The sequence below is a fragment of the Bacillus sp. S2(2024) genome (assembly GCF_050474045.1).
GTDB lineage: Bacteria > Bacillota > Bacilli > Bacillales > Bacillaceae_G > Bacillus_A > Bacillus_A yunxiaonensis.
The window spans coordinates 4,547,501-4,603,807 of record NZ_JBFLUS010000003.1 but is presented as its reverse complement, the minus strand read 5'-3'; the positions used below and the strand labels follow the sequence as shown (position 1 = coordinate 4,603,807).

The window sequence follows — 56,307 nt, the reverse complement described above, 5'->3', positions numbered from 1 at the left end:
AATCTGTAGTAAAAAAAACGATCGAAGATACTATGGTATCAGACAAAGGGCAACAATTTTGGGAAAAAGCATTTAAAGATCCTGAGTTCGCCGCTAAATTTGCAAAAAGCATTGAGAAAGAGCAAACAAATTTAATGAAAACATTATTAAAAGATCCTGAGTATCAAGCAGGTGTTATAGAAATCATGAAAAATCCAGAAGTTGGGAAAATCATGATGCAAACAATGAAAAGTAAAGAGTATCGTCAATATTTACAGCAAGTCATAACCGAAACTGCCGAAAGCCCACTATTTCAAACAAAAATGATTGATATTATTAGTAAAGGTGTTGAAAAGGCTCAGAAAAGTGGCGGTGAGCAGAAAAAAGAAGGCGGAGCAAGCGAAGGAAAAAAAGCACAAAAATAACCCTCGTACTGAGGGTTATTTTTGTTCAATCGCTGCTCTCTCAATTACTTGCTTAGCAATTTGTTTATAAATTACTCCAACTCGATGCTCCTCATCGTATACAGATGGAGCAAATTCTTCTGTATTCCAATCTGGCTGCTGGAGAGGGATTTGTCCAAGTACTACTGTGCGAAGTTCTTCTGCTAGCTTTTCTCCTCCACCTTTTCCAAAAACATATTCTTTTTCACCAGTTGCTTTACTTTCGAAATAAGACATATTTTCCACAACACCAATAATCTCATGCTCTGTTCGAAGTGCCATTGCACCAGCTCTAGCTGCTACAAAGGCTGCTGTTGGATGAGGCGTTGTCACAATGATTTCCTTACAAGATGGAAGCATAGAATGTACATCCAATGCTACATCACCTGTACCAGGAGGTAAGTCCAATACTAAGTAATCTAAATCACCCCACTCTACTTCTGTGAAGAAATGATTTAACATTTTCCCAAGCATTGGTCCTCTCCAAATAACAGGCGCATTGTCTTCTACGAAAAAGCCCATAGAAATAACTTTCACACCTAAACGCTCCACCGGGATAATTTTATCACCTCGTACAATAGGACGTTTTTCAATTCCCATCATATCCGGTACACTAAATCCATATATATCAGCATCAACGATTCCAACTTTCTTCCCTAATCTAGCAAGAGAAATCGCTAAATTTACAGAAACCGTCGATTTTCCAACGCCTCCTTTTCCACTTGCTACTGCTAGGAAAGTTGTTTTTGAATGCGGTGATAACAAAGATTCACCCTGCTCTTCTTGTGGAGCAAATTGTAATTGTTCTTCTTCCGTAAATTCTGTAAAACGTAGACCAACTGTTGCTGCTCCTAATTCTTTCACTAATTTCACAATTGCCCCTTGCAACTGCATTTGTTCCGCTGTTCCTGTTTTCACAATCGCAATTTTAATACTCACATGTTCTTTCTCCGATTTCACAGTGACTTCTTTAATAGCATTTGTTTCTTTTAATGTTTTATTTAGAAAAGGATCTACAATCCCTTCAAGTGCTTCCACTACTTGTTCTTTCGTTATCATAATCTGTCCCGCCCCCTGTACAAAAATAAGATGAAATAATTCAAACTAAGTTCTTACGAGCATGTAATAGCTCAGCTGAACGAAATAAATGCGTTTTCATTGTAAGTATAGCATATTTTCGGAAAACTCCGTTACAAAGAAGAACCCTCCTTAATCGGGAGGGTTTCCTTTCTCAGTAAAATATCGCAGGACCCCGCGATAAATAGCAGCAGCAACTTTTTGCTGATATTTCTCTGAGTTTAATAAATATCTTTCATTTACATTAGATAAAAAGCCAGCTTCAACTAACGCACCAGGTGTTTTTGCATGCTTTAATAAATACACATGAGAAATTGTCTTTGCAGAACGTTTCGTATTTTCGAGACTTGTTCGTAGTTCAGCTTGAATAAATTTTGCTGCCCGCTCATTTTCTACTAAAGAACGATAATAAAATGTTTGTGCCCCTTTCGAATCGCCACTTGGGAGGGCATTCAAATGCACACTGACAAAAAAGTCAATATCAGACTTATTAATGATATCAACACGTTTTTTTAAATCCTCCGCTTTGCGGCGACTATATCCCTTTGTACTTTTGTCTGCTAAATCATAATCTCCATTGCGCGTTAAAATAACGAGCGCTCCTTGTTCTTGTAAATAATCTCGTACTTTTTTTGTAATTTCCAATGTAATATCTTTTTCAACAATATCTTCTCCGCCAACCGCCCCTCCATCCGGGCCACCATGACCAGCATCTAGCACAATAATTTTTCCAGACAAAGGCAAATTCCAAGCTCTCCATGATTTTGTAATTTGAAAATCCTGCTTCGCCAAGAAAAAGAGTACAACCGCCGCTAACATAAAAGAAATAATTCGAATTCTTTTCATACCTTTCCCCCTCTAGCTAGTCCCTCTACTTACTTATATGGGACAAGAGGAAAGTTTATGATTTTCTTAATGCAGCTTCATGCGATATCTTTTCTCACCCTTTTCATATCCTTGTTGCCACCAAGCACTAATAAAGTGCTGACATAATGTATATAAGTGATCATCTTCGTTTTCTTCTAAAGTATGCAAAGGAACGCTTGTTAAAAAATGAAATAGCATTTCTGTTAATTGAACTTCCTCATGAGACGATCTATTTTTCACATCTAAAAGTGATTCTCCATAATAGCCAAACTTACTATACCTGGCTCCTAATAAATAAGATTCAATACCTAACTCTATACAATAATCTTCATAATGACGATGAAATGTATCCATACAAAAGCAATCCCGAATATTTTCTCTGAGTTTTTGTAATGATAATTCACGCAGTATGTTACGTTCATACTTCAGCTGCTTTTCTCTTTGTTTTTCTTTCAGGCTCACAATAACATTCATAGTACTTAAAACCTCCCTATGTACGTATTAGTCTAAACTTCTCAGTAGGAAGCATACACAAGAAGATAGCACTAAAATATTCCAAAGAAGGAGATGCTAACAGAAGATGTTTAAGAACATAAAAAAACCCCAGCCAAAAGGCTGAGGTTTGAAGTTCGCAAAAATTAACGTTTTGAGAACTGAGGTGCACGACGAGCACCTTTAAGACCGTATTTTTTACGCTCTTTCATACGTGCGTCACGAGTTAATAGACCTGCACGTTTTAATGTTAAACGGTATTCTGGATCAGCTTTTAATAAAGCGCGAGAAATACCGTGACGGATAGCACCAGCTTGACCAGTGTATCCACCGCCATGTACGTTTACAAGTACATCGTAGTTACCTAAAGTTTCTGTTGCAACTAGAGGTTGTTTCACTACTTCACGTAATGCAGCAAATGGGATATAGTTTTCAAAATCACGACCGTTAATGATAACGCGTCCTTCGCCTGGAACTAGGCGTACGCGTGCTACTGAACTCTTACGACGTCCAGTACCATTGTATTGTACCTGTGCCAAAGTAAGCCCTCCTTTAATTAATTATCCGCGAAGTTCGTAAACTTCTGGTTTTTGTGCTTGGTGTGGATGCTCAGATCCAGCATACACATTTAATTTTTTAGACATTTGACGTCCTAAACGTCCTTTTGGAAGCATGCCTTTAATAGCAAGCTCTAACATTTGTACAGGGTAGTTTGTACGCATTTCTAGAGCTGTTCTTTGCTTAAGTCCACCTGGGTGGTTAGTGTGACGGTAGTAAATTTTATCGTTTAATTTATTACCTGTTAAGTGAATTTTCTCTGCGTTAATAATAATTACATGATCACCAGTGTCAACGTGTGGTGTAAATGTTGGTTTGTTTTTACCACGTAAAATGGATGCTACTTCACTAGAAAGACGACCTAAAGTTTGACCTTCAGCGTCAATCACATACCATTTACGCTCAACTTCGTTAGCTTTTGCCATAAAAGTCGTACGCATTTGTTTCCCTCCTACTCGTTATCTTTTCCATAGAAAAAATCTATTGTTTATCTTAAACACGATTTCCTTCCGGGGCTAATCGTGGTTTTAGAAACAATACCATATGTTATGATATCCTTTTGAGTTTCTAATGTCAAGCAAATGTTACACCAGGATTAGTTGTTATAGTTTACCTCCCATAAATAAAGGCCTTGCCCGGGTACCATCTTCCCTGCAAAACGACGATCTTGTTTTTTTAAAATATCAGGAATACTTTCAGGAGAAATTTTTCCTTGACCAACGCTAAGCAGCGTACCGACAATAATTCGAACCATGTTATACAAAAAACCATTTCCAACAAAGCGAAAGACTAGCTCATCACCTTGTTCTATTAAATCTATTTCATAAATTGTTCGCACTTTATCCTTTTTATCAGTTTTTGCCGAACAAAATGAAGTAAAATCATGCGTTCCAATAAAATAAGGAATCGCTTTTCGAATGGATTCTATTTGTAATGCATATGGATATTGATATACATAATGTCTACGAAATACATCTGCTTTTTTAGATAACAATACACGATAGCGATATTCTTTTTTTACAACACCGTATCGTGCATGAAAGTCTAAAGTTTTTTTCTCGGCCTGCTGCACAACAATATCATCTGGAAGCATTGTATTTAGAGCAGCCATCCATTGCTCTCCTGTTAATGATAACGGTGTATCAAAATGAATGACTTGCCCTTTGGCATGGACAGTGGAATCTGTTCTTCCTGACGCTTGTACACGAACAGGCTCTCCTTTATGCACCTTTTGCAAGGCTTTCTCTATTTCTTGTTGAACAGTACGGTGATTCGGTTGAATTTGGTATCCACAAAAATTCATTCCATCATACGCGACCGTGCATTTTATTCTTTGCATATTCATACTCTCCATTACGATCGAACTAAAATTAAAATACAAGCTAAACCACATAGACTCAAGAGTGTTAATGTATCAAGCCATTTCCATTCTAATTGCCGGAATTTCGTACGGTATCCATTACTTTGATAACCTCGTGCTTCCATAGCAATCGCTAAGTCCTCTGCACGTTTAAACGCACTAATAAATAGTGGTACAAGTAACGAGATAATCGCTTTCAACCTATCTTTTATTGGACCACCTGCAAAGTCTATACCACGAGAAGCTTGTGCTTTCATAATTTTACTCGTTTCATCCATCAAAGTCGGAATAAAGCGCAACGAAATAGACATCATAAGTGCAATTTCATGAACAGGGACTTTTAAACGTTTTAAAGGATGCAATAGTGTCTCCATGCCATCTGTAATTTCAATTGGTGTTGTTGTTAACGTTAAGAGAGTGGTCATTAAAATAATGACCAAAAAACGAATGGAAATATAAATTCCCTGCTCCAACCCTTTTTCATATATAGAAAACCATCCAAATTGAACGAGTACAGCACCTTCTTTTGTTGTAAAAATATGCAGAAAGAATGTGAATAAAAAAATCCATAAAATAGGCTTTAATCCAGACAGAATATAACGAATCGGCACTTTTGCAAAAAACAAAGCAATGAGTGCATACAAAAATAGCAAGCCATATGAAATTGCATTATTTGCTAAAAATACAACAAATACATATAAAAAAACAATTAACAGTTTTGCACGAGGATCCAGTCTATGAATAGCAGATTCTCCCGGAATATATCTTCCGATAATCAGCTGCTGCATAATGAATCCCCACCTTTTCTAAACAGTTGTATGACTTCATCTGCTAAATCTTCTAAAGACAAGGTGGCTTTCGGTATAGAAATGCCAAATTTCTCTTCAATTTCCCGCTTATACTTCAGCGACATCGGAAGAGACACACCAATTTGTTCAAGTTCGTCTGCATGCGTAAAGACTTCCTCTGATGTTCCTTGCAAAAAGACCGTTCCTTTATGCATGACAACAATGCTTTCTGCATATTTTGCAGCATCCTCCATATTATGTGTCACAAGAATCACCGTAAGGTCTTTTTGCTGGTGAAGATGATAAAACATCTCCATAAGCTCATTCTGGCCCTTTGGATCAAGTCCTGCCGTTGGTTCATCTAATACTAATACCTCAGGCTCCATCGCTAATACACCGGCTATAGCAACACGTCTCATTTGTCCTCCGCTTAATTCAAACGGAGATCGTTCTAATAGTTCTTCTGATAGCCCCACCAATCGAATAGCATCTTTTGCCTTTTGTTTCGCTTCATACTCAGACACACCAAAATTTAAAGGACCAAAACAGATATCTTTTTCCACTGTTTCTTCAAATAACTGATGCTCTGGAAATTGAAAAACAACCCCAACTTTTTTTCGAAGAGGTTTTAATTTTTTTACTTTCTTTTGAGAAGATATTGTATACTCTCCAATGCGAACAGTTCCACTCGTTGGTTGTAATAAACCATTTAAATGTTGGATCATCGTTGACTTACCCGAACCCGTATGACCGATAATCGCATAATATCCACCACTAGGAAACGCAATATCTATGTCGTAAAGTGCTCGTTTTTCAAATGGGGTTTTATATTGATAACGATGCTCTACTTTTTGGAATGTAATCTCCAAAGTTCGTTCACCAAACTTTCCATTGTAAGATGCATTGATTGTAAAGGAATTTCATTGCTTTTCAACAATTCTGCCATTTTCACAGAAAATGGTACGTCTAAACCGATTTCTTTCAGCATTTTCGGTGATCGAAAAATATGCTCAGGCGCTCCTTCTTCTAATATTTCTCCACGATTTAAAATAATAATACGATCCGACTGCGCTGCTTCCTCTAAATCGTGAGTAATTGAAAGAACTGTAACCCCTTTCGTACGAACAAGATCTCTTACTGTTTCTACCACTTCTCTACGACCTTGTGGGTCAAGCATAGATGTTGCTTCATCTAATACTAAAATAGACGGCTGAAGTGCCAATACGCCCGCAATTGCAACGCGTTGCTTTTGCCCACCTGATAAATAATGAGGTTCTTCATTTTGAAACTCTTCCATTCGAACGAGCTCCAAAGCGTGCTTCATACGCTCTATCATCAGTTCCCTGGGCATTCCTATATTTTCAAGTCCAAAGACAACGTCATCCTGTACAGTTGTTCCAACAAATTGATTATCTGGATTTTGAAAGACCATTCCAATCTGTTTCCGAATATCCCATACAGTTTCTTCAGATAAAACAAGAGTTTCATTTACAGTAATTGTTCCTGCTGACGGTAAGAACAAGCCATTTAATAACTTTGCAAGCGTGGATTTTCCTGACCCGTTTTGCCCAATAACAGATACCCATTCTCCTTCATATAAAGAGAATGAAACGTCACGCAGGGCGTAAGAAGCAGCTTGAGGATATTGAAATGATATGTTCTCAGCACGAAGCTTCTCTTTTTTCACTCGTGGGCACCCTCTTCCATTATTCAGCCAAATAAAATAAAACTTCCATCAGTGTTTTTTCATCCCGCACTGATGGAAAGCTCTCACCAATCGGACTTTTACGGGCAGTTATCTCCCACCTAACTTCCCCGCTTCTCTCTGAATCTTGAAGTGGGAGTCTAACTGCCCGCAAATAGCGGGATAAACGTTTTCTTCTATACTTAAAAAAAAAGGGCCATGACCAGTTACTTAAAAAGTACTGTCCTGCCCTTTTGCTTGTCATTATACTAACTCGATAATTACCATTGGTGCAGCGTCACCGCGACGTGGACCAATTTTTGCAATACGAGTGTATCCGCCTTGACGCTCAGCATAGCGTGGAGCTACATCAGCGAATAATTTTTGTAATGCATCTTGACCAGTCTCAGCATTAGCAACTTCATTACGAATGTAAGAAGCTGCTTGACGACGAGCATGAAGATCTCCGCGTTTACCTAAAGTGATCATTTTTTCCACTACAGAACGAAGTTCTTTTGCACGAGTTTCTGTCGTTTGGATGCGCTCGTTGATAATTAAATCAGTAGCTAAGTCACGTAACATAGCTTTACGTTGCGCACTTGTACGGCCTAATTTTCTGTATGCCATTCGTAGTTCCCTCCTTTGTTGATGAGTTTAAATCCTCAGTCGTCTTTACGTAAGCCTAAACCTAGTTCTTCTAGTTTATGCTTAACTTCTTCTAAGGATTTACGTCCTAAGTTACGAACTTTCATCATATCTTCTTCTGTTTTGTTCGCAAGCTCTTGTACAGTGTTAATACCTGCACGTTTTAAGCAATTATAAGAACGAACAGAAAGATCAAGTTCTTCAATTGTCATTTCTAGAACTTTTTCTTTTTGATCTTCTTCCTTTTCGACCATAATCTCAGCATTTTGCGCTTCATCAGTTAAACCAACAAAGATGTTTAAATGCTCTGTTAAGATTTTGGCACCTAAAGAGATAGCTTCTTTTGGCCCGATGCTTCCATCCGTCCATACATCAAGCGTAAGCTTATCATAATTTGCCACTTGTCCAACACGCGTCTTTTCCACTTGGTAAGTCACACGTGATACTGGAGTATAAATAGAATCAATAGGAATTACACCTATTGGTTGATCCTCGCTCTTATTTGCATCAGCTGGCGTATACCCACGGCCACGCTTTGCAGTTAAACGCACGCGGAAATGCGCATCCTTTGCTAACGTTGCAATGTATAAATCCGGATTTAAGATTTCAACATCACTATCATGAGTAATATCAGCAGCTGTGACAATACCTTCGCCCTGTACATCGATTTCGAGCGTCTTCTCTTCTTCAGAGTAGATTTTGAGAGCTAACTTTTTCAAGTTTAAGATGATCGTTGTAACGTCTTCTACTACACCCTCAACTGTCGAAAACTCGTGTAATACGCCATCGATTTGGATGGCAGTAACAGCGGCACCAGGGAGTGAGGATAAAAGGATACGACGTAAGGAGTTACCCAAAGTAGTACCATATCCACGCTCAAGCGGTTCAATAACGAATTTACCATACTTAGCATCTTCGTTAAGCTCAACCGTTTCGATTTTTGGTTTTTCAATTTCAATCATTTATTAAACCCTCCTTCAAAACGTCGAAACCTCGGTTAGACATAGGAAATCACCTCTATCTAACCGAAAGTCCCCCTTAGGCAGTTCCCGATTGTGCACAACAAGCGATGTTTCTGTACGAAATTTCTCGATAATGCATCATATCCATTATAGACAATAGGGAAAAATCTATACAGAAAAATTATACACGACGACGTTTTGGCGGACGACATCCATTATGAGGTACTGGAGTAACATCTTTAATTGCTGTTACTTCTAGACCTGCAGCTTGAAGCGCACGAATTGCAGCCTCACGACCAGCACCAGGGCCTTTTACAGTAACCTCTAAAGTTTTTAAACCATGCTCCATTGCAACTTTAGCAGCAGTTTCAGCAGCCATTTGTGCAGCGAATGGAGTAGATTTACGAGACCCACGGAAACCAAGTGCACCAGCACTAGACCAAGAAAGCGCGTTACCATGAGTATCTGTAAGAGTTACGATTGTGTTGTTGAAAGTAGAACGAATATGAGCGATACCAGCTTCAATATTCTTTTTCACACGTTTTTTACGAGTGTTTGTTTTACGTGCCATTGTTAGTTCAACCTCCTTTACTTATTATTTCTTTTTATTTGCTACTGTACGACGTGGACCTTTACGTGTACGAGCATTGTTTTTAGAGTTTTGACCACGAACTGGTAAACCACGACGGTGACGAAGACCACGGTAAGAACCGATCTCCATTAGACGTTTAATGTTAAGAGAAACTTCACGACGAAGGTCTCCTTCAACTTTGATACGATCGACGATATCACGGATACGTCCTAATTCGTCTTCAGTTAAATCGCGAACTCGTGTTTCTTCAGAAACACCAGCTTCAGCAAGAATTTTTTCAGCAGTTGTGCGACCAATGCCGAATACGTAAGTTAAAGAAATAACAACGCGTTTGTCACGAGGAATATCTACACCTGCGATACGTGCCATTCCGAATGCACCTCCTTCTGATTAACCTTGTTTTTGTTTATGTTTAGGGTTTTCACAAATAACCATTACTTTTCCACGTCTACGAATAACTTTACATTTTTCGCAGATCGGCTTAACTGACGGTCTTACTTTCATGTCTCGAACCTCCTTAAAGATTACGGAGTGCTATATTATTTAAAGCGGTACGTGATACGACCACGATTTAAATCATACGGAGATAATTCTACCGTAACTTTATCTCCTGGTAAAATACGAATGAAGTTCATACGGATTTTACCAGAAACGTGAGCCAATACAACATGCCCATTCTCTAATTCTACTTTGAACATAGCATTTGGCAACGTTTCAATAACGGTACCTTCGACTTCAATTACATCATCTTTAGCCATTCAATGTTCTCCCTTCTTCAAATCAGTAACATTCTACACTGTTCTGAAATTCCGGAGAGCCAGCTACCTATAAAGTGGTAAGGATTTCGTATCCTGCTTCTGTAAGAGCAATCGTGTGCTCAAAATGTGCACACCATTTACCATCTACCGTTACCACTGTCCAGTCATCAGATAGTGTTTTTACATATCGTCTTCCTTGGTTCACCATCGGCTCAACACAAATGACCATTCCCGGTTTTAATCTAGGGCCTTGATTCGGTGGGCCATAGTGTGGGATTTGTGGGTCTTCATGTAAGTCTTGCCCGATTCCGTGACCGACATACTCCCTAACGATCGAGAATCCATTATCTTCAACATACGTTTGAATCGCATGTGAAACATTAGATAATCGTTCGCCCGGTTTTGCGTGTTCTAGACCAAGATACAACGATTTTTCTGTGACATCAAGTAGCTTTTGAACAGATTCGGAAATGTTTCCTACTGGATACGTCCATGCAGAATCTCCATGGTATCCATTATATTTCGCACCAATATCGATACTAATAATATCGCCTTCTTGGAGCTTGCGCTTTCCTGGAATCCCGTGTACAAGCTCTTCGTTTACCGAAGCACAAATGCTTCCCGGAAATCCGTTGTATCCTTTAAAAGATGGCGTGGCGCCATATTTTAGAATCGTTTTTTCCGCTATTTGATCGAGCTCTTTCGTTGTAATTCCTGGGGCAATATGCTTTTTTAACTCTTGATGAGTTAAAGCAACAATCTTGCCAGCTTCTCGCATAATCTCGATTTCGCGAGGAGTTTTGCAAATAATCATTACGCTAAGCCTCCGATGAGAAGATCGACATCAGCAAATACTTTATCGATATCTTGCTCACCATTAATGCTTTTTAAGTAACCAAGCTCTTCGTAGAAATCAAGCAAAGGCTTTGTTTGCTTAATATTCACTTCTAAACGATTTGCTACAGTTTCTTCGTTGTCATCAGAACGCTGATATAACTCGCCACCACATTTATCACATACGCCCTCTTTTGCTGGCGGATTGAATTCTAAGTGGTAAGTCGCACCGCACTCTTTACAAATACGACGGCCTGTTAAACGTTTTAATAGCAATCCTGAATCCACATTAATGTTTAAAACATAATTGATCTTTTTGCCAAGATCTTTCATGATTTCTTCAAGAGCTGACGCTTGTGCAACTGTTCGTGGAAAACCATCTAATAAGAAGCCTTTTACGCAGTCTTCTTGGCTTAAACGCTCACGCACGATTCCGATTGTAACTTCATCTGGTACAAGTGCTCCTTTATCAATAAAGGACTTCGCTTGTAAACCAAGTTCAGTTTCATCTTTCATAGCAGCACGGAACATATCTCCTGTTGAAATGTGAGGGATGTCATACTTGGCAACAATCTTTTCGGCTTGTGTGCCTTTACCAGCACCTGGAAGCCCCATTAGAATTAAGTTCATCTGTATTCCCCCTCATCAATGAGCATGTAGGGAAGATGCCTCTTCCCACTTACTCACTGTTTGATAAACCCTTTGTAATGGCGTTTTACTAATTGACTTTCGAGCTGTTTCATTGTCTCTAAAGCAACACCGACAACAATTAGTAAACTCGTTCCACCAATCTGAGCAGATTGTGGCAGATTTGCAATTTGAATAAATAAAACAGGTAGAATTGCAATTGCCGCTAAGAAAATTGCACCTACAAAGGTCAAACGATACAAGATCTTTGTTAGATATTGTTCTGTATTCTTACCCGGACGAATACCAGGAACATATCCACCTTGTTTATTTAAGTTTTCAGCCATCTGTTCAGGATTCACTTGAACAAATGCATAGAAATATGCAAAGGCAATAATTAGTGTAACATATATGATCATACCCACTGGATGAGTATAGTTAAAGTTCTTAATAATCCACTGCGATATTTCATATTTCGGGAAAAACTGTGCAATAGTCGGAGGCGTAATCAAGAATGAAACAGCAAAAATTACTGGAATAACACCAGCACTATTTACCTTAAGTGGTAAATGAGTGTTTTGTGCTCCAGTATAACCACCATTTCCAGTTACGCGCTTCGCATATTGAATCGGGATTTTTCTAACAGCTTGTTGAATGTAAATAACACCAACAACAACCGCTAACACAGCTAACAAAATTAAACCAACTTTTACGATACGGATGAACAAGTCCTCTCCGGCATTTTGGAACTGCTGTGCATACACTTGACTTATAGTATTTGGGATAGCTGCGGTAATACCTGCAAAGATAATAATAGAAATACCGTTTCCTACTCCCTTTGCAGTAATCTGCTCACCTAACCACATTAGAAATGCAGTTCCGGCAGTCAGCACCGTAGCAATATATAAGTATGTTGACCAGCTAGGATCCGTAATTAACTGTCCACCTGCCATACCGTTAAAACCGATTGACATACCAAGTGCTTGAATAAAAGCAAGAACAATTGTAAAGTAGCGGGTAAACTGATTTAACTTACGACGGCCCATTTCCCCTTGTTTTGACCATTCCGTAAATTTAGGAACAACATCCATCTGCAATAATTGCACGATGATGGATGCTGTAATGTACGGCATGATTCCCATCGCAAAGATGGAGAATTTTTTCAAGGCTCCGCCGCCAAATGTATTCAGAATACCCAATACATTCAACTGGTCTTGCGCTCTCAGTACATCTGCATTTGTATGAGGCACTGGGATGAATGTGCCAATCCGAAACACGATTAACATCGCTAAAGTGAACAATATTTTATTTCTTATCTCAGCAACGCGCATAAAGTTGGAGATTGTGCGAAACATTAGATCACCTCAACTGTTCCGCCAGCCGCTTCAATCGCTTCTTTTGCAGTTGAAGAGAATTTGTGAGCTTTAACAGTAAGCTTTTTCTCTACTGCACCGTTTGCAAGAATTTTAACACCGTCATTTAATTTGCTGATAACGCCAGTCTCAAGCAATAATTCAGGTGTTACTTCTGTACCGTCTTCAAAACGATTTAACGTTGTTAAGTTAACGATAGCAAACTCTTTACGGTTAATGTTTGTGAAGCCGCGTTTTGGTAAACGACGGAATAATGGAGTTTGACCACCTTCAAAACCAAGACGAACACCGCCACCAGAACGTGCGTTTTGTCCTTTATGACCTTTTCCAGCAGTTTTACCATTACCAGAACCGATACCACGACCTACACGGTTACGAACTTTACGAGAACCTTCTGCAGGTTGTAATTCATGAAGTTTCATTCCCAGGCACCTCCTTATATTAATGAGTTATCATTAAGCTTCTTTTACAGTTACAAGGTGAGAAACTTTGTTGATCATACCGCGAATAGCAGGAGTTTCTTCCTTAACTACAGTTGAATTCAACTTTTTAAGACCTAAAGCTTCTACAGTCGCACGTTGATCTTGTGGACGACCAATTACACTACGAGTGAGGGTAATTTCTAACTTTTTCGCCATTATGTTTTCCCTCCTTCTTAACCTAGTAGCTCTTCTACAGATTTACCGCGTAATTTTGCAACATCTTCAGCACGCTTAAGATCTTTTAATCCATTTACAGTAGCACGGATCATGTTAATTGGTGTGTTAGAACCAAGAGATTTAGAAAGAATATCTTGTACACCAGCTAATTCAAGAACCGCACGAACTGGACCACCAGCGATAACTCCAGTACCTTCTGCAGCAGGTTTTAAGAATACTTCACCCGCTCCAAATTGACCGATGATTTCGTGTGGAATTGTTGTACCAACTAATGGTACTTCGATTAAGTTTTTCTTAGCATCTTCGATAGCCTTGCGGATTGCATCTGGTACCTCTTGCGCTTTACCAGTACCGAATCCAACATGACCGTTTTTATCACCAACTACAACCAGTGCAGCAAAGCGGAAACGACGACCACCCTTAACAACTTTCGCAACACGGTTTATCGTAACTACACGTTCTTCAAGTTCAAATTTACTTGGGTCAATGCGACGCATCTATTTTCCCTCCTTTGACCATTAAAATTGTAAGCCAGCCTCACGAGCAGCTTCAGCTAAAGCTTTAACACGACCATGGTATAAGTAACCGCCGCGATCAAATACTACTTCTTTAACGCCTTTCTCTACAGCACGCTTAGCAACTAATTCGCCAACTTTAGTAGCAGCTTCAGTGTTGCCTGTACCGTTAAGAGTAAGTTCTTTATCAAGAGTAGACGCGCTTGCTAATGTTACACCGTTTACATCATCAATTACTTGAGCGTAAATGTGTTGATTAGAACGGAACACGTTTAAACGTGGACGCTCAGCAGTACCAGCAAGCTTTGCACGTACACGTGCGTGTCTTTTCTTACGAACCGCATTTTTATCAGGTTTAGTGATCATTCTTGTCACTCCTTTCTTTCACCTAACGGGTTTACTTAGCAGTTTTACCTTCTTTACGACGTACAACTTCGCCTTCGTAACGAATACCTTTGCCTTTATATGGCTCTGGAGCACGTACAGCGCGAACGTTAGCAGCGAATTCGCCAACACGTTGCTTGTCGATACCTTTGATTACGATCTTTGTAGGAGCAGGAACTTCAACTTCAAGACCAGCTTCTGGAGTCATCTCAACTGGGTGAGAGTAACCTACGTTTAATACAAGTTTGTCACCTTGTTTTTGTGCACGGTAACCTACACCGATTAATTCAAGTCCGCGAGCGAAACCTGCTGTTACACCTTCAACCATGTTTCCAAGAAGAGCACGAGTTGTTCCGTGTAATGCACGGTGTTCCTTCTGTTCAGAAGGACGTTCTACTGTTAAGATATTTTCTTCAATTTTGATAACCATATCAGCATTGAAAGTACGAGTTAATTCACCTTTAGGGCCTTTTACAGTTACAGTATTATTTTCTGCTACTGTAACTGTAACACCTGCAGGGATTTCAAGAATCTTTTTACCAATACGAGACATGTGGTCACACCTCCGTTCGTTTAAATATTATATTACCAAACGTATGCTACTACTTCTCCACCAGTTTGTAATTGACGAGCATCTTTGTCAGTCATTACGCCCTTAGATGTAGAAACAAGTGCAATACCTAATCCGTTAAGTACACGTGGTACTTCATCAGCTTTTGCATAAACGCGTAAGCCAGGCTTACTGATACGCTTTAATCCAGTGATTACACGCTCATTGTTTACACCGTATTTTAGGAAAATACGAAGGATACCTTGTTTGTTATCCTCGATGTATTCCACATCACGAATGAAACCTTCACGTTTTAGGATTTCAGCGATTTCTTTTTTGATTTTAGAAGCAGGAACTTCTAATTTCTCATGACGTACCATGTTCGCATTACGGATGCGAGTAAGCATATCTGCAATTGGATCTGTCATCACCATGTGTTTTACCTCCTTCCCATTTGTGGGTATTACCAACTAGCTTTTTTAACACCAGGAATTTGACCTTTATATGCAAGTTCACGGAAACAAATACGGCAAAGTTTAAATTTGCGGTATACAGAATGCGGACGACCGCAGCGCTCGCAACGTGTATATTCTTGCACTTTAAACTTAGGAGTACGCTTTTGTTTCGCAATCATAGATTTTTTAGCCACGTTTTCGCCTCCTCTACTTAGCGTTGGCTTCCATTATTTTTGGAATGGCATACCGAATTGTGTTAAAAGTTCACGAGCTTCTTCATCAGTTTTCGCTGTAGTAACGATTACGATGTCCATACCACGAACTTTGCTTACTTTATCATAATCAATCTCAGGGAAAATTAATTGCTCTTTAACACCTAATGTGTAGTTACCACGACCATCGAAAGATTTCTTAGAAACACCACGGAAATCACGTACACGTGGTAAAGAAACTGATACTAATTTGTCGAAGAACTCATACATTTGCTCACCGCGTAAAGTAACCTTTGCACCGATAGGCATACCCTCACGAAGACGGAAACCTGCGATAGATTTTTTAGCGCGAGTTACAACAGGCTTTTGACCTGCGATTTGTGTTAATTCTTCTACAGCACTGTCTAATGCTTTAGAATTGGATACCGCGTCACCAACACCAGTGTTGATTACGATCTTTTCGATTTTCGGTACTTCCATTACAGATTTATAGTTAAACTTGCTCATAAGAGCAGGAGTAATTTCTTTTTGGAATTTCTCTTTAAGGCGATTCAATGAAGGGACCTCCTTTCATATAGAACTTATTTATCTAATAATTCACCAGATTTTTTTGCAACACGAACTTTTTTACCATCTTCCACTTTGTAACCTACGCGAGTAGGTACACCTGTTTTAGGATCTAATGGCATAACATTAGATACGTGGATAGGTGCTTCTTTCGTGATAATTCCACCTTGTGGATTTAACTGAGATGGCTTAGAGTGCTTCTTAACGATGTTAACACCCTCAACGATAACACGGTTTTCTTTTGGGAAAGCTGCAAGGATAACACCTTGTTTTCCTTTGTCTTTACCACTGATTACCTGTACTTTATCACCTTTTTTTACATGCATCTTACTTCTGCACCTCCTTAGCAAGGCAAGACCTTAAATTATAGAACTTCTGGAGCTAAAGAAACGATCTTCATGAAGTTGTTATCACGTAATTCACGAGCTACTGGTCCGAAGATACGAGTACCACGTGGGCTCTTATCGTCTTTAATGATAACCGCTGCGTTTTCATCAAATTTGATATAAGAACCGTCTGGACGACGAGCACCGCTCTTCGTACGTACTACTACTGCTTTAACAACGTCACCTTTTTTAACAACGCCACCTGGTGTTGCTTGTTTTACCGTAGCAACGATAATATCACCGATGTTTGCGTATTTACGACCAGAGCCGCCTAATACTTTAATTGTTAAAAGTTCACGTGCGCCAGAGTTGTCAGCTACTTTCAAACGAGATTCTTGTTGGATCATGTTATGAAACCTCCCTTCGGACTTAAAATTCCGATTCGTCTATATTTAGATAATAACCGCTTCTTCAACGATTTCAACTAAACGGAAACGCTTAGTAGCAGAAAGCGGGCGAGTTTCCATGATTTTTACGATATCGCCAACTTTTGCTTGGTTTTGCTCATCATGCGCTTTGTACTTCTTAGAATACTTAACGCGTTTTCCGTACAAGGAATGAGTTTTGTAAGTTTCAACTAAAACTGTAATCGTTTTGTCCATTTTGTCAGAAACAACACGACCAGTATAAACTTTGCGTTGGTTACGTTCGCTCACTTTGCAAACCTCCCCTCAATTTATCGATTAATTCCGATCTCTCTTTCACGAACTACAGTTTTCATACGAGCAATCGCTTTACGCACTTCACGGATGCGTGTTGGATTCTCTAATTGTCCTGTAGCAAGCTGGAAGCGAAGATTAAACAACTCTTCCTTTAACGCTTTAACTTTTGTTTCGATTTCGGCAGTGGTTAATTCACGAATATCATTAGTTTTCATTAGATTCACCACCATTTTCTTCACGTTTTACGAATTTACATTTCACTGGTAACTTGTGAGCTGCAAGACGTAATGCTTCGCGTGCTACCTCTTCAGATACACCCGCGATTTCAAACATAACCTTTCCAGGTTTTACTACTGCTACCCAACCTTCTGGAGCCCCTTTACCGGAACCCATACGTACTTCTAGAGGTTTAGCAGTGTAAGGTTTAGAAGGGAAAATTTTAATCCAAACTTTACCGCCACGTTTCATATAACGAGTCATTGCACGACGAGCTGCTTCGATTTGACGGTTTGTAATCCAAGAAGCCTCTTGAGATTGTAAACCAAACTCACCAAAATGTACTTCAGCGCCACCTTTTGCACGACCACGCATTTTACCACGATGCTCTCTACGATATTTTACGCGTTTAGGCATTAACATATTATTTTCCTCCTTCCTCAGAAGCTTTCTTTTTTGTAGGAAGGACTTCTCCACGGTAGATCCATACTTTTACGCCTAATTTACCGTACGTTGTATCAGCTTCAGCTGTTGCATAGTCAATATCAGCGCGAAGTGTATGAAGTGGAACAGTTCCTTCACTGTAAGATTCTGCACGAGCGATATCAGCTCCGCCAAGACGACCAGAAACCTGTGTTTTAATACCTTTAGCTCCTGCACGCATAGCACGTTGAATTGCTTGCTTTTGTGCACGACGGAAAGATACACGGTTTTCTAATTGACGAGCGATGTTTTCGCCTACTAATTTAGCGTCAAGATCAGCTCTCTTAACTTCTAAAATGTTGATGTGTACACGTTTACCTGTTAATTGGTTAAGAGCTTTACGAAGTGCTTCAACTTCTGTACCACCTTTACCAATTACCATACCAGGCTTTGCAGTGTGAATTGTAACATTTACACGATTTGCTGCACGCTCGATTTCTACTTTAGAAACAGCAGAATCTTTTAAGCGAACGTTGATGTATTCACGAATTTTGATGTCTTCATGTAAGAATGTAGCATAATCTTTTTCAGCGTACCAGCGAGATTCCCAATCACGAATGACACCGACACGAAGACCAACTGGACTAACCTTTTGACCCATCGATTATCCCTCCTTCTTTTCTGATACCACAACTGTGATGTGGCTTGTGCGTTTGTTAATTTGGCTTGCACGACCCATTGCACGTGGACGGAAACGTTTTAACGTTGGACCTTCGTCAACGAAAACTTTTTCAACAACTAAGTTGTTTACATCCATTTCATAGTTATGTTCTGCATTTGCAATTGCAGATTTTAAAACTTTCTCTACAACTGGAGAAGCAGTTTTTGGTGTGTGGTTAAGGATAGCAATCGCTTCACCCACTTGCTTACCTCGGATTAAGTCTACTACTAAACGAACTTTACGAGGAGCAATACGAACTGTTCTCGCTACTGCTTTAGCTTGCATTGAAGTGCCTCCTCTCATTATCTTCTAGTTTTCTTATCGTCAGCATCATGACCTTTGTACGTACGAGTTGGTGCGAACTCACCTAATTTGTGACCTACCATATCTTCAGTTACGTATACAGGAACGTGTTTACGACCGTCATATACAGCGATTGTATGACCAATAAACTGTGGGAAGATCGTTGAACGACGAGACCAAGTTTTTACAACTTGCTTTTGCTCAGTTTCATTTAACTTTGCAATTTTGTTCATTAAATGATCATCAACAAATGGTCCTTTTTTCAAGCTACGAGCCATTTTGGTGCCTCCCTTCGTGATTGCCGTACGGTTCTAGAGATGAACCGTACTACAACCCCATTATTTTTTACGACGACGAACGATGAATTTGTCAGACGCTTTATTTTTCTTACGAGTTTTGAATCCAAGAGTTGGTTTACCCCATGGAGACATTGGAGACTTACGTCCGATTGGTGAGCGACCTTCACCACCACCGTGTGGGTGATCAACTGGGTTCATTACAGAACCACGAACAGTTGGGCGCTTGCCTAACCAGCGAGAACGACCCGCTTTACCGATTTTAATAAGCTCATGGTGCTCGTTACCTACTTGACCTACTGTAGCGCGGCAAGTAGCTAGCACTAAGCGTACTTCACCAGAAGTTAAACGTACAAGTACGTATTTACCTTCTTTACCAAGTACTTGAGCAGATGTACCAGCAGAACGAACTAATTGTCCACCACGGCCTGGTTTAAGCTCGATGTTATGAACAACTGTACCTACTGGAATGTTGATTAATGGTAATGCATTACCGATTTTAATGTCTGCTTCTGGGCCAGACATGATTTCCATACCTACTTCTAAGTTTTTAGGAGCAAGGATGTAACGTTTTTCACCGTCAACGTAGTTAATTAATGCGATATTCGCAGAGCGGTTTGGATCGTATTCGATCGTAGCAACGCGTCCAGGAATTCCATCTTTGTTACGTTTGAAGTCGATGATACGGTATTGACGCTTGTGTCCGCCACCTTGGTGACGTACAGTGATTTTACCTTGGTTATTACGTCCAGCCTTTTTGCTTAAAGGCGCAAGTAATGATTTTTCCGGTCTATCAGTCGTGATTTCAGCGAAATCATTCGTAGTCATGTTACGACGACCGTTAGTAGTTGGATTATACTTTTTGATTGCCATCTGATTTTCCCTCCTTCTTTAGTAAGAATTAAACTCCTTGGAAGATCTCGATTTCTTTGCTGTCAGCAGTAAGCTTAACGATTGCTTTACGACGACGGTTAGTGAAACCAGCGTGACGACCAACACGTTTTGCTTTTGGTTTGTAGTTCATGATATTTACTTTATCAACTTCAACACCAAAGATAGCTTCTACAGCATCTTTAACTTCCGTTTTATTAGCTTTAACGTCCACATCGAACGTGTATTTTTTTTCAGCCATCATTTCCATAGAACGTTCAGTGATAACTGGGCGCTTAATGATATCACGAGGATCTTTCATTATGCAAGCACCTCCTCTACTTTTTCCACTGCCGCTTTTGTCATGATTAGCTTATCATGATGAAGCACGTCTAAAACGTTTACGCCATCAGCAGTGATTACTGTTACTCCAGGAATATTGCGAGCAGATAACTCAACTGCTTCGTTTACATCAGCAGTTACGATAAGAGCTTTCTTCTCAACAGTTAATCCTTTAAGAACTGCTACCATGTCTTTTGTTTTTGGTGCATTTAACACTAAGTCTTCAAGAACTACGATGTTGTTCTCAACTACTTTAGTAGCTAATGCAGATTTAATAGCTAAGCGACGAACTTTTTTAGGTAGTTTGTATGCATAGCTTCTTGGTGTAGGTCCGAATACCGTACCACCACCACGCCATTGAGGAGAGCGGATAGAACCTTGACGAGCACGTCCAGTTCCTTTTTGACGCCATGGTTTGCGACCTCCACCGCGCACTTCAGAGCGAGTTTTTACTTTATGTGTACCTTGACGTAAAGATGCACGTTGCATCATTACTGCTTCAAAAAGTACAGCTTCATTTGGTTCGATACCGAAAACAGTTTCAGCTAATTGAATTTCACCAACTTCAGAACCAGTTTGGTTAAATAACTTTACTTTTGGCATTGGGGTTCCTCCTTTCTTATAGAGAATTATTTGCTAGCCTTAACAGCACTACGAACAACTACAAGAGATTTCTTAGCGCCAGGAACGTTGCCTTTTACTAACAGTAAGTTGCGTTCTACGTCAACTTGAACGATTTCTAAATTTTGAATAGTAACTTGGTCTCCACCCATACGTCCAGCAAGCTTTTTGCCTTTAAATACACGGTTCGGAGCAACAGGGCCCATTGAACCAGGACGACGGTGATAACGAGATCCGTGAGACATAGGTCCGCGAGATTGTCCGTGGCGTTTGATAGCACCTTGGAAACCTTTACCTTTAGAAATACCTGTTACATCTACAGTTTCACCTGCAGCGAAAACTTCTACTTTTACCTCTTGACCAACTTCTTGTCCTTCCACGTCTGCATCGCGAAGTTCGCGAATGAAGCGCTTAGGAGCAGTAGTTGCTTTAGCAACGTGACCTTGTTCAGGTTTGTTAGCTAATTTTTCGCGCTTGTCAGCAAAACCTAACTGAATTGCATTGTAGCCATCAGTTTCAACAGTTTTCTTTTGAAGAACAACGTTTGGAGTTGCTTCGATAACAGTTACAGGAATTAGCTCGCCGTTTTCAGCAAATACTTGAGTCATACCGATCTTTTTTCCTAAGATTCCTTTGGTCATGAGTTACACCTCCTACATTTTAACTTATATAAATTATAGTTTGATTTCGATATCTACACCAGATGGTAAGTCTAAACGCATTAAAGAGTCTACTGTTTGTGGAGTAGGGCTCACGATGTCGATTAGACGTTTGTGCGTGCGCATTTCGAATTGCTCACGAGAATCTTTGTATTTATGAACCGCACGAAGAATCGTGTAAACAGTTTTTTCAGTTGGTAATGGGATTGGACCAGAAACTGTCGCCCCAGAACGCTTAGCTGTTTCTACAATTTTCTCAGCTGACTGATCAAGAATACGGTGATCGTAAGCTTTTAAACGAATACGAATTTTTTCTTTTGCCATTATTTTCCCTCCTTCGTTCGCCTATTTTAAAAATAGACATTCTCCATGGAAATTTCCACACACTCGCCATGGCAAAGCGGCCGGGTGTGTCAGCAACCTTCCACTTCATCGCAGTCAAAGACCAACATTGTTTATTATACAATGTTATTCGTCCAGATGCAAGCATTTTTTGTTTGCATCTGCTTTTCTCTACTTTTGCTATTATACATGGCACTTTAAAGAATTTCAAGTTTTCATCTGTTGTAATTCTTTTTACAGTTTTTGGTTGAATGATTTTGTGGTTTATATATTATAGAAGAAACTCGTCAAAGCTTAAAAATAGATCTTTATCTATTATAAATTGAAACTTCCATCAGTAGGCTTTCTTCCTCTGCCCGTCTTCCTCACTTCTCTCTCAATTTTGAGGTGAGGGCTTACTACTCACAAATAGCCGGATAAATAAAAAACCCAAGGGAAAATCCCTTGGGTTTCATATATCAGTTAAGATTACTCAACGATAGTTGCAACTACACCGTAACCTACAGTACGTCCACCTTCACGAATAGAGAACTTAGTTCCCTCTTCGATCGCGATTGGAGCGATAAGTTCGATAGTCATTTCGATGTTGTCACCAGGCATTACCATTTCAGTACCTTCTGGTAATTGGATGATACCAGTTACGTCAGTTGTACGGAAATAGAATTGTGGGCGGTAGTTAGCGAAGAATGGAGTGTGACGTCCACCTTCTTCTTTAGATAAAACGAAAACTTCAGCTTTGAATTTAGCGTGAGCTTTTACAGAGCCAGTTTTAGCAAGAACTTGTCCACGTTGGATCTCTTCACGAGCAACCCCACGAAGTAGAGCACCGATGTTGTCTCCAGCTTGAGCTTGGTCAAGAAGCTTACGGAACATTTCTACACCAGTTACAGTTGTAGATTTGTTTTCTTCAGTGAAACCGATGATTTCTACTACGTCACCAACTTTAACGATACCGCGCTCTACGCGACCAGTAGCAACTGTACCACGACCTGTGATAGAGAATACGTCCTCAACAGGCATTAAGAATGCTTTTTCAGTGTCACGTTCTGGAGTTGGGATGTAAGCATCAACTTCGTTCATTAATTCAATGATTTTTGCTTCCCACTCAGCATCTCCTTGAAGAGCTTTAAGAGCAGAACCTTTAATTACAGGGATGTCATCGCCTGGGAAGTCGTATTCAGATAATAGATCGCGAACTTCCATTTCTACTAATTCTAATAACTCTTCGTCGTCAACCATGTCGCATTTGTTTAAGAATACAACGATGTAAGGAACACCTACTTGACGAGAAAGAAGGATGTGCTCACGAGTTTGAGGCATTGGGCCATCAGCAGCAGATACTACTAAGATACCGCCGTCCATTTGAGCAGCACCAGTGATCATGTTTTTAACATAGTCAGCGTGACCTGGGCAGTCAACGTGTGCATAGTGACGAGTTTCAGTTTCGTACTCAACGTGTGCAGTTGAGATTGTGATACCGCGCTCTCTTTCTTCTGGAGCAGCATCGATTTGGTCGTAACCTTTCGCTTCAGCACCACCAGCTTTTGCAAGAACTGTAGTGATAGCAGCAGTTAATGTAGTTTTACCATGGTCAACGTGGCCGATTGTACCAATGTTAACATGTGGTTTAGAACGTTCGAATTTAGCTTTTCCCATTCTAAATTCCTCCTTAGTTATATAGGTTATTTTATATTCAGACTAGAAAGTAAGGGGCCTAAGCCCCGCTGCTTTCTAAGCTTACATAAGTAGTTATACTTGAACAATCGATAAAAATCAATTATTCACCTTTATTTTTTTTAATAATTTCTTCTGAAACAGACTTCGGTACTTCTTCATAATGATCAAATGTCATTGAGAATGTTCCGCGTCCTTGAGTGTTAGAACGTAATGCCGTTGCATAACCGAACATTTCAGAAAGTGGAACCATAGCGCGAACAACTTGTGCGTTACCGCGAGCTTCCATACCTTCTACACGTCCACGACGAGATGTAACGTCACCCATAATGTCACCCATGTACTCTTCAGGAATTACAACTTCAACTTTCATCATTGGCTCAAGAATTACTGGGCTACATTTAGAAACCGCAGCTTTAAGGGCCATAGATGCAGCGATTTTGAACGCCATCTCAGAGGAGTCAACATCATGGTAAGATCCGTCAACTAATGCAGCTTTAATATCTACTACAGGATATCCTGCAAGTACACCATTTTTAAGCGCATCTTCAAGACCTGCTCCTACAGCTGGGATGTATTCACGTGGAACTACACCACCGACGATCTTGTTTTGGAATTCGAATCCTTTACCTTCTTCGTTAGGTTCAAACTCAATCCAAACGTGACCGAATTGTCCACGACCACCAGATTGACGAGCGAACTTACCTTCAACTTTCGCAGAAGCGCGGAAAGTCTCACGGTATGCTACCTGAGGAGCACCAACGTTTGCTTCCACTTTGAATTCACGGCGCATACGGTCAACGATGATATCAAGGTGAAGTTCACCCATACCAGCGATGATTGTTTGGCCAGTTTCTTGGTCAGTGTGAGCACGGAATGTTGGATCTTCTTCAGAAAGCTTAGATAATGCTGTACCCATTTTATCTTGGTCAGCTTTAGATTTTGGTTCGATAGCTACAGAGATAACTGGCTCTGGGAATTCCATAGACTCAAGGATAACAAGGCTCTTCTCGTCACAAAGAGTATCACCAGTTGTAGTATCTTTTAACCCTACAGCAGCAGCGATGTCACCAGCATAAACTGTTGAAATCTCTTCACGGCTGTTTGCGTGCATTTGTAGGATACGACCTACACGCTCACGCTTACCTTTAGTTGAGTTTTTCACGTAAGATCCAGAGTTTAATGTACCAGAGTACACACGGAAGAACGTTAATTTACCAACATAAGGGTCAGTCATAATTTTGAACGCTAGAGCTGAGAATGGCTCTTCATCGCTAGATTTACGTTCTACTTCTTCATCTGTATCCGGAACAATACCTTTAATAGCAGGTACGTCAAGTGGAGATGGAAGGTAGTCGATAACTGCATCTAACAGAATTTGAACACCTTTGTTTTTGAATGCAGAACCACAGATTACTGGGAAGAATTCAACAGAAGTTGTAGCCTTACGGATACCAGCTTTAAGCTCTTCTACAGTGATTTCTTCACCTTCTAGGTACTTCATCATCATTTCTTCATCAAGCTCTGCTACCGCTTCGATAAGTTTTCCGCGGTATTCATCAGCTAATTCTTTATGTTCTGCAGGAATTTCAACACGTTGGATATCTGTTCCTAAGTCGTTTGTGTACATGTATGCACACTCTTCTACTAGGTCGATAATTCCCGTAAATTGATCTTCAGCACCGATTGGTAACTGAATTGGATGAGCGTTTGCTTGTAAACGGTCATGAATTGTTCCTACAGAGTATAAGAAGTCTGCACCGATCTTGTCCATTTTGTTAACGAACACGATACGTGGTACACCGTAAGTAGTAGCCTGACGCCAAACAGTTTCTGTTTGTGGTTCTACACCAGATTGCGCGTCAAGTACTGCTACAGCACCGTCAAGTACGCGTAAAGAACGTTCTACTTCTACAGTGAAGTCTACGTGTCCTGGAGTGTCAATGATGTTTACACGGTGACCCTTCCATTGAGCAGTAGTTGCTGCAGAAGTAATTGTGATACCACGCTCTTGCTCTTGCTCCATCCAGTCCATCTGAGATGCACCTTCGTGAGTTTCACCGATTTTGTGAATGCGGCCTGTGTAGTACAGGATACGCTCAGTTGCTGTTGTTTTACCAGCATCGATGTGAGCCATGATACCAATATTACGAGTGTTTTCTAAGGAGAACTCTCTAGTCATTTGGTGTCTTTCTCCTTCCTAATACGGATTGGATTTTTTATTTTAAGTAGCAAAAAAGCCACTTTATTTTGTTACATATGTCAGTATGTCTAGTACCCTCATTATGTAAAACGAGCGCCCATTGAAAGGGAGAGGTATTCTCCCTCTCCACACTTCCATAAGCGACAAATAAAGCGGTTTATGCTTATAGCTATTTTTCGTTGAATCCTACCAACGGTAATGAGCAAATGCTTTGTTAGCTTCTGCCATTTTGTGAGTGTCTTCACGTTTCTTAACAGATGCACCACTGTTGTTAGCAGCATCTAAGATTTCGTAAGCTAAACGCTCTTCCATAGTTTTTTCACCACGAAGACGAGCATAGTTTACTAACCAACGAAGACCTAAAGTTGTACGGCGTTCTGGACGAACCTCAACTGGAACTTGGTAGTTAGCACCACCAACACGACGAGCGCGTACTTCAAGAACAGGCATGATGTTCTTAAGAGCTTGCTCGAATACTTCCATTGGTTCGTTACCAGTACGTTCACGAACGATATCGAACGCATTATAAAGAATTGTTTGAGATTTACCTTTTTTACCGTCAACCATCATTTTGTTGATTAGGCGTGTTACAAGTTTAGAATTGTACATTGGATCTGGTAACACGTCACGTTTCGCAACAGGTCCTTTACGAGGCATATTGAGTTCCTCCTTTCAGTTCAGTTTTATTATTTCTTAGCAGCTTTTGGTCTCTTAGTACCATATTTAGAACGTCCTTGCATACGTTTGTCAACACCAGCAGTGTCAAGCGCACCACGAACGATGTGGTAACGTACCCCTGGTAAGTCTTTTACACGACCACCGCGAATTAATACTACGCTGTGTTCTTGTAGGTTATGACCGATACCTGGGATGTAAGCAGTAACCTCGATACCATTTGTTAAACGTACACGAGCGTATTTACGTAACGCTGAGTTCGGTTTCTTTGGAGTCATTGTACCAACACGAGTACATACACCACGTTTTTGAGGTGCAGAGATATCAGTTGCTTTTTTCTTTAAAGAGTTGAAACCTTTGTTTAACGCAGGTGATTTAGATTTCCATACTTTATCAGTACGTCCATTTCTCACTAATTGGTTAATAGTAGGCATTATTTTATCCTCCCTTCGCACGTTTGTATGACCACATATCCAGGTGGTTCATTATTAGTTGAAAACAAAGTTTTTGCAAGGGAGAGCAAATGCTCTCTCCTCACAAAAACAGTTTTAACTTGTTATTCCTATCGCTGAAGCTCCTACCGCATCTCATTCATCTTCATGCTGAGATCCAGTTTTTAAAAAGTACGTTATGTTGCACTGCAAAAGCTATCGCAACGTTCTAACTATACCGTGTTGAATTACATTCAACTTTTATTTAGGAGCAACCTTGCTTATATTAACATTTAGCATTGCATAATGTCAACTAGGATTATCTGTTTTTATACAAAATTTACGACGGAAAATTTTAGTTTTCTACGTAAACCTCGTCATTTTCTACATTTATTTCTTCTTTTGCTGTTTTTACAAGATCTACTCTGCGGTAACGATTCATACCTGTACCAGCCGGAACAAGTTTACCAATAATAACATTTTCTTTCAGACCAAGAAGTTCATCGCGCTTACCTTTAATTGCCGCATCAGTTAACACACGAGTTGTTTCCTGGAATGATGCTGCAGATAAGAATGAATCTGTTTCAAGTGAAGCCTTTGTAATACCAAGAAGGATTGGACGTGCTGTTGCTGGTTGTTTACCTTTAAGCAACACTTTCGCATTTGCATCTGTGAACTGATGAATATCCAGTAATGTTCCTGGTAATACATCTGTTTCACCAGCATCGATTACACGAACTTTGCGAAGCATTTGACGAACCATTACTTCAACGTGTTTATCTCCAATTTCTACCCCTTGCATACGGTATACCTTTTGTACTTCACGAAGCAGGTATTCTTGGACTGCTGTAATATCTGTTACTTTCAGTAATTCTTTCGGATCGATAGAACCTTCTGTAAGTTCTTTACCGTGTTCAATGCGGTGTCCTGGAGCTACTTTTAGACGAGCGCCATAAGGAATTACATACGTACGAGCTTCTACATCACCTTGTACAACAACCTCTTGGCGATCTTTCACATCGTTAATCGCTGCAACGACACCGTCGATTTCACTGATAACCGCTTGACCTTTCGGATTACGCGCTTCGAAAATCTCTTGAATACGCGGTAAACCTTGTGTGATATCGTCTCCAGCAACCCCACCTGTATGGAATGTACGCATCGTTAACTGTGTACCTGGCTCACCGATAGATTGAGCTGCGATAATACCAACCGCTTCGCCTACTTCTACATCTGTACCAGTAGCTAAGTTGCGACCGTAACATTTCTTACATACGCCGTGGCGTGTGTTACATGTAAATGCAGAACGGATGTACAATTGTTCAACGCCTGCTTTTTCAATGATATGAGCGATATCTTCTGTAATTAATTCATTTTCGCGAACTAACACTTCGCCTGTTTCTGGATGCTTCACAGTTTTTCTTGCGAAACGTCCTACAAGACGATCGTATAAGGACTCGATAATTTCGTTTCCTTCTTTAATTGCGCCAATTAATAAGCCGCGGTCTGTTCCACAATCGTCTTCACGAACGATAACATCTTGTGCAACGTCAACAAGACGACGAGTTAAGTAACCAGAATCCGCAGTCTTAAGTGCTGTATCGGCAAGACCTTTACGCGCACCATGTGTAGAGATGAAGTACTCGAGTACCGTTAAACCTTCGCGGAAACTTGATTTGATTGGAAGTTCGATAATACGACCAGATGGGTTAGCCATCAAACCACGCATACCAGCAAGCTGAGTGAAGTTCGATGCGTTACCACGGGCACCAGAGTCACTCATCATGAAGATCGGATTGCGCTTATCTAAGGTTTTCATCAGTTTTCCTTGGATAACATCTTTTGCATTACTCCAAATAGAGATAACACGATCATAACGTTCTTCCTCTGTAATTAAACCGCGACGGAATTGCTTAATTACTGTATCCACTTTTGCTTGCGCTTCATGCAAGATTTCTTCTTTTTCACCTAATACAAGGATATCCGCCACACCAACTGTAATACCAGCTTTTGTAGAGTATTTAAATCCTAGATTTTTCATGCGGTCAAGCATGCGAGATGTTTCAGTAATTTTGAAACGTTTAAATACTTCAGCAATGATATTACCAAGAATTTTCTTGCTAAATGGTGCCACTTCTTCGCGACTAGCAATAATTTCTCTTACGTTAGCGCCTTTTTCAACAAAGTATTCCACTGGAGTTTCTTTCTCCAAGTTTGTTCTTGTTGGTTCGTTAATGTAAGGGAAAGATTTCGGTAAGATTTCATTGAATATTAACTTACCAACTGTTGTTAACAACAGTTTGCTGTTTTGCTCTTCTGTAAACGTTTCGTTGTTTACAGAGCTTGCTGCAACAGCAACACGAGTATGCAAGTGTACATATCCGTTTTGGTATGCAATTAATGCTTCGTTCGTATCTTTGAAAATCATACCTTCACCAATTGCACCTGCACGTTCAAGCGTTAGGTAGTAGTTACCTAATACCATATCCTGAGATGGTGTAACAACTGGTTTTCCGTCTTTCGGGTTCAAGATATTTTGTGCAGCTAACATAAGAAGACGAGCTTCTGCTTGCGCTTCTGATGATAACGGAACGTGAACCGCCATTTGGTCACCGTCAAAGTCCGCGTTGTATGCAGTACATACAAGTGGATGAAGACGAATTGCACGACCTTCTACTAATGTAGGTTCAAACGCTTGAATACCAAGACGGTGAAGCGTTGGAGCACGGTTTAGAAGTACAGGGTGTTCTTTAATTACAGACTCTAAAACATCCCAAACTTCAGGCTGTACTCGCTCAATTTTACGTTTAGCACTCTTAATGTTGTGTGCTAATCCTTTTCCTACCAACTCTTTCATTACAAAAGGTTTGAACAATTCAAGCGCCATTTCTTTTGGCAGACCGCATTGGTACATTTTTAAGTTCGGTCCTACAACGATAACGGAACGACCAGAGTAGTCAACACGTTTACCTAATAAGTTTTGACGGAAGCGTCCTTGCTTACCTTTTAACATATGAGAAAGAGATTTTAATGGACGGTTACCAGGTCCAGTAACTGGACGGCCACGACGACCATTATCGATTAAAGCATCTACTGCTTCTTGTAACATACGCTTTTCGTTTTGGACGATGATGCTTGGCGCACCTAAGTCTAATAAACGTTTTAAACGATTGTTACGGTTAATTACACGACGGTATAAGTCGTTTAAGTCAGAAGTTGCAAAACGCCCACCATCTAGCTGTACCATTGGACGAAGCTCTGGTGGGATAACTGGAAGAACATCTAGAATCATCCAAGATGGTTCGTTTCCAGAGTTACGGAATGCTTCTAATACTTCTAGACGTTTAATAGCACGAGTACGACGTTGCCCTTGTGCTGTTTTTAACTCTTCCTTTAAGAAGTCTACTTCTTTATCTAAATCGATATCTTGTAATAACTTCTTAATTGCCTCTGCGCCCATAGAAGCTTGGAAAGAGTTTCCGTATCTATCGCGATACGCACGGTATTCCTTCTCCGAAAGAAGTTGCTTCTTATCAAGCGGTGTATCACCGCTTTCTGTTACTACATAAGAAGCGAAATAAATTACTTCTTCAAGCGCGCGAGGGGACATGTCTAAGACAAGTCCCATGCGGCTTGGGATACCTTTGAAATACCAAATATGAGATACAGGAGCAGCTAATTCGATATGACCCATACGTTCACGACGAACTTTCGCACGCGTTACTTCAACGCCGCATCGATCACAAACTACACCTTTATAACGGACACGTTTATATTTACCACAATGACATTCCCAGTCTTTTGTTGGACCGAAAATACGCTCACAGAACAAACCGTCTTTCTCTGGTTTCAATGTACGATAGTTAATCGTCTCGGGTTTTTTTACTTCCCCATATGACCAAGAGCGAATTTTGTCTGGTGATGCAAGTCCAATCTTCATATATTCAAAGTTGTTTACATCTATCAAGGGGCCTACCTCCCTTTTAATCTACAGGTTATCCCAATTATTCCTTCGTTGTCTCAACTTCGACATTTAATTTATCTGCAGATTGATGATCATCATCGTCATCAGTATCACGCATTTCAATTTCAGTATCGTCGCTAGACATCATCTTAACATCCATACCTAAGCTTTGTAATTCCTTAATCAATACTTTGAATGATTCAGGAACACCTGGTTCTGGAACGTTTTCGCCTTTTACAATCGATTCATACGTTTTCACACGACCAACAACATCATCCGACTTAACTGTTAAGATTTCTTGAAGAGTATAAGCAGCACCGTAAGCTTCAAGTGCCCAAACCTCCATCTCACCGAAACGTTGTCCACCGAACTGTGCTTTACCTCCAAGAGGCTGTTGCGTTACAAGTGAGTATGGTCCAGTAGAACGAGCATGAAGTTTATCATCAACCATGTGTGCAAGTTTAATCATGTACATGACACCAACAGATACACGGTTGTCGAATGGTTCACCAGTACGTCCATCGTATAGAATTGTCTTTGCATCACGTGCCATACCAGCTTCTTCGATTGTTCCCCACACATCTTCCTCGCGAGCGCCATCGAATACTGGTGTTGCAACGTGGATACCAAGATATCTTGCTGCCATACCAAGATGAAGCTCTAGCACCTGACCGATATTCATACGAGATGGTACCCCTAATGGGTTTAACATGATATCGATTGGTGTGCCATCTGGTAAGTAAGGCATATCTTCTTCCGGTAAAATACGGGAGATAACACCTTTGTTACCGTGACGACCGGCCATCTTGTCACCTTCAGAAATTTTACGTTTTTGAACGATATATGCACGTACAAGTTGATTCACGCCTGGTGGTAATTCATCGCCATCTTCACGGTTGAATACTTTTACGTCTAAGATAATACCGCCGCCGCCGTGTGGTACACGTAGTGATGTATCACGTACTTCACGAGCTTTCTCACCGAAGATTGCATGTAATAGACGCTCTTCTGCTGTTAATTCCGTTACACCTTTTGGCGTTACTTTACCAACAAGAAGGTCTCCGTCTTTTACTTCTGCACCGATGCGAATAATACCGCGCTCATCAAGATTGCGAAGCGCATCTTCCCCTACGTTTGGAATGTCTCGTGTAATTTCTTCTGGTCCTAGTTTTGTATCACGAGCTTCAGATTCATATTCTTCAATATGAATAGAAGTATACACGTCATCTTTTACAAGGCGCTCACTCATAATGATCGCATCCTCGTAGTTATAACCATCCCATGTCATAAAGCCAACAAGCACGTTACGACCAAGTGCAAGTTCACCTTTTTCCATAGAAGGACCGTCTGCAAGAATTTCACCTTTTACAACTTCATCTCCAACACTTACGATTGGGCGTTGGTTGTAACAAGTTCCTTGGTTAGAACGGACGAATTTTAACATTTTATAGCGATCTAAATCACCTTTTACTTTTTGGCCGTCTACTTCGATGTAACGACGTACCCAAACTTCGCGAGCTTCTACGCGTTCAACGATACCAGGGTGTTTACAGATCACTGCAGCTCCTGAGTCTTTCGCTGATACGTACTCCATACCAGTACCTACAATTGGAGATTCTGGGTTCATAAGTGGAACTGCTTGACGTTGCATGTTCGCACCCATTAGCGCACGGTTCGAGTCATCGTTTTCTAAGAACGGAATACAAGCTGTCGCAGCAGACACAACCTGTTTTGGAGAGATATCCATGTAGTCTATGCGTTCGCGTTTTACTACAACGTTCTCGTCACGGAAACGCGCTACAACATCTTCATCAAGGAAGTCCCCTTCTTCAGATAAACGTGCATTTGCTTGGGCAACAACATAGTTGTCTTGTTCATCAGCTGTTAAATAATCCACACGCGTTGTTACACGTCCAGTTTCTGGATCAACACGACGGTATGGTGTTTCAATGAAACCAAATTCATTTACTTTTGCAAATGAAGATAAAGAGTTAATCAAACCAATGTTTGGTCCCTCTGGCGTTTCAATCGGACACATACGACCATAGTGAGAGTAGTGAACGTCACGCACTTCAAAGCCTGCGCGCTCACGCGTTAAACCACCAGGTCCTAATGCAGATAGTCTTCGTTTATGCGTTAACTCCGCTAATGGGTTTGTTTGATCCATAAACTGAGATAACTGCGAGCTGCCGAAGAACTCTTTAATAGATGCAATAACCGGACGAATGTTAATTAATGCTTGCGGCGTAATTGCATTTGTATCTTGAATCGACATTCTCTCACGAACAACACGCTCCATACGAGAAAGACCGATACGGAATTGGTTTTGTAACAATTCCCCTACAGAACGTAGACGACGGTTTCCTAAATGGTCAATATCATCCGTGTCTCCTACTTTATATAGAAGGTTAAAGAAATAGCTAATAGATGCAATAATATCGCCTGGTGTAATATGTTTTACATCGCGATCAATGTTCGCATTACCAATAATATTGATAGAACGCTCTCCATCTGCATCCGGAGCATAAATCTTAATAGATTGCAATTCAACATTGCCTTCTACCACTCCGCCTATCGGCTTCGCAGTTTTAAAGCCAATGTTCTTTTCTAAGTAAGGTAACATACGATCTAATGTACGACGATCTAAGATTGTTCCTTCTGCCGCTAAAATTTCGCCTGTTTCAGGATCCACCAATGTTTCAGCTAAGCGTTGGTTAAACAATCTGTTTTTAATGTGTAACTTCTTATTAATTTTGTAACGACCTACATTTGCTAGATCATAACGCTTTGGATCAAAGAAGCGAGAAACAAGCAAGCTCTTTGCATTTTCTACTGTTGGTGGTTCACCTGGACGTAGACGCTCATAAATTTCAAGCAATGCTTTTTCTGTGCTATCCGTGTTATCTTTTTCTAGCGTATTGCTTAAGTACTCGTTATCACCTATAAGCTCGGTGATTTCTTGATCAGAGCCAAACCCTAATGCGCGTAACAAAACAGTTACAGGTAGTTTGCGCGTACGGTCGATACGCACATAAACAACATCCTTAGCGTCTGTTTCATACTCTAACCAAGCTCCGCGGTTTGGAATTACAGTAGCAGTAAATCCGCGTTTTCCGTTTTTGTCCACCTTGCCGCTGTAGTATACACTTGGTGAACGAACTAACTGAGAAACAATAACGCGTTCTGCACCGTTAATTACGAATGTTCCTGTCTCTGTCATGAGTGGGAAATCTCCCATGAACACATCTTGTTCTTTCACTTCGCCAGTTTCTTTATTGATTAGACGCACTTTTACACGAAGTGGTGCTGCATACGTCACATCACGCTCTTTACATTCTTCTACAGAATATTTCGGTTCGCCTAAACTGTAGTCGATAAACTCAAGCGATAGATTTCCCGTAAAGTCTTCAATCGGAGAAATGTCTTGGAACATTTCTCGCAAACCCTCATCAAGAAACCACTGATAAGAAGAGGTTTGAATTTCGATAAGATTTGGTAATTCTAATACCTCACTAATACGGGCATAACTTCTTCGTTGGCGGTGGCGTCCGTATTGAACTAGTTGACCTGTCAACTGCTTCACCCCTCAAATCATGAGTATTATAAATGCACAAAAATGTGCAAAATCACAACTAAATACGGCTAACACAAATTGCGTAGCCTTTTTCTCTACAAAGATAGACACGTTGAGTATTTCTAACTGCTCAAAAAGAAAAATGGCTTCTATAAGAAAACCATCATTCTGTTTCATAATCTGCTGATTTTACTATCTTTTCCAAGAGAAGCAAAAATATACATCGTTCTCAACGCAGAAAATCATATATTGGCATTTTATAATGCTAACACAAACCAAAAAAACCGTCAACGTTTTTTTGATTTTATGATATAATATCCTTTTTTCTTTTCTACAACTTCCACAAAGTCAAACGCTTCTTCTAACTTTTTCATCGCGGATGGTGCACCTTGTTTCTTTTGAATCACAATCCAAAGCTCACCGCCTGGCACAAGATAATCCACGGCTTTTTCTAGAATCTCATGTACTACTTGTTTCCCTGCACGAATTGGCGGATTAGATAAAATAGCAGCATATTGCCCACTTACATTTTCATATACACTACTTTGATAAATCTGGACATTCCCAATTCTATTATTAGCGGCATTTTCTTTCGCAAGCTCAAGTGCTCTTTCATTCACATCCACCATATGAACTGTACGCTCTTGAAACTCCTTTGCTAAAGATAAACCAATTGGACCATATCCGCACCCGACATCTAACACATCCCCTTGGACATCCGGCATCTGAAATGCTTCGATTAAAAGACGAGAACCAAAGTCCACTTCATTTTTCGAAAACACGCCGTGGTCAGATAAGAAAACAAATTGAGATCCTCTCAACTTATATTCCCAACGTTTACGATCACTTTTGCTAGAGGGATCGTTAGAAAAATAATGGTCTGCCATATGGCCACCTCTTTTCTTTACAGTTAAAAAAAAAGCTCGCATGAGAGCGAGCTTTTTTTAAAGCTTCAAAAGTTAATTACTTAACTTCTACAGCAGCGCCAACTTCTTCAAGTTTAGCTTTGATTTCTTCAGCTTCTTCTTTAGAAACGCCTTCTTTAACTGCTTTTGGAGTGTTGTCAGCTAATTCTTTAGCTTCTTTTAAGCCAAGACCAGTGATTTCACGAACAACTTTGATAACTTTGATTTTTTGAGCACCTGCATTAGCAAGCACTACATCAAATTCAGTTTTCTCAGCAGCAGCTTCAGCAGCGCCACCAGCTACAGCTACAGGAGCAGCAGCAGTTACGCCGAATTCTTCCTCGATAGCTTTTACTAAGTCGTTAAGTTCTAATACAGTCATAGATTTAACTGCTTCAATGATTTGTTCTTTAGTCATTGTAAATATCCTCCCTTAAATAGGTTTGTATTGTTTTATCGATAACACGTAATTATCTTTTAAAAAATTAAGCGCCTTGCTCTTCTTTTTGATCTGCAACTGCTTTAGTAGCGATTGCAAGACCGCGCATTGGAGCTTGAAGAACGCTAAGAAGCATAGAAAGTAAGCCTTCACGTGATGGAAGAGTAGCGATAGCTTTAACCTCATCAAGTGATACAAGTTTACCTTCGATTACGCCTGCTTTAATTTCTAAAGCTTCATGATCTTTAGCGAAGTCGTTTAATACTTTCGCAGGAGCAATTACATCCTCGTTACTGAACGCGATTGCGTTTGGTCCTGTTAAGAATTCGTTTAACTCAGCTAGTTCAGCAGCTTCTGCAGCACGACGAGTTAAAGAGTTTTTGTAAACTTTGAACTCAACGCCAGCTTCACGTAATGTTTTACGTAATTCTGTTACTTCAGATACTGTTAAACCACGGTAGTCAACAACGATTGTTGATTTACTTTCGCTAAGTTTAGCAGCGATTTCAGTTACAACGTGTTGTTTTGCTTCGATTGCTTTAGTCATGTTATTACACCTCCTGTAGATTATATAGAAGATGTACCGAAAGTGCACTAAAAAACCTCCATGCCCAATTGTAGACATGGAGGCATATAGTCACAGAAAAAAATTCCGTTTCGTATATTCACACCTAGGTAGGAAATTAAGCCACATTGGCACCTACTGTCTACGGTACACTATTTAAATTCACAACATAAATGATTATATTAAAACTTCTTCACGAAGTCAACTTCCAAATTTTACGCAATAGTAGAAACTTCAACGCGTACGCCAGGTCCCATTGTAGAAGCAACTGTTACGTTCTTCATGTAAGTACCTTTTGCAGCAGCTGGCTTAGCTTTTAGAAGAGCATCAGCAACTGTCTCTAAGTTTTCAACTAATTTAGCATCTTCGAAAGATACTTTACCGATTGGCACATGAATGTTACCAGCTTTATCAACGCGGTATTCTACTTTACCAGCTTTGATTTCGTTAACTGCTTTTGTTACGTCGAAAGTAACTGTTCCAGTTTTAGGGTTTGGCATTAAACCTTTAGGTCCTAATACACGACCAAGTTTACCAACTTCACCCATCATGTCAGGAGTTGCTACTACTACGTCAAAGTCAAACCAACCTTGTTGGATTTTGTTGATGTAGTCTGCATCACCTACGAAGTCTGCTCCAGCAGCTTCAGCTTCTTTTAGTTTTTCGCCTTTAGCGAATACTAATACACGTTGTACTTTACCAGTACCGTGTGGAAGAACAACTGCACCACGAATTTGTTGGTCAGCTTTCTTAGGGTCAACACCTAAACGAAATGCAGCTTCTACAGTCGCATCAAATTTAGCTGTGTTTGTTTTCTTTACTAATTCTACTGCCTCTGTTGCAGAGTAAGCAGTTGTACGATCAACAAGCTTCGCAGCTTCTACGTACTTTTTACCTCTTTTAGCCATTTTTATTTCCTCCTCAATGTGGTTTTAGCGGAATAACCTCCCACGTTTACGCCTTCTTTCCGATACAATCGAGGATGTGCGCCCATCCCTTTATTTAAAAAACAACATTCATTTACGATAATAAAGGTTGCGAATTGGAATTCCAGACCCGCAACCTCTTTTACAAAAAAAAACAAATCGAATTAGTCTTCGATAACAATGCCCATACTGCGTGCAGTACCTTCAACCATACGCATTGCAGCTTCTACGCTAGCAGCGTTTAGGTCAGGCATTTTAGTTTCAGCGATTTCGCGAACTTTATCACGCTTAACAGTTGCCACTTTATTACGGTTTGGTTCACCAGAACCAGACTCGATACCAGCTACTTTCTTAAGAAGAACAGCAGCAGGAGGAGTTTTAGTAATGAAAGTGAATGAACGGTCTTCAAATACTGTAATTTCAACAGGAATGATTAGACCAGCTTGATCTGCTGTACGAGCGTTGAACTCTTTACAGAAGCCCATAATGTTAACACCCGCTTGTCCTAATGCTGGACCAACTGGTGGAGCTGGGTTAGCTTTACCTGCAGGAATTTGAAGTTTTACCATTTTAATTACCTTTTTAGCCACGAGACACACCTCCTTAAGTCCGTGATGTGGTCAATTGGGCAGTGATTTGCCCTCCCACTTCATATTTTATCTTTAGCGATAAAATCTTTCTCAAAAAACGTCTCCGTTTCCGAAGACGTACTGACTTAAAAGATATTATCACTTTTTACAATTCATTTCAAGTTTCATTTTATAATTTTTCAATTTGGTGGAAATCTAGTTCAACTGAAGTTTCACGACCAAACATATCAACAAGTACTGTTACTCTTTGTTTTTCTAGATCAATTTCATTAATAGCACCTGTGTAATTCGCAAATGGGCCTTCGTTCACACGTACAGTCTCATGAAGTTCAAAGTCAAAGTCAACTACTTCATTTTCCATTCCCATGTGTTTTAAGATTGTAACTACTTCTTCTTCTAATAACGGAGATGGCTTCGAACCTGACCCAGAAGATCCAACAAATCCTGTTACACCTGGTGTATTACGAACAACATACCAAGAATCATCTGTCATGATGATTTCTACCAACACATAGCCAGGAAACACTTTCCTCTTTGTTATTTTTTCTTTTCCGTTTTTCATTTCTACTTCTGTTTCCTCTGGAACAATAACACGGAAAATTTTATCTTGCATAGCCATTGATTCTACGCGTTTCTCTAAGTTTGTTTTTACTTTATTTTCATATCCAGAATAAGTATGGACAACATACCAACGTTTTTCCATTAATTTAGGACGACCGTCCTTCCCTCCCTGACGTACATTTTTTTGTGCAAATGAAAAAACCCGTTCACCGGGCTTTTACACAGTTCGTATAAATAACATTAACATTATATCATGTATAAGCGCTTCTTATTCAAGAATTAAACGAATTAAAGAAGAAATCCCCATATCCACTACCGCAAAGAAAATTGCACAGAAAGCAACTGTTGCAATTACAGTAAGTGTCGAACGGATTAATTCATCTTTTTTCGGCCAGCTTACTTTTTTCATTTCGCGACCTACATCGCCAAAAAAGTTCGTCAAACGCATTTCCGGGACCTCCAGTGCATAATTACAATTATTTATTTTGTTTCCTTATGAACCATATGCGCATTACACATTTTACAAAATTTCTTTATCTCAAGACGCTCTACTGAGCTTGTATCTTTCATTGTTGAATAGTTTCGATTATTGCATTTTTCACATGCAAGTACAACTTTTTTTCTCACCTGTTACACCAGCCTTGTAACATTATTTCCTTAAAAATGTATCATACAATAAAAGGCAATGTCAATGACGCTTCCCCCCTACTGCAAAAAGAAAAGGAGAGGAAAAAACCTCTCTTTTATATTTCTCTATTAACCTAATATATTTTTAACTCTCAAACTTAAACACCTTAACGTTTAAGTGAAGGTGAGTGAACAGCTGCTGTTTCTCTCATTTCCATATAACGCTCAAGCTTCCGTTTCACTCGCTGCAGGGCATTATCAATGGATTTCACATGACGATTCAATTGCTCTGAAATCTCTTGATACGATCTTCCGTCTAAATATAAAGAAAGCACCTTTCTTTCTAAATCGCTTAATAATTCAGATATTTTTAATTCTATGTCAACATACTCTTCCTGACTAATAATCATTTCTTCAGGATCCGTCATCTTCGCTTCAGATATAACATCTAACAGAGTTCGATCGGATTCTTCATCATAAATTGGTTTATCTAAAGAAACATATGAATTTAAAGGGATATGTTTTTGTCTTGTCGCTGTTTTAATCGCAGTGATAATTTGACGTGTAATACACAATTCCGCAAAAGCTTTAAAGGAAGACAGCTTGTCCTCTTTATAATCACGAATCGCCTTAAATAATCCAATCATACCTTCTTGGATAATATCTTCACGATCAGCGCCAACCAAAAAGTAAGATCTTGATTTTGCACGAACAAAATTTTTGTACTTATGAATTAAATACTCTAGCGCATCAACATTACCTTGTCGTACTAATTCAACTATCTCTTCATCCTCTAAACTACTAAATGTAACATTGTTGCCGCTTACGAAGTCTGTTTCCAATCTGATCCCTCCGACCGCTAGTTATTTAGCAATATTATACAGTAAGCACTCGAAGAGCGTCAATGTTTCAACGCCCTCCTCGTCTTAATTTTTCTAACTTTTCTGTAACTTCTTCACTAAATATCGTCCGCATCGCCGGTTGTTCTTCTTTTGTTTTCTTCGTTTCACGACGCACTCTTCGTTCCATCGCCTGAACTTCTATCTCTAACTCACGCGCTGATTTACGCAGAGCACCCTGCCCAAAAATGGCCCACTGCTCTGTGTAATCAGACGTCGCAACATAAATCCGTGTATTAATATTACGCAGCTCAATTGCGAGTTGCTCAATTTTTTCATCCGCCGTTTGGTTTCTCCTTGTAAAAATTACATCTACACGCGCTTGCTTCATCTTCTTTTCAATTCCATAAACAGAATATGCATCAAAAACAATCATTACTTTCGTGCCTGTATATCCTTGATAATCTGCCATTTTGTCAATAAGCAAATCTCGTGAAGCTTGTAAGTCTACATCCCTTAGCTTTTTCAAGTCTGCCCAAGCTCCAATAATATTGTAACCGTCAACGATTAAAATATCATTCATTTTTATTCACCGATTGGGTGACGTTTCCGATACACTTCATACATTAACAAGCTAGCAGCAACTGAAGCATTTAAGGAGGTAACTTTACCAGCCATCGGTAAATGAATCAAGAAGTCACATTTCTCGCCGATAAGGCGACTCATGCCTTTCCCTTCACTTCCAATCACTAAACCAATTGGCATCTTTCCATCTAAATTACGATAGTCATCTTTCCCTTTTGCATCTGTACCGGCAATCCAAAGCCCGCGCTCTTTCAATTCATCAATCGTTCTTGATAGATTTGTAACGCGAGCTACAGGAACATACTCAATCGCGCCCGTAGAAGCCTTTGCAACTGCCGCTGTTAAACCAACCGCTCTGCGCTTTGGAATAATAATACCATGCGCCCCTACTGCATCTGCCGTACGCATAATAGAGCCTAGATTGTGCGGATCTTCAATCTCATCCAGAATTAAGAAAAATGGATCCTCATTGCGCTTAGCTGCCAACGCAAATAAATCCTCTAAGTCAGCATATTCATATGCCGCCACTTGTGCGATTACACCTTGATGATTCCCCTCTACAAGTTGATCTAATTTTTTCTTCGGTGAATTCTGCACTAAAATTTTATTTTCTTTCGCTAATGCTAGTACAATTTGCACTTGCCCTTTCGCAGCACCTTCTGCAATCCAAATTTTATTAATATCACGACCTGCTCTCAACGCTTCAATTACAGGGTTACGTCCAATAATATATTCACTGTTCACGCTCACGCGCCTCCTTCCTTATCCTCTAATACACGAATTGCTTCAAATACAATCTCTTCTATTCGTGTTTGTTCATTCAATAAATAATGATATCCAATCAGTGCCTCAAAAGCAGTACTATATCGATATGTTTGTACATCTGTATTTTTCGGAACAGAACCTGATTTTGCATTGCGCCCTCTTCTTAATACTGCTTCCTCTTCTTCACTAAGAAATGCTGTCTCTAGTAAATGATGAACAACTTTCGCTTGCGCTTTTGCAGAAACAAAGCTTGTCCCCAAACGATGTAATTGATTTGGACGAACTGTTCCTTTTTGAAGCAGGTGATAGCGGATATATTGTTCGTATACCGCATCACCCATATATGCTAACGCTAAGCTATTCAATTGCTTTGCATCAATCATGTTTAGCCTCTTTTCCATCTTGTACCTTGTGGTGTATCTTCTAAAATAATGTTACGCTCTTTCAATTCATCGCGAATTTGATCAGACAGTGCAAAATCACGATTTTTACGAGCCTCAATACGCTTTTGGATTAGTGCTTCAATTTCTTCATCAAGCAATTCTTCTTTTGTTAATTCTAATCCTAAAATGCCAAACAATGTTTCAAGTTGTTTTACATACGCTTCAATGACAACTTTTGACGTATGCTCTTCTAATAAATATTGATTCGCATGATTTGCTAAATTATATAACTCAGTTATTGCATTTGCTGTATTGAAGTCATCATCCATCGCTTCTTCAAATGCCGCTTGGAATTTATCCATTTCAGTTAACCATTTCTCATTATGGTCCGTTAAATCCGTACTGCTTTCCATGCGATGTTTTAAGTTTCCATAAGCCGTTTTAATTCTCTCTAATCCATTATTCGTACTTTGCAGTAACTCTTCACTAAAGTTGATTGGATGACGATAGTGTACAGATAACATAAAGAATCGGATTAACTGTGGATCATACTGTTTAATAATATCGTGAACTAAAATAAAGTTTCCTAACGACTTAGACATCTTTTCATTGTTAATATTAATATATCCATTATGCATCCAGTAACGTGCAAATGTTTTTCCAGTCAAAGCCTCTGATTGTGCAATCTCATTTTCATGATGCGGGAATGTTAAATCTTGACCACCAGCATGAATATCAATTGTATCACCTAAATATTTACGTGCCATTGCAGAGCATTCGATATGCCAACCTGGACGACCTTTCCCCCAAGGGCTCTCCCAGAAGATTTCTCCTTCTTTCGCTGCTTTCCATAATGCAAAATCAAGTGGATCATGTTTCTTTTCTCCCACTTCAATACGTGCCCCATGACGCAGGTCTGCAATTGGCTGATGTGATAATTTACCGTAACCTTCAAATTCCTTTGTTCTGTAATACACATCACCTTCAGATTCATATGCATATCCTTTATTCACAAGTTCCTGAATAAACTCAATAATGATATCCATATTTTCTGTTACACGAGGATGAACTGTCGCATGTTTGCAGCCTAGTGCCGTTACATCTTCAAAGTATGCTTCAACAAAGCGATCTGCAATTGTTGGAACGTCTTCTCCTAGCTCATTCGCCGCTTTAATTAATTTATCATCTACATCAGTAAAGTTAGAAACATATTGTACATCGTATCCTTTATGTTCTAAATAACGACGTACTGTGTCGAATACCATAGGTGGTCTTGCATTCCCAATATGGATGTAGTTGTATACTGTAGGACCGCACACATACATTTTCACCTTATTTTCCTCTAATGGAATAAACTCTTCTTTTTGACGCGTTAGCGTATTATAAATGTGAATAGTCATTTTTATCCTCTCTTTCTGTTTTCACTACCATATGTTTTTTCAATTGTTCAAGCTCTTCTTCCACCGCTTTCAACTTATCAAAAATCGGATCCGGAAGATCACAGTGATTTAATTCTTGACCTACTTTTACCCCATTTTGAATCACGACGCTACCAGGAATACCTACAACTGTAGAATGTGCAGGTACTTCCTTTAATACAACCGAACCAGCACCAACTTTAGAATTTTCTCCAACCGTAATCGATCCAAGCACTTTCGCACCTGTTGCAATCAATACATTGTCTTTAATTGTTGGATGACGTTTCCCTTTTTCTTTCCCTGTACCACCCAACGTAACACCTTGATAAATTGTCACGTTATCTCCAATTTCACACGTTTCTCCAATTACAACTCCCATGCCATGATCAATAAAAAACTTACGACCAATTGTTGCCCCCGGATGAATTTCAATACCCGTAAAAAAACGACTCATTTGTGAGATAACACGAGCAAAAAAGAAAAACTTTCGTTTATAAAAAGCATGTGCAATACGATGCGCCCAAATTGCGTGCAATCCAGAGTAGGTTAAAATCACTTCGATGTAACTTCTCGCTGCTGGATCCTGTTCAAAGACGACTTCAATATCCTCCCGAAGCCTCTTAAACATTTTTGTTCCCCCTTTTTGTTTAAAGTGAAACTCCCATCAATGGAACCTTTTACCACTAATGGCAAGTTGAACCAATAAGGTTTTTGATTTCCACTTTCTTACAAAGTTTTTTTCGACTATTTATACCAAAAACTCTCCCCCATACCTGTAAGTATAGAAAAAAGGCGTCTCTGTCTATAGACAGAGACGCCTTACTAGCGCGGTTCCACTCTGTTTAGGCCTAAAAAAGCCTCAAACTCAAACATGATAACGGTTTATACCGCTTCTGCTTACTTTGCGTCAACATGACATTTCTCGAAATATATTCGTTGTTCAGCAGAAGACTCAAAGGGGCACTTCAAAAAACTGCTTTTAAACCACTTCCAGCCAAATGGTGGTTTTCTCTGTGAAAAGCATGATTTTCTACTTCTCCTTCTCGTCGCTTTCTTTTATTTCATTTTAAAGTATTCTTATTATATTTCTAAATCCGTAAAATGTTAACCAATTACTTTACGAACACGATTTAAAACTTTTTCTTTTCCAAGAAGTGCAATTGCATTCGGAAGTTCTGGTCCGTGTGTTTGGCCAGTTGTCGCAACGCGAATTGGCATGAATAAATTTTTCCCTTTTTGACCTGTTTGCTTTTGAACAGCTTTAATCGCTGTCTTGATTGCTGCAGCTTCTACTTCTTCTAATGCTTCTAATTCTGCCGCAAACGCACGAAGAACTTCTGGTACTTGTTCCCCTTTTAATACTTCTTGTCCTTCTTCTTCATAATCCACATGATCTTTAAAGAACATATCAGACAATTCAACAATCTCAGCCCCAAAGCTCATTTGATCGTGATATAAAGCGATGACATCGCGAATCCAAGCTAGTTCTTGTTCACTTGGGTTTTCACTTACGCGACCAGCTTTCACTAAATGCGGTAAGCTTAATTCAACAACGCGATCTAAGTCTTGCTTTTTCATATATTGGTTGTTCATCCATTTTAATTTTTGAGAATCGAATAATGCCGGTGATTTCGATAAACGAGCTGCATCAAACATTTCAATAAACTCATCTTTAGAGAAGATTTCTTCTTCCCCTACTGGTGACCAACCTAGTAATGCGATAAAGTTAAAGATTGCTTCTGGAAGATATCCCAGCGCTTCATATTGTTCAATAAATTGAATAATAGATTCATCACGTTTACTTAACTTTTTACGGCTTTCATTTACAATTAACGTCATATGACCAAATTGTGGTATATCCCAACCAAATGCTTCATAAATCATCATTTGTTTTGGTGTATTAGAAATATGGTCATCACCACGAAGAACGTGTGAGATTTCCATGAAATGATCATCTGCCGCTACTGCAAAGTTGTAAGTTGGGATGCCATCTTTCTTCACGATAACGAAATCACCGAAATCGTTTGAGTTGAAAGATACGTCTCCTTTTACAATATCATTAAATACATATTCACGGTTTTCAGGTACACGGAAACGAATACTTGGAATGCGTCCTTCTGCCTCGAATTGTTTTACTTGCTCATCTGTTAAATCACGGTGACAACCCGCATAACGAGGTGTTTCACCACGAGCGATTTGTCCTTCACGTTCTGCTTCTAACTCTTCTTCTGTCATATAGCACTTATACGCTAAGCCACGCTCTAATAAATCTTCATATAACTTTTTATAAATATCTAAACGCTCCATTTGACGGTACGGACCATATTCACCACCAACGTCGATGCTTTCATCCCAGTCCATGCCAAGCCATTTTAAATACGTTAATTGGCTTTCTTCACCGCCAGCAATATTACGCTTTACGTCTGTATCTTCAATACGGATAATAAATTTACCGTTTTGACTACGAGCGAATAAATAGTTAAATAATGCCGTACGTGCATTTCCGATATGTAAGTGTCCTGTTGGACTTGGCGCATAGCGCACTCTCACTTGCTTTTCCATAGTTGGTACACCTTCCATTCCTAATGTCAACAGATTCTTTAATTGTACACCAAAAAATTACGATTATCCATCTTGCGAATCAAAAACAACTATTTTTTCTGTAATAATACAATAGCCTGCGAAGCAATTCCTTCTTCTCGCCCTGTAAATCCTAATTTTTCTGTCGTCGTTGCTTTTACATTGACATTCTCGATGCTCGTTTGTAATAGCTCGCTAATTCTCTGACGCATACTTTCAATATGCGGTGCCATTTTCGGCTTTTGAGCAATAATTGTACAATCTAAGTTTCCAAGTACATACCCTTGCTCTGTCACAAACTCCCACACTTTCTGCAAAAGGACAGCTGAATCTGCATCTTTAAATGCAGGATCTGTATCTGGAAAATGTTTACCGATATCACCAGCAGCAATCGCCCCTAAACAAGCATCAGCAATAGTATGCAAAAGGACATCAGCATCAGAATGCCCAAGTAATCCTTTTTCATATGGAATTGTAATTCCACCAATAATTAGCGGTCTTCCTTCTGCAAATGCATGTACATCAAAACCTTGTCCAATTCGAAACATTTCCAATTCCTCCTCAAACTACACTAGTAAACCTTATATCATTCTTACGGGCATATAAAGGCTCCACCCGTTGAAGTTTTTGCTCTATATATAGAAAAGCCCGGTAGCCACCGGGCTTTTCTATTATAACATTGCTACTGTATTTTCAAAACTCGCAGAAAGCTTTCAGCAATTACTAAATCTTCAGGTGTTGTCACCTTTATATTATGATAGCTTCCTCCTACAACTCCCACCTCTTTAGGAATGCGTTCCACCAGACTGGCATCGTCAGTTCCTAGAAAACCCGCTTGTTTTGCACTTTCATGTGCCTCTAACAGAATGGGAACACGAAATCCTTGCGGTGTTTGAACTGCTTGCAGATGAGAACGTTCTACGGTTTCAACAACAATATCATGTGTCACTTTTTTAATTGTATCTTTCACAGGTACTGCACAAATGGACGCACCTTTTTCTTTCGCCATTTGCAATACATCTTCAATCATCTTTTTCGTTACAAACGGACGTGCCCCGTCGTGGATAAGTACATACTCTACATCTCTTACATACATAAGAGCATTGTATACACTATCCTGACGCTCACATCCACCTTGAATAAGTTGGATGTCTTTTTGAATATGATAAGTTTGGAGAAGTCCCTCAAAGTAAGAACGCTCTTCTTCGTTAATCGCTAAAATAACATGCTTACATTGCTCATCTTTTTCAAAAGCTCGTAATGTATGAATGATAATGGGAACAGAATCAATTTGTAAAAATAATTTATTTTTCCCCGCTCCCATACGCTTACCTTGTCCTGCTGCAGGAATAATTAATGTATACATCACCATAGTCCCCTACTTATAACGCTTTTTCTAGCAGTTTGCGCTTAGCAAAAATCATTCGGCCCGCAGATGTTTGCAGTACACTTGTAACAAGTACATCAAGCTGTGAACCAACATGCTCTCTACCATCTTCGACTACGATCATTGTACCGTCATCTAAATAAGCAACGCCTTGATTCTGCTCTTTTCCATCCTTCACAACGTATACCCTTAACTCTTCACCCGGAAGTACAACAGGCTTAATAGCATTTGCTAAATCATTAATGTTTAAAACTGTCACACCTTGCAATTCAGAAACTTTATTTAAGTTAAAATCATTCGTAACAACAGTGCCGCCTGTTAATTTTGCTAACTTCACAAGCTTACTATCGACTTCTTGAATATCTTCAAAATCACCTTCATAAATTTCTACTGGAATAGATAACTCTTTTTGAATACGATTTAAAATATCCAAGCCTCTTCGTCCGCGATTACGCTTTAATGCATCCGAAGAATCAGCAATATGCTGTAGTTCCTCTAACACAAATTGCGGAATGACAATTGTACCTTCCAAAAACTTCGTTTGACAAATATCCGCGATACGTCCATCAATAATAACACTGGTATCTAGTATTTTCCATCCGGAAGTTAACGGTTCTACTTCCTCGTTTTCATTATTCGTATTTTTTTTCTTTCCTCCGCGTTGCGCCAATGTAAACAACCCTAACAATTCATTCCTCTTTTTAAATCCTACTTGGAACCCTAAGTAACCAAGTAATAGCGTGAAAAAGATTTGCAATACTGTACTAATGACTGGAATGGTAAATTCGCGAATCGGAATCAAGATTAAATACGCAACAATTAGTCCTGAGATTAATCCTAATGTTCCAAATAACACATCTGTAACAGGTGCTTTTACAAGTGCTTCCTCAATATGTTTAATAAGCTGAACAATATAATCTACAAGCCAAAAAGTTGTTAAAAATAAAATGATTGCACCAATAATTGCACGAATATAAGAACCTTCAAGCCAAGGAACTGCACCTATATCCAAAACATTAATCACTTTTGGAATGAGAAAAATTCCTAATGCTCCTCCAATAACTAAAAAGAAAAGCTGTACGATTCGTTTTAACATTCAACCACCTCCTACTCATTATTAACCATTACTTCGCCACTCAAAACGTCGAGTGAAAAAGTGGACGTGTTTTTTTATAATTTGTTTTATTTACCAATATATCATATCATATATAAAAAATCTTTGAGTGTAGCTATATTGTGAAATCAATGTAATATTCTTAATTGTGTCTGCTCATATACAAGTGTTCTTGAATTCGTTTTAAACCCTCTCGTATCTTTTTCGCCCGTACTTCTCCAATTCCTTCCACATCATCCAAATCCGCAATAGTTGCACGGCAAATTCCTTGTAAGTTCTTAAAACGATTAATTAAGTTCTCAATAATAAGAGGTGGAACTCTAGAAATTTTACTCGCTATTCGATAGCCTCTTGGTGTAATGCTTTCTTCTAATTTCATTTGTCCGGAGTATCCAAGTAATTTCACTAAATCGCTATCTTCTAGGAGTTGCGCATTCGCAAGCTCTTGTAATTTTTTTAAAATTTGATAGTGATCTTGGGTTTTTTCATGATAGTAATCTTTAATTAATAGTGCAGCCTCTGCTTCCACGTCAGCAAGCAATTCTGTCAATTGTAAACGAATGAGCCTTCCTTCTGTTCCTAATTCATGAATGTAACTGAAGATTTCATTTTTAATCCGCAGCATCATTTCAACGCTATGTAGTACATGCACAACTTCAGACATTGTAACCACTTCTTCAAATTCTAAAATACCAAGGTTTGTTATACCGTCATTCCATACAGCCTTATATTTTTCTAATGTTTGAATCGCTTGGTTTGCCTTTGTTAAAATAACCCCAATATCTTTTAATGTATAACGTAAGTTTCCTTGATATAACGTAATTACATTTCGTCTTTGTGAAATGGCAACAACAAGGCTACCCGTCTGCTTTGCCACTCGCTCTGCTGTTCGATGGCGCATACCTGTTTCAATAGAGTCAATAGATGAATCAGGAACCAGCTGTCCATTAGCGATTAAAATTTTACTTCCCGTTTCATTTAAAATAAGAGCCCCATCCATTTTTGCTAGTTCATACAGACTAGCAGGAGAAAAAGCACAATTAATATGAAATCCTCCATCAACAATACTTTTAATTTGTTCGTTGTATCCGAGTACAATAAGACCACCCGTTTGTGCCCGGAGCACATTATCAATTCCTTCTCTTAATGGTGTCCCCGGTGCAACAAGCTGTAAAATATTAATAATACTTTTGGAACGTTGCTTGTTTTCTTCCATATCTTATCCTCCTAGTGCAAATCGAAGAGCCTCTCCTATATTCGATACTCCAACTACTTCAATTCCTTCTGGAATCGTCCATCCACCTAAATTCTTTCTCGGGATAATAACACGCTGAAATCCTAATTTTTCCGCTTCTTGTACACGCTGTTCAATGCGAGAAACACGACGAACTTCTCCCGTTAAACCAACTTCACCAATGACTGCATCACCTGGAAACGTCGGTTTATCACGAAAACTTGATGCAATACTTAAAGCAACCGCCAAATCAACTGCCGGTTCATCTAGTTTAATTCCCCCGGCAACTTTTAAATAAGCATCTTGATTTTGAAGCAATAATCCTGCTCTTTTTTCTAGTACCGCCATAATAAGAGAAACACGATTATGGTCAATTCCTGTTGCCATTCTTCTTGGATTCCCAAAACTTGTAGGAGAAATTAATGCTTGTATTTCTACTAAAACGGGCCTTGTTCCTTCCATAGAAGCAACAACCGTTGAACCAGCAGCACCCACGGGTCTTTCTTCCAGAAAAATTTCAGAAGGATTTAACACCTCTGAAAGGCCAAGCTCCTTCATCTCAAAAATCCCCATCTCATTAGTTGAACCAAAACGGTTTTTCACCGCTCGTAAAATTCGATATGTATGATGACGATCTCCTTCAAAATAAAGAACGGCATCCACCATATGCTCTAACATACGTGGACCTGCTATAGCTCCTTCTTTCGTTACATGCCCTACAATAAAAATAGGGATTCCTTTCGTTTTTGCAAGCTTCATAAGTTCTGCTGTGCATTCACGTACTTGCGCTACACTTCCTGGCGCTGAAGTTACTTCCGGTAAATGAATGGTTTGAATAGAATCAATTACTACAAATGATGGATTCATTTCATCTATATATGCTGCAATTCGTTGTAAATCTGTTTCTGATACAACAAATAAATTATCTCCATTTACATGAAGACGATCTGCTCTAAGTTTAATTTGTTTTGCAGATTCCTCCCCTGATATGTATAAAACATCATACGCACGATCTGCTAGTTGTGATGATATTTGCAGTAATAATGTTGATTTCCCAATACCAGGATCTCCTCCTATGAGCACGAGAGAGCCATCTACAATTCCACCACCAAGCACCCGGTTAAATTCTTGAAAACTTGTTTCAATACGCGCCTCTGTTTTCGTTTCCACTTCTTTCAGGCGGCGAGGCTTCGTTAATTCAGTTTGGATTGCACTTGCATAGTTCAGGCGGCGTGATGATACAACTGGTTCCATCTCTTCCACCAGTGTATTCCATTGTCCGCACCCCGGACACTTTCCCATATACTTTGGTGACTGATAACCACATTCTTGACATGTAAATTTTGTTTTCTTTTTAGCCATCGTTTTTTATACTTCACTTCGCTTTCATATGTAACAAAAATATTTCTTTTTTGTACAAGAAAGAGGGCTATTGTTTAGCCCCCTTTTGTTTGTCTATACTTATTTTACCTTTTCTGCACTACGAATGACAAATGATTCCCCTTCTGCATCAAAAACAACTTTTTGACCTTTCTCAATAACTCCTTTAAGAAGTTCTTCTGATAATCGATCTTCTACATGTTTTTGAATTGCACGGCGTAGTGGACGAGCACCATATTCTGGATCAAATCCTTTATCAGCAATCGCTTCAATTGCTCCATCCGTTAACTCTAAATCAATATCTTGTTCTTTTAAACGTTTAACCAACTGCTCTACCATAAGAGTAACAATTTCTTTAATATGTTTCTTCTCTAATGTATGGAAAACAATAATTTCGTCAATGCGATTTAGGAACTCAGGGCGGAATGCTTTTTTCAACTCATCCATTACTTTGCCCTTCATATCTGCATAATCACGACTTTCATCTTGCACATTAAATCCAAGATGTTTGTTTCGTTTTAATGCATCTGCACCTACGTTAGAAGTCATAATAACAATTGTATTACGGAAATCAACTGTACGACCCTTTGAATCTGTTAAACGACCATCTTCTAACACTTGCAGTAAAATATTGAATACATCTGGATGCGCCTTTTCCACCTCGTCAAGTAAGACAACAGAGTATGGTTTGCGACGAACTTTTTCCGTTAACTGGCCGCCTTCTTCATATCCAACATATCCTGGAGGAGAACCAACTAGACGAGAAGTAGAGTGTTTCTCCATGTACTCCGACATATCAATACGAATCATTGCATCTTCGTCACCAAACATGGATTCTGCTAATGCGCGTGCAAGTTCCGTTTTACCAACACCAGTTGGTCCTAAGAAAATAAAAGAACCGATTGGACGTTTTGGATCTTTCAAACCTGCTCTTGCACGGCGAACTGCTTTTGCAACTGCAATAACTGCTTCATCTTGCCCAATTAAACGATCATGTAAAATATTTTCTAAGTTCAATAGTTTGTCTGTTTCTGTTTGAGCTAGCTTAGAAACCGGAATACGCGTCCATGTTGAAACAACATTTGCAATATCCTCTACTGTTACTTCCGAATTCTCTTTACCTTGCTGCTCTTTCCATTGACGCTTCGTATCTTCTAATTTTTCACGTAGGCGCTGTTCCATATCACGTAAAGAAGCTGCTTTCTCAAATTCTTGACTTTGTACTGCCGCATCTTTTTCTTTTCTTACTTCTTCTAGCTTCGATTCAAGTTCTTTTAAATTTGGTGGTGTTGTATAAGAACGTAAACGAACCTTTGAAGCTGCTTCATCAATTAAGTCAATCGCTTTATCAGGTAAGAAACGATCTGTAATGTAACGATCAGATAATTTTACAGCGGCGTCAATTGCATCGTCTGAGATAGAAACACGGTGATGCGCTTCATAACGGTCACGTAATCCTTTTAAAATTTGAATCGATTCTTCTAAGCTCGGTTCATCAACGTGAATTGGTTGAAAACGTCGCTCTAATGCCGCATCTTTTTCAATATATTTACGATACTCATCTAGCGTTGTCGCCCCAATACATTGTAGTTCTCCACGCGCTAATGATGGCTTTAAAATATTCGATGCGTCAATCGCCCCTTCTGCACCGCCTGCACCAATTAGTGTATGAAGCTCATCAATGAATAAAATAATATTACCAGCTTGACGAATTTCATCCATGACTTTCTTTAAACGGTCTTCAAACTCACCGCGATATTTCGTACCAGCAACTACAGTCCCCATATCTAATGTCATAACACGCTTATCGCGTAAAGTCTCTGGAACTTCGTTGTTTACAATTTGTTGTGCTAATCCTTCAGCAATTGCCGTTTTACCAACACCGGGTTCTCCAATTAACACAGGATTATTTTTTGTTCTTCTACTTAATACTTCAATTACACGTTGAATTTCTTTGCTACGACCAATTACTGGATCTAAACGCCCTTCACGTGCTACAGCTGTTAAATCACGCGCTAAACTATCAAGCGTCGGTGTATTTGCATTAGCCGAGCCACCACCTTGATGACCCGAAGCCGTCTCGTTACTACCAAGAAGCTGCAATACTTGTTGACGCGCTTTATTTAAACTTACACCTAAATTATTTAAAACACGGGCCGCAACGCCTTCTCCTTCACGAATAAGCCCAAGTAAAATATGCTCTGTTCCCACATAAGAATGACCAAGTTTACGCGCCTCGTCCATTGATAACTCTATTACTTTTTTTGCACGCGGTGTGTAGTGAACCGTTTGGGACATCTCCGTACCGCGCCCAATTAGTGCTTCTACTTCTTTTTGAACTTTCTCTGGGCTTAATCCAAGTGCGACCAATGCTTTTGCAGCAATTCCTTCTCCTTCGCGTACAAGACCGAGTAAAATATGCTCTGTGCCGATATTATTATGACCAATACGAATTGCTTCTTCTTGGGATAACGCTAATACCTTTTGTGCTCGCTCTGTAAATCTTCCAAACATCATATGAATCACACTCCTACTTCGCTCGATTTTGTTCAATTCGTAATCTTTCACGAATAAGTGCTGCTCTGCGATAATCTCTTTCATCAGGTTGTAACGGGCCTCCAGCATATTGCTGTAAGATTCCAGGCTGTGTAAGTACCATTAACTCTGTTAAGATATTCCTAGATATATTCTCAATATACCCAAGGTCAATACCAAGCCGAACATCCGATAAACACGTTGCTGCCTCAGCAGATTCAATTAAACGGCTATTCTCTAATACACCATAAGAACGATATACCTTATCTTCAAGCTCAATACTTGAACTTTTCGTAATTGATTCTCTTGCTGTTCGTTCTTGTTGAATAAGTTGCTGAACAACACTTTTCAAATCTTCTACAATATCTCCTTCAGGTTTTCCTAATGTCATTTGATTAGAAAGTTGAAATATGTTCCCTAACGCTTCGCTACCTTCACCATATATCCCTCTCACAACTAAACCAAGTTGATTAATTGCCTGAACGATACGGTTCATTTGTCCTGTTAAAACGAGGGCTGGCAAATGTATCATCACTGAAGCTCGTAAGCCTGTTCCTAGATTTGTAGGACAGCTCGTTATATAACCAACTTGTTCATCAAATGCATATTCAATCTGATTTTCTATCCAATCATCAATTTGATTTGCACTATGCAGTGCTTCTGATAGTTGTAATCCCGGAAATAAACATTGAATCCGAATATGATCTTCTTCATTAAGCATAATACTTACTTGTTCATTCTCAGATAATAAACAAGCACCATATTCTGTTCCCACTAGATCCGGACTTACAAGGTGCTTTTCTACCAATACTCTACGCTGCAAAGGTTGAATCCTATTCATTTGTAACAGTTCAAATCCCCCGAAAGGTTCAACTTTTTGATTGGCAAAATTTTCTTGAAATACATGAATTATTTGCTCCGCTTCCTCATTTGTTAGCATAGTCGGGAACTGATAATCTCGTAAATTCCGAGCCAATCGAACACGACTGCTTAAAACAATATCGGAATCAGGACCTTCTTCCCTCATCCATGGACTAATTGCTTCGTTCATAATACGATCGAGTGACATAGAATTATTCCCCCTCTCTATGCTCACGAAGCTGATTTTCTATGCTGCGAATTGTATCTCGGATTTCAGCAGCCTGTTCAAACTCTTCTTGTTGTATGCACGCCTGCAATTTTAGTTTTAACTCATCTAATTCTTTTTTCAGATGAAGATTTCCTCCTATACGGTTAGGAATTTTTCCATGGTGCTTTGTATGTCCACCATGAACTCGTTTTAGCGTTGGTTGTAATTGTTCTTTAAACGTTTCATAACAAGTCGAACAACCAAACCTTCCGACCTTTGCAAATTTTGGATACGTCATATTGCATTTCGGACATTGCAAAGGCTGTTCACTCGAAAAATCATTTGTTTTTTTCTCAGATACGGGTTGCTCGACATTCAGTAGTCCTGCTAATAAATTATGAAATGACAAACTAGACTTATTTGATTGAAAGAAAGACGTATATCCATTTTCTTGTGCACATTGCTCGCAAAGATGAATCTCCGTCTTTTCTCCATTGATTGCTTTTGTAAAATGCAGCGTTGCTGATCGTGAACTACAGTTTTGACAAATCAACTTGTTTCCCCACCTTTACAATAGGAAAGAATTATTAATTTACAATCTTATTCGTTCAACTCATTCTTAAGAGACAAAGCATTCCTAAGGGAAGTTTCACTTTACTTATACTTCAATGTTCTAAGCATTGCTTGAAGCATACGCGCTCGTAATTCATCTCTAAATGGTAAATCCATTAGTAAAACAGATCGATCTAATACACTAAACATAAGCTTTGCTTCCCTACTAGTAACAATACCTTCTTCTAATAAACGCCTTATTATACTCTCAGCGTTTGATTGAGTAATGCTATACTGAATCATTTGTAACATTTGATTAATAATGTCTATATCATCATGCAATTTGACTTTTATAATGCGAATATAACCTCCGCCACCTCGTTTGCTTTCCACTACAAACCCTCTTTCTATAGTAAAACGAGTATTAATAACGTAGTTAATTTGAGATGGCACACAATCAAACTTATCAGCAATTTCACTTCTTTTAATTTCAATTGCATTATTATTACTTAAGTCAATAACTTGCTTTAGATATTGTTCAATAATATCAGATATATTTCTCATTTATCCTCCACCTTTATTGACTTTGACTATCTTTGACTTTAATTATATACGTATTAAAAAATTTTGCAACTCTTTTGCTTCCTTCCCTATCCTATCCATATTTTTTCCCATTTAATCAACCGTTCTTTATTTTATGAATAAAGAATATAAAGTTTCCTATATAAAAAAGAATGCAAAAAAGACGAGTCCAATGACTCGTCTTTCGTTTGCCTGGCAACGTCCTACTCTCACAGGGACAAAGTCCCAACTACCATCGGCGCTAGAGAGCTTAACTTCCGTGTTCGGTATGGGAACGGGTGTGACCTCTCTGCCATCATTACCAGACTTATGAAGGTATATTCCTTCAAAACTAGATAACATTTGCTTCATATTATATGGTTAAGTCCTCGATCTATTAGTATTCGTCAGCTCCACATGTCACCATGCTTCCACCTCGAACCTATCAACCTGATCATCTTTCAGGGATCTTACTAGCTTAACGCTATGGGAAATCTCATCTTGAGGGGGGCTTCATGCTTAGATGCTTTCAGCACTTATCCCTTCCGC

The 56,307-nt window shown here is 39.4% G+C and carries 70 protein-coding genes, 2 rRNA genes and 2 other annotated features (2 of these 74 only partly in view); of the genes, 1 reads left to right on the top strand and 71 read right to left on the bottom strand.

What is annotated here, in order from left to right:
• Positions 1 to 404: the 3' portion of a spore germination lipoprotein GerD gene (gerD, locus tag AB1284_RS23450; protein ID WP_429752808.1), read on the top strand. It extends 205 nt beyond the left edge of the window; the window shows 404 of its 609 coding nt (coding positions 206-609); its start codon lies off the left edge, out of view; the stop codon is at positions 402 to 404.
• Positions 405 to 419: 15 nt separating this feature from the next.
• Here the strand turns inward: gerD and AB1284_RS23445 are convergent, their stop codons facing one another.
• The 71 genes from AB1284_RS23445 to AB1284_RS23095 form a co-directional block, all read right to left on the bottom strand.
• Positions 420 to 1,481, bottom strand: coding sequence for a P-loop NTPase (locus tag AB1284_RS23445; RefSeq protein WP_429752809.1), 1,062 nt, complete (start codon positions 1,479 to 1,481; stop codon positions 420 to 422).
• Positions 1,482 to 1,631: 150 nt separating this feature from the next.
• Entirely contained in the window at positions 1,632 to 2,345 is a 714-nt protein-coding gene (cwlD, locus tag AB1284_RS23440) for an N-acetylmuramoyl-L-alanine amidase CwlD (protein WP_336484582.1), read from the bottom strand.
• A gap of 66 nt (positions 2,346 to 2,411) precedes the next feature.
• A complete protein-coding gene (locus AB1284_RS23435) occupies positions 2,412 to 2,840 on the bottom strand; it encodes a DUF2521 family protein (RefSeq protein ID WP_429752810.1) in 429 nt (142 codons plus the stop codon).
• 164 nt (positions 2,841 to 3,004) lie between these two features.
• Entirely contained in the window at positions 3,005 to 3,397 is a 393-nt protein-coding gene (rpsI, locus tag AB1284_RS23430) for a 30S ribosomal protein S9 (protein WP_020063209.1), read from the bottom strand.
• Between the two features lie 21 nt (positions 3,398 to 3,418).
• Positions 3,419 to 3,856, bottom strand: coding sequence for a 50S ribosomal protein L13 (gene rplM / locus AB1284_RS23425; protein ID WP_035434682.1), 438 nt, complete (start codon positions 3,854 to 3,856; stop codon positions 3,419 to 3,421).
• 155 nt (positions 3,857 to 4,011) lie between these two features.
• Complete coding sequence (gene truA, locus AB1284_RS23420; protein WP_429752811.1) at positions 4,012 to 4,755, bottom strand: tRNA pseudouridine(38-40) synthase TruA; 744 nt, start codon at positions 4,753 to 4,755, stop codon at positions 4,012 to 4,014.
• 14 nt (positions 4,756 to 4,769) lie between these two features.
• The gene (locus AB1284_RS23415) at positions 4,770 to 5,564 is read right to left on the bottom strand and encodes an energy-coupling factor transporter transmembrane component T family protein (protein WP_429752812.1); all 795 of its coding nucleotides are present in this window, start codon (positions 5,562 to 5,564) and stop codon (positions 4,770 to 4,772) included.
• On the bottom strand, positions 5,552 to 6,433 hold the full coding sequence (locus AB1284_RS23410; RefSeq protein WP_429752813.1) for an energy-coupling factor ABC transporter ATP-binding protein: 882 nt from the start codon (positions 6,431 to 6,433) through the stop codon (positions 5,552 to 5,554). The genes AB1284_RS23415 and AB1284_RS23410 overlap by 13 nt, the downstream gene beginning before the upstream one ends.
• Entirely contained in the window at positions 6,409 to 7,251 is an 843-nt protein-coding gene (locus AB1284_RS23405) for an energy-coupling factor ABC transporter ATP-binding protein (RefSeq protein ID WP_429752814.1), read from the bottom strand. Before AB1284_RS23405 ends, AB1284_RS23410 begins: the two co-directional genes overlap by 25 nt.
• A 261-nt stretch (positions 7,252 to 7,512) precedes the next feature.
• On the bottom strand, positions 7,513 to 7,875 hold the full coding sequence (rplQ, locus tag AB1284_RS23400; RefSeq protein WP_098310011.1) for a 50S ribosomal protein L17: 363 nt from the start codon (positions 7,873 to 7,875) through the stop codon (positions 7,513 to 7,515).
• Positions 7,876 to 7,910: 35 nt separating this feature from the next.
• Complete coding sequence (locus AB1284_RS23395) at positions 7,911 to 8,855, bottom strand: DNA-directed RNA polymerase subunit alpha (RefSeq protein WP_000569645.1); 945 nt, start codon at positions 8,853 to 8,855, stop codon at positions 7,911 to 7,913.
• Positions 8,856 to 9,036: 181 nt separating this feature from the next.
• Positions 9,037 to 9,426 (bottom strand): 30S ribosomal protein S11, encoded by a 390-nt coding sequence (rpsK, locus tag AB1284_RS23390; RefSeq protein WP_154710865.1) that lies wholly within the window; start codon positions 9,424 to 9,426, stop codon positions 9,037 to 9,039.
• Positions 9,427 to 9,450: 24 nt separating this feature from the next.
• The gene (rpsM, locus tag AB1284_RS23385) at positions 9,451 to 9,816 is read right to left on the bottom strand and encodes a 30S ribosomal protein S13 (RefSeq protein ID WP_035433696.1); all 366 of its coding nucleotides are present in this window, start codon (positions 9,814 to 9,816) and stop codon (positions 9,451 to 9,453) included.
• 21 nt (positions 9,817 to 9,837) lie between these two features.
• A complete protein-coding gene (rpmJ, locus tag AB1284_RS23380) occupies positions 9,838 to 9,951 on the bottom strand; it encodes a 50S ribosomal protein L36 (protein ID WP_000868344.1) in 114 nt (37 codons plus the stop codon).
• Between the two features lie 35 nt (positions 9,952 to 9,986).
• Positions 9,987 to 10,205, bottom strand: coding sequence for a translation initiation factor IF-1 (infA, locus tag AB1284_RS23375; protein WP_020062312.1), 219 nt, complete (start codon positions 10,203 to 10,205; stop codon positions 9,987 to 9,989).
• A 67-nt stretch (positions 10,206 to 10,272) separates the two neighbouring features.
• Positions 10,273 to 11,019 carry a type I methionyl aminopeptidase gene (gene map / locus AB1284_RS23370; RefSeq protein WP_336484574.1) on the bottom strand — a complete coding sequence of 249 codons (747 nt, stop codon included), beginning with the start codon at positions 11,017 to 11,019 and terminating at the stop codon, positions 10,273 to 10,275.
• A complete protein-coding gene (locus AB1284_RS23365; RefSeq protein WP_098310009.1) occupies positions 11,019 to 11,669 on the bottom strand; it encodes an adenylate kinase in 651 nt (216 codons plus the stop codon). Before AB1284_RS23365 ends, map begins: the two co-directional genes overlap by 1 nt.
• Positions 11,670 to 11,722: 53 nt before the next feature.
• Positions 11,723 to 13,021, bottom strand: coding sequence for a preprotein translocase subunit SecY (gene secY / locus AB1284_RS23360; protein WP_429752816.1), 1,299 nt, complete (start codon positions 13,019 to 13,021; stop codon positions 11,723 to 11,725).
• Positions 13,021 to 13,461 carry a 50S ribosomal protein L15 gene (gene rplO / locus AB1284_RS23355; RefSeq protein WP_098310007.1) on the bottom strand — a complete coding sequence of 147 codons (441 nt, stop codon included), beginning with the start codon at positions 13,459 to 13,461 and terminating at the stop codon, positions 13,021 to 13,023. Before rplO ends, secY begins: the two co-directional genes overlap by 1 nt.
• Positions 13,462 to 13,494: 33 nt before the next feature.
• Positions 13,495 to 13,677, bottom strand: coding sequence for a 50S ribosomal protein L30 (gene rpmD / locus AB1284_RS23350; protein ID WP_020062307.1), 183 nt, complete (start codon positions 13,675 to 13,677; stop codon positions 13,495 to 13,497).
• A 17-nt stretch (positions 13,678 to 13,694) separates the two neighbouring features.
• A complete protein-coding gene (rpsE, locus tag AB1284_RS23345) occupies positions 13,695 to 14,195 on the bottom strand; it encodes a 30S ribosomal protein S5 (RefSeq protein WP_154710862.1) in 501 nt (166 codons plus the stop codon).
• Positions 14,196 to 14,216: 21 nt separating this feature from the next.
• On the bottom strand, positions 14,217 to 14,579 hold the full coding sequence (gene rplR / locus AB1284_RS23340; RefSeq protein ID WP_377881840.1) for a 50S ribosomal protein L18: 363 nt from the start codon (positions 14,577 to 14,579) through the stop codon (positions 14,217 to 14,219).
• Positions 14,580 to 14,610: 31 nt separating this feature from the next.
• On the bottom strand, positions 14,611 to 15,150 hold the full coding sequence (gene rplF, locus AB1284_RS23335) for a 50S ribosomal protein L6 (RefSeq protein ID WP_336484570.1): 540 nt from the start codon (positions 15,148 to 15,150) through the stop codon (positions 14,611 to 14,613).
• A 32-nt stretch (positions 15,151 to 15,182) separates the two neighbouring features.
• Positions 15,183 to 15,581 carry a 30S ribosomal protein S8 gene (gene rpsH, locus AB1284_RS23330; protein ID WP_020062303.1) on the bottom strand — a complete coding sequence of 133 codons (399 nt, stop codon included), beginning with the start codon at positions 15,579 to 15,581 and terminating at the stop codon, positions 15,183 to 15,185.
• Between the two features lie 29 nt (positions 15,582 to 15,610).
• Positions 15,611 to 15,796 (bottom strand): 30S ribosomal protein S14, encoded by a 186-nt coding sequence (rpsN, locus tag AB1284_RS23325; protein ID WP_001085700.1) that lies wholly within the window; start codon positions 15,794 to 15,796, stop codon positions 15,611 to 15,613.
• A gap of 33 nt (positions 15,797 to 15,829) precedes the next feature.
• A complete protein-coding gene (gene rplE / locus AB1284_RS23320) occupies positions 15,830 to 16,369 on the bottom strand; it encodes a 50S ribosomal protein L5 (RefSeq protein WP_020062301.1) in 540 nt (179 codons plus the stop codon).
• Between the two features lie 26 nt (positions 16,370 to 16,395).
• Positions 16,396 to 16,707, bottom strand: a complete 312-nt coding sequence (gene rplX, locus AB1284_RS23315; protein WP_090918562.1) for a 50S ribosomal protein L24 — start codon at positions 16,705 to 16,707, stop codon at positions 16,396 to 16,398.
• A gap of 38 nt (positions 16,708 to 16,745) precedes the next feature.
• Complete coding sequence (gene rplN / locus AB1284_RS23310; RefSeq protein WP_035433708.1) at positions 16,746 to 17,114, bottom strand: 50S ribosomal protein L14; 369 nt, start codon at positions 17,112 to 17,114, stop codon at positions 16,746 to 16,748.
• A gap of 45 nt (positions 17,115 to 17,159) precedes the next feature.
• Entirely contained in the window at positions 17,160 to 17,423 is a 264-nt protein-coding gene (gene rpsQ / locus AB1284_RS23305) for a 30S ribosomal protein S17 (RefSeq protein ID WP_011983253.1), read from the bottom strand.
• Positions 17,424 to 17,443: 20 nt separating this feature from the next.
• Complete coding sequence (rpmC, locus tag AB1284_RS23300) at positions 17,444 to 17,644, bottom strand: 50S ribosomal protein L29 (protein WP_000855718.1); 201 nt, start codon at positions 17,642 to 17,644, stop codon at positions 17,444 to 17,446.
• Positions 17,634 to 18,068, bottom strand: coding sequence for a 50S ribosomal protein L16 (gene rplP / locus AB1284_RS23295; RefSeq protein WP_020062298.1), 435 nt, complete (start codon positions 18,066 to 18,068; stop codon positions 17,634 to 17,636). Before rplP ends, rpmC begins: the two co-directional genes overlap by 11 nt.
• Position 18,069: 1 nt before the next feature.
• Positions 18,070 to 18,729, bottom strand: a complete 660-nt coding sequence (rpsC, locus tag AB1284_RS23290; protein WP_429752817.1) for a 30S ribosomal protein S3 — start codon at positions 18,727 to 18,729, stop codon at positions 18,070 to 18,072.
• 3 nt (positions 18,730 to 18,732) lie between these two features.
• Positions 18,733 to 19,074 (bottom strand): 50S ribosomal protein L22, encoded by a 342-nt coding sequence (gene rplV / locus AB1284_RS23285; protein WP_011983250.1) that lies wholly within the window; start codon positions 19,072 to 19,074, stop codon positions 18,733 to 18,735.
• Positions 19,075 to 19,091: 17 nt separating this feature from the next.
• Positions 19,092 to 19,370: a 30S ribosomal protein S19 gene (rpsS, locus tag AB1284_RS23280; RefSeq protein WP_020062296.1), complete on the bottom strand. Its 279-nt coding sequence runs from the start codon at positions 19,368 to 19,370 to the stop codon at positions 19,092 to 19,094.
• Positions 19,371 to 19,430: 60 nt separating this feature from the next.
• Positions 19,431 to 20,261 carry a 50S ribosomal protein L2 gene (rplB, locus tag AB1284_RS23275; protein ID WP_098310002.1) on the bottom strand — a complete coding sequence of 277 codons (831 nt, stop codon included), beginning with the start codon at positions 20,259 to 20,261 and terminating at the stop codon, positions 19,431 to 19,433.
• Positions 20,262 to 20,289: 28 nt separating this feature from the next.
• Positions 20,290 to 20,580: a 50S ribosomal protein L23 gene (rplW, locus tag AB1284_RS23270; RefSeq protein WP_020062294.1), complete on the bottom strand. Its 291-nt coding sequence runs from the start codon at positions 20,578 to 20,580 to the stop codon at positions 20,290 to 20,292.
• Positions 20,580 to 21,203, bottom strand: coding sequence for a 50S ribosomal protein L4 (gene rplD / locus AB1284_RS23265; RefSeq protein WP_154710857.1), 624 nt, complete (start codon positions 21,201 to 21,203; stop codon positions 20,580 to 20,582). The genes rplW and rplD overlap by 1 nt, the downstream gene beginning before the upstream one ends.
• A 26-nt stretch (positions 21,204 to 21,229) precedes the next feature.
• Complete coding sequence (rplC, locus tag AB1284_RS23260) at positions 21,230 to 21,862, bottom strand: 50S ribosomal protein L3 (RefSeq protein WP_230576168.1); 633 nt, start codon at positions 21,860 to 21,862, stop codon at positions 21,230 to 21,232.
• A 33-nt stretch (positions 21,863 to 21,895) separates the two neighbouring features.
• Entirely contained in the window at positions 21,896 to 22,204 is a 309-nt protein-coding gene (gene rpsJ / locus AB1284_RS23255; RefSeq protein WP_001040596.1) for a 30S ribosomal protein S10, read from the bottom strand.
• Between the two features lie 486 nt (positions 22,205 to 22,690).
• On the bottom strand, positions 22,691 to 23,878 hold the full coding sequence (gene tuf, locus AB1284_RS23250) for an elongation factor Tu (protein ID WP_090918574.1): 1,188 nt from the start codon (positions 23,876 to 23,878) through the stop codon (positions 22,691 to 22,693).
• 121 nt (positions 23,879 to 23,999) lie between these two features.
• Complete coding sequence (gene fusA, locus AB1284_RS23245) at positions 24,000 to 26,078, bottom strand: elongation factor G (protein ID WP_429752818.1); 2,079 nt, start codon at positions 26,076 to 26,078, stop codon at positions 24,000 to 24,002.
• Between the two features lie 207 nt (positions 26,079 to 26,285).
• Entirely contained in the window at positions 26,286 to 26,756 is a 471-nt protein-coding gene (rpsG, locus tag AB1284_RS23240; RefSeq protein ID WP_035433720.1) for a 30S ribosomal protein S7, read from the bottom strand.
• A gap of 29 nt (positions 26,757 to 26,785) precedes the next feature.
• Positions 26,786 to 27,208, bottom strand: a complete 423-nt coding sequence (rpsL, locus tag AB1284_RS23235; protein ID WP_098309996.1) for a 30S ribosomal protein S12 — start codon at positions 27,206 to 27,208, stop codon at positions 26,786 to 26,788.
• Positions 27,209 to 27,560: 352 nt separating this feature from the next.
• A complete protein-coding gene (rpoC, locus tag AB1284_RS23230) occupies positions 27,561 to 31,172 on the bottom strand; it encodes a DNA-directed RNA polymerase subunit beta' (RefSeq protein WP_429752819.1) in 3,612 nt (1,203 codons plus the stop codon).
• A gap of 37 nt (positions 31,173 to 31,209) precedes the next feature.
• Positions 31,210 to 34,743 carry a DNA-directed RNA polymerase subunit beta gene (gene rpoB / locus AB1284_RS23225; protein ID WP_429752820.1) on the bottom strand — a complete coding sequence of 1,178 codons (3,534 nt, stop codon included), beginning with the start codon at positions 34,741 to 34,743 and terminating at the stop codon, positions 31,210 to 31,212.
• 287 nt (positions 34,744 to 35,030) lie between these two features.
• Positions 35,031 to 35,630 carry a class I SAM-dependent methyltransferase gene (locus tag AB1284_RS23220; RefSeq protein ID WP_429752821.1) on the bottom strand — a complete coding sequence of 200 codons (600 nt, stop codon included), beginning with the start codon at positions 35,628 to 35,630 and terminating at the stop codon, positions 35,031 to 35,033.
• A 76-nt stretch (positions 35,631 to 35,706) separates the two neighbouring features.
• Positions 35,707 to 36,066: a 50S ribosomal protein L7/L12 gene (gene rplL, locus AB1284_RS23215; protein WP_336484564.1), complete on the bottom strand. Its 360-nt coding sequence runs from the start codon at positions 36,064 to 36,066 to the stop codon at positions 35,707 to 35,709.
• Between the two features lie 67 nt (positions 36,067 to 36,133).
• Entirely contained in the window at positions 36,134 to 36,634 is a 501-nt protein-coding gene (rplJ, locus tag AB1284_RS23210) for a 50S ribosomal protein L10 (RefSeq protein WP_429752822.1), read from the bottom strand.
• Positions 36,635 to 36,674: 40 nt separating this feature from the next.
• Positions 36,675 to 36,818 (bottom strand) — a sequence feature (ribosomal protein L10 leader region).
• Positions 36,819 to 36,867: 49 nt separating this feature from the next.
• Positions 36,868 to 37,560, bottom strand: a complete 693-nt coding sequence (gene rplA / locus AB1284_RS23205) for a 50S ribosomal protein L1 (RefSeq protein ID WP_429752823.1) — start codon at positions 37,558 to 37,560, stop codon at positions 36,868 to 36,870.
• 182 nt (positions 37,561 to 37,742) lie between these two features.
• A complete protein-coding gene (gene rplK / locus AB1284_RS23200) occupies positions 37,743 to 38,168 on the bottom strand; it encodes a 50S ribosomal protein L11 (RefSeq protein WP_001085872.1) in 426 nt (141 codons plus the stop codon).
• A gap of 169 nt (positions 38,169 to 38,337) precedes the next feature.
• Positions 38,338 to 38,871, bottom strand: a complete 534-nt coding sequence (gene nusG, locus AB1284_RS23195) for a transcription termination/antitermination protein NusG (protein ID WP_230576161.1) — start codon at positions 38,869 to 38,871, stop codon at positions 38,338 to 38,340.
• A 126-nt stretch (positions 38,872 to 38,997) separates the two neighbouring features.
• Positions 38,998 to 39,177 (bottom strand): preprotein translocase subunit SecE, encoded by a 180-nt coding sequence (secE, locus tag AB1284_RS23190; RefSeq protein ID WP_098309988.1) that lies wholly within the window; start codon positions 39,175 to 39,177, stop codon positions 38,998 to 39,000.
• 32 nt (positions 39,178 to 39,209) lie between these two features.
• Complete coding sequence (gene rpmG / locus AB1284_RS23185) at positions 39,210 to 39,356, bottom strand: 50S ribosomal protein L33 (RefSeq protein ID WP_429752824.1); 147 nt, start codon at positions 39,354 to 39,356, stop codon at positions 39,210 to 39,212.
• Positions 39,357 to 39,523: 167 nt separating this feature from the next.
• Positions 39,524 to 40,198 (bottom strand): RNA polymerase factor sigma-70, encoded by a 675-nt coding sequence (locus tag AB1284_RS23180; protein ID WP_429752825.1) that lies wholly within the window; start codon positions 40,196 to 40,198, stop codon positions 39,524 to 39,526.
• A 67-nt stretch (positions 40,199 to 40,265) separates the two neighbouring features.
• Positions 40,266 to 40,778: an NYN domain-containing protein gene (locus tag AB1284_RS23175; protein ID WP_429752827.1), complete on the bottom strand. Its 513-nt coding sequence runs from the start codon at positions 40,776 to 40,778 to the stop codon at positions 40,266 to 40,268.
• A 2-nt stretch (positions 40,779 to 40,780) separates the two neighbouring features.
• Positions 40,781 to 41,524, bottom strand: coding sequence for a 23S rRNA (guanosine(2251)-2'-O)-methyltransferase RlmB (gene rlmB / locus AB1284_RS23170; RefSeq protein ID WP_336484558.1), 744 nt, complete (start codon positions 41,522 to 41,524; stop codon positions 40,781 to 40,783).
• A 2-nt stretch (positions 41,525 to 41,526) separates the two neighbouring features.
• A complete protein-coding gene (locus AB1284_RS23165) occupies positions 41,527 to 41,928 on the bottom strand; it encodes a Mini-ribonuclease 3 (RefSeq protein WP_429752828.1) in 402 nt (133 codons plus the stop codon).
• Positions 41,929 to 41,930: 2 nt separating this feature from the next.
• A complete protein-coding gene (gene cysS / locus AB1284_RS23160; RefSeq protein WP_429752829.1) occupies positions 41,931 to 43,328 on the bottom strand; it encodes a cysteine--tRNA ligase in 1,398 nt (465 codons plus the stop codon).
• Positions 43,309 to 43,974 carry a serine O-acetyltransferase gene (cysE, locus tag AB1284_RS23155; RefSeq protein ID WP_429752830.1) on the bottom strand — a complete coding sequence of 222 codons (666 nt, stop codon included), beginning with the start codon at positions 43,972 to 43,974 and terminating at the stop codon, positions 43,309 to 43,311. Before cysE ends, cysS begins: the two co-directional genes overlap by 20 nt.
• Before the next feature lie 179 nt (positions 43,975 to 44,153).
• Positions 44,154 to 44,402 (bottom strand) — a binding site (T-box leader).
• A 48-nt stretch (positions 44,403 to 44,450) separates the two neighbouring features.
• Positions 44,451 to 45,908, bottom strand: a complete 1,458-nt coding sequence (gene gltX / locus AB1284_RS23150) for a glutamate--tRNA ligase (RefSeq protein ID WP_429752831.1) — start codon at positions 45,906 to 45,908, stop codon at positions 44,451 to 44,453.
• 89 nt (positions 45,909 to 45,997) lie between these two features.
• Complete coding sequence (gene ispF / locus AB1284_RS23145) at positions 45,998 to 46,474, bottom strand: 2-C-methyl-D-erythritol 2,4-cyclodiphosphate synthase (protein ID WP_429752832.1); 477 nt, start codon at positions 46,472 to 46,474, stop codon at positions 45,998 to 46,000.
• 134 nt (positions 46,475 to 46,608) lie between these two features.
• The gene (gene ispD / locus AB1284_RS23140) at positions 46,609 to 47,292 is read right to left on the bottom strand and encodes a 2-C-methyl-D-erythritol 4-phosphate cytidylyltransferase (protein WP_429752833.1); all 684 of its coding nucleotides are present in this window, start codon (positions 47,290 to 47,292) and stop codon (positions 46,609 to 46,611) included.
• Between the two features lie 16 nt (positions 47,293 to 47,308).
• The gene (locus tag AB1284_RS23135; protein ID WP_429752834.1) at positions 47,309 to 48,409 is read right to left on the bottom strand and encodes a PIN/TRAM domain-containing protein; all 1,101 of its coding nucleotides are present in this window, start codon (positions 48,407 to 48,409) and stop codon (positions 47,309 to 47,311) included.
• A 160-nt stretch (positions 48,410 to 48,569) separates the two neighbouring features.
• A complete protein-coding gene (gene disA / locus AB1284_RS23130; protein WP_336484550.1) occupies positions 48,570 to 49,643 on the bottom strand; it encodes a DNA integrity scanning diadenylate cyclase DisA in 1,074 nt (357 codons plus the stop codon).
• Between the two features lie 3 nt (positions 49,644 to 49,646).
• Positions 49,647 to 51,023: a DNA repair protein RadA gene (gene radA, locus AB1284_RS23125; protein WP_429752835.1), complete on the bottom strand. Its 1,377-nt coding sequence runs from the start codon at positions 51,021 to 51,023 to the stop codon at positions 49,647 to 49,649.
• Between the two features lie 99 nt (positions 51,024 to 51,122).
• Positions 51,123 to 53,558 (bottom strand): ATP-dependent protease ATP-binding subunit ClpC, encoded by a 2,436-nt coding sequence (gene clpC, locus AB1284_RS23120; RefSeq protein ID WP_429754393.1) that lies wholly within the window; start codon positions 53,556 to 53,558, stop codon positions 51,123 to 51,125.
• 13 nt (positions 53,559 to 53,571) lie between these two features.
• The gene (locus tag AB1284_RS23115) at positions 53,572 to 54,645 is read right to left on the bottom strand and encodes a protein arginine kinase (protein ID WP_429752836.1); all 1,074 of its coding nucleotides are present in this window, start codon (positions 54,643 to 54,645) and stop codon (positions 53,572 to 53,574) included.
• Between the two features lie 4 nt (positions 54,646 to 54,649).
• Positions 54,650 to 55,198: a UvrB/UvrC motif-containing protein gene (locus AB1284_RS23110; protein ID WP_429752837.1), complete on the bottom strand. Its 549-nt coding sequence runs from the start codon at positions 55,196 to 55,198 to the stop codon at positions 54,650 to 54,652.
• A 101-nt stretch (positions 55,199 to 55,299) separates the two neighbouring features.
• Positions 55,300 to 55,761 (bottom strand): CtsR family transcriptional regulator, encoded by a 462-nt coding sequence (locus tag AB1284_RS23105; protein WP_429752838.1) that lies wholly within the window; start codon positions 55,759 to 55,761, stop codon positions 55,300 to 55,302.
• 208 nt (positions 55,762 to 55,969) lie between these two features.
• Positions 55,970 to 56,085, bottom strand: a 5S ribosomal RNA gene (gene rrf / locus AB1284_RS23100).
• Between the two features lie 50 nt (positions 56,086 to 56,135).
• Positions 56,136 to 56,307 (bottom strand): 23S ribosomal RNA (locus tag AB1284_RS23095); it runs 2,751 nt beyond the window's last position.

What these genes read in the sequence shown, in the direction of transcription:
- cysS (WP_429752829.1), bottom strand. Translation starts at nt 43,328, where the DNA reads ATGACTATTCACATTTATAATACGCTAACGCGTCAAAAAGAAGAGTTT.
- nusG (WP_230576161.1), bottom strand. Translation starts at nt 38,871, where the DNA reads ATGGAAAAACGTTGGTATGTTGTCCATACTTATTCTGGATATGAAAAT.
- rplW (WP_020062294.1), bottom strand. Translation starts at nt 20,580, where the DNA reads ATGAAAGATCCTCGTGATATCATTAAGCGCCCAGTTATCACTGAACGT.
- rplX (WP_090918562.1), bottom strand. Translation starts at nt 16,707, where the DNA reads ATGCATGTAAAAAAAGGTGATAAAGTACAGGTAATCAGTGGTAAAGAC.
- rplV (WP_011983250.1), bottom strand. Translation starts at nt 19,074, where the DNA reads ATGCAAGCTAAAGCAGTAGCGAGAACAGTTCGTATTGCTCCTCGTAAA.
- clpC (WP_429754393.1), bottom strand. Translation starts at nt 53,558, where the DNA reads ATGATGTTTGGAAGATTTACAGAGCGAGCACAAAAGGTATTAGCGTTA.
- rpsH (WP_020062303.1), bottom strand. Translation starts at nt 15,581, where the DNA reads ATGGTGATGACAGATCCAATTGCAGATATGCTTACTCGCATCCGTAAT.
- infA (WP_020062312.1), bottom strand. Translation starts at nt 10,205, where the DNA reads ATGGCTAAAGATGATGTAATTGAAGTCGAAGGTACCGTTATTGAAACG.
- rplA (WP_429752823.1), bottom strand. Translation starts at nt 37,560, where the DNA reads ATGGCTAAAAGAGGTAAAAAGTACGTAGAAGCTGCGAAGCTTGTTGAT.
- secY (WP_429752816.1), bottom strand. Translation starts at nt 13,021, where the DNA reads ATGTTTCGCACAATCTCCAACTTTATGCGCGTTGCTGAGATAAGAAAT.
- AB1284_RS23115 (WP_429752836.1), bottom strand. Translation starts at nt 54,645, where the DNA reads ATGTCACTCGATCGTATTATGAACGAAGCAATTAGTCCATGGATGAGG.
- rplD (WP_154710857.1), bottom strand. Translation starts at nt 21,203, where the DNA reads ATGCCAAAAGTAAAGTTATTTAACCAAACTGGTTCTGAAGTTGGTGAA.
- rpsE (WP_154710862.1), bottom strand. Translation starts at nt 14,195, where the DNA reads ATGCGTCGCATTGACCCAAGTAAATTTGAACTTGAAGAACGTGTAGTT.
- rplO (WP_098310007.1), bottom strand. Translation starts at nt 13,461, where the DNA reads ATGAAACTTCATGAATTACAACCTGCAGAAGGTTCTCGTAAAGTTCGT.
- tuf (WP_090918574.1), bottom strand. Translation starts at nt 23,878, where the DNA reads ATGGGAAAAGCTAAATTCGAACGTTCTAAACCACATGTTAACATTGGT.
- map (WP_336484574.1), bottom strand. Translation starts at nt 11,019, where the DNA reads ATGATTATTTGCAAAACTCCTCGCGAAATCGAGATTATGCGAGAAGCT.
- rplJ (WP_429752822.1), bottom strand. Translation starts at nt 36,634, where the DNA reads ATGACTAAAGCAATCGAAGCAAAACAACACGTTGTAACTGAAATCGCT.
- AB1284_RS23105 (WP_429752838.1), bottom strand. Translation starts at nt 55,761, where the DNA reads ATGAGAAATATATCTGATATTATTGAACAATATCTAAAGCAAGTTATT.
- gltX (WP_429752831.1), bottom strand. Translation starts at nt 45,908, where the DNA reads ATGGAAAAGCAAGTGAGAGTGCGCTATGCGCCAAGTCCAACAGGACAC.
- rplM (WP_035434682.1), bottom strand. Translation starts at nt 3,856, where the DNA reads ATGCGTACGACTTTTATGGCAAAAGCTAACGAAGTTGAGCGTAAATGG.
- disA (WP_336484550.1), bottom strand. Translation starts at nt 49,643, where the DNA reads ATGGAAGAAAACAAGCAACGTTCCAAAAGTATTATTAATATTTTACAG.
- fusA (WP_429752818.1), bottom strand. Translation starts at nt 26,078, where the DNA reads ATGACTAGAGAGTTCTCCTTAGAAAACACTCGTAATATTGGTATCATG.
- rpsJ (WP_001040596.1), bottom strand. Translation starts at nt 22,204, where the DNA reads ATGGCAAAAGAAAAAATTCGTATTCGTTTAAAAGCTTACGATCACCGT.
- rplR (WP_377881840.1), bottom strand. Translation starts at nt 14,579, where the DNA reads ATGATCACTAAACCTGATAAAAATGCGGTTCGTAAGAAAAGACACGCA.
- AB1284_RS23445 (WP_429752809.1), bottom strand. Translation starts at nt 1,481, where the DNA reads ATGATAACGAAAGAACAAGTAGTGGAAGCACTTGAAGGGATTGTAGAT.
- AB1284_RS23165 (WP_429752828.1), bottom strand. Translation starts at nt 41,928, where the DNA reads ATGATTGATGCAAAGCAATTGAATAGCTTAGCGTTAGCATATATGGGT.
- rpsG (WP_035433720.1), bottom strand. Translation starts at nt 26,756, where the DNA reads ATGCCTCGTAAAGGACCTGTTGCGAAACGTGACGTGTTACCAGATCCA.
- AB1284_RS23415 (WP_429752812.1), bottom strand. Translation starts at nt 5,564, where the DNA reads ATGCAGCAGCTGATTATCGGAAGATATATTCCGGGAGAATCTGCTATT.
- truA (WP_429752811.1), bottom strand. Translation starts at nt 4,755, where the DNA reads ATGCAAAGAATAAAATGCACGGTCGCGTATGATGGAATGAATTTTTGT.
- AB1284_RS23175 (WP_429752827.1), bottom strand. Translation starts at nt 40,778, where the DNA reads ATGAATGATATTTTAATCGTTGACGGTTACAATATTATTGGAGCTTGG.
- rpmC (WP_000855718.1), bottom strand. Translation starts at nt 17,644, where the DNA reads ATGAAAACTAATGATATTCGTGAATTAACCACTGCCGAAATCGAAACA.
- cwlD (WP_336484582.1), bottom strand. Translation starts at nt 2,345, where the DNA reads ATGAAAAGAATTCGAATTATTTCTTTTATGTTAGCGGCGGTTGTACTC.
- rplP (WP_020062298.1), bottom strand. Translation starts at nt 18,068, where the DNA reads ATGTTAATGCCTAAACGCGTAAAATATCGTAGAGAGCATCGTGGTAAA.
- rplB (WP_098310002.1), bottom strand. Translation starts at nt 20,261, where the DNA reads ATGGCAATCAAAAAGTATAATCCAACTACTAACGGTCGTCGTAACATG.
- rpmD (WP_020062307.1), bottom strand. Translation starts at nt 13,677, where the DNA reads ATGGCGAAAAAGTTAGAAATTACCCTCACTCGTAGTGTAATTGGTCGT.
- rpsM (WP_035433696.1), bottom strand. Translation starts at nt 9,816, where the DNA reads ATGGCACGTATCGCAGGTGTAGATATTCCTCGTGACAAACGCGTTGTT.
- AB1284_RS23365 (WP_098310009.1), bottom strand. Translation starts at nt 11,669, where the DNA reads ATGAACTTAATTCTAATGGGGCTTCCAGGTGCTGGTAAAGGCACACAA.
- AB1284_RS23135 (WP_429752834.1), bottom strand. Translation starts at nt 48,409, where the DNA reads ATGTTAAAACGAATCGTACAGCTTTTCTTTTTAGTTATTGGAGGAGCA.
- secE (WP_098309988.1), bottom strand. Translation starts at nt 39,177, where the DNA reads ATGCGTTTGACGAACTTTTTTGGCGATGTAGGTCGCGAAATGAAAAAA.
- rpsC (WP_429752817.1), bottom strand. Translation starts at nt 18,729, where the DNA reads ATGGGTCAAAAGGTTAGTCCAGTTGGTCTTCGTGTCGGTGTCATTCGT.
- rpsK (WP_154710865.1), bottom strand. Translation starts at nt 9,426, where the DNA reads ATGGCACGTAAAACAAACACTCGTAAAAAACGTGTGAAAAAGAATATT.
- rplL (WP_336484564.1), bottom strand. Translation starts at nt 36,066, where the DNA reads ATGACTAAAGAACAAATCATTGAAGCAGTTAAATCTATGACTGTATTA.
- rplC (WP_230576168.1), bottom strand. Translation starts at nt 21,862, where the DNA reads ATGACCAAAGGAATCTTAGGAAAAAAGATCGGTATGACTCAAGTATTT.
- AB1284_RS23435 (WP_429752810.1), bottom strand. Translation starts at nt 2,840, where the DNA reads ATGAATGTTATTGTGAGCCTGAAAGAAAAACAAAGAGAAAAGCAGCTG.
- rplN (WP_035433708.1), bottom strand. Translation starts at nt 17,114, where the DNA reads ATGATCCAACAAGAATCTCGTTTGAAAGTAGCTGACAACTCTGGCGCA.
- AB1284_RS23395 (WP_000569645.1), bottom strand. Translation starts at nt 8,855, where the DNA reads ATGATTGAAATTGAAAAACCAAAAATCGAAACGGTTGAGCTTAACGAA.
- AB1284_RS23220 (WP_429752821.1), bottom strand. Translation starts at nt 35,630, where the DNA reads ATGGCAGACCATTATTTTTCTAACGATCCCTCTAGCAAAAGTGATCGT.
- cysE (WP_429752830.1), bottom strand. Translation starts at nt 43,974, where the DNA reads ATGTTTAAGAGGCTTCGGGAGGATATTGAAGTCGTCTTTGAACAGGAT.
- ispD (WP_429752833.1), bottom strand. Translation starts at nt 47,292, where the DNA reads ATGTATACATTAATTATTCCTGCAGCAGGACAAGGTAAGCGTATGGGA.
- rplQ (WP_098310011.1), bottom strand. Translation starts at nt 7,875, where the DNA reads ATGGCATACAGAAAATTAGGCCGTACAAGTGCGCAACGTAAAGCTATG.
- ispF (WP_429752832.1), bottom strand. Translation starts at nt 46,474, where the DNA reads ATGTTTCGAATTGGACAAGGTTTTGATGTACATGCATTTGCAGAAGGA.
- rpsL (WP_098309996.1), bottom strand. Translation starts at nt 27,208, where the DNA reads ATGCCTACTATTAACCAATTAGTGAGAAATGGACGTACTGATAAAGTA.
- rpmJ (WP_000868344.1), bottom strand. Translation starts at nt 9,951, where the DNA reads ATGAAAGTAAGACCGTCAGTTAAGCCGATCTGCGAAAAATGTAAAGTT.
- rpsS (WP_020062296.1), bottom strand. Translation starts at nt 19,370, where the DNA reads ATGGCTCGTAGCTTGAAAAAAGGACCATTTGTTGATGATCATTTAATG.
- radA (WP_429752835.1), bottom strand. Translation starts at nt 51,023, where the DNA reads ATGGCTAAAAAGAAAACAAAATTTACATGTCAAGAATGTGGTTATCAG.
- rplF (WP_336484570.1), bottom strand. Translation starts at nt 15,150, where the DNA reads ATGTCTCGTATTGGTAAAAAGATTCTTGAAATCCCTGCAGGTGTTACA.